Origin of the sequence: Peribacillus sp. YIM B13481, assembly GCF_042787985.1 — a bacterium.
Lineage (GTDB): Bacteria > Bacillota > Bacilli > Bacillales > DSM-1321 > Peribacillus > Peribacillus simplex_A.
On sequence record NZ_JBHZPE010000036.1, the window covers coordinates 1 to 52,074 of the forward strand.

Genomic DNA, 52,074 nt, shown 5'->3' on the forward strand with positions numbered 1-52,074 from the left:
CCCCTCCCAGATAGACTGTTAAGAACATTTTATCATGCTCTCTTTTTTACTCTGTCTACCTGTAGGGGATAATACCACATTTCAATTGAATTGAGTCTCTTTCTTTATGATCTAGCGTAACTTTGTCCACTTTGCTGCATATGCTTTTCTTTTACTCTTTTTGCTCTCCAAAAGCTAAATAACACGATCATAAACCCAATCGGAGCAAATATAGGTGTCAACATATAAATCCACAAGTTGATACATAAACCACATTTTCTCAGTAAACATAGCCGTTGTAGAAGTCTTTGATTGTATGTACAAATATTCGTGAAAACGGAAAGAATAATAGATTTATTGTTACTTAAGTGATTATTTCCGTTTCATTTGAGGGAATAACCCGAAATTTTGGACTTTCTTGTAACTTATAAGCTCAATTTATCGTTTTGGGTACCTATTTTCTTGGCTTGATGGGCATGGGGTTCCACCAGCAAAACGCAGATTTACAATGCATATGTCATTTCTTTAAAGTACTTTTTGCAATGACTTTTCTATCCTTAACCGGGGTACGGCAAGAATTGGTACTTTTGGAGCCACAGAGGTAAAAATGTCATAGATGTCTTATAAGTCATTTATGAGATCGGCATAAAAGATCCTGTAAATCCATCAGTTAACGATAAAGAAAAAGTGACGTAGAACTTCATTAATAGCTCAAATCACTATTGTCTTTAGTGAATGGCTTAAAAAAGAAATAATTCTCGCCTCACCCCTTATAGATAAATACGATGGTTTATATTGGAAAAAGATAAGAATGGTATTGTATCATGAAAAGAGATTTAGTGATTTATATATTATTGAAAAGGGGAATGAAAGTTGATGAATGTATTAATGATAAACATTCCAGCTGAGGGCCATGTTAATCCGACTCTTGGTTTAGTAAAAGCTTTAATTGATCGTGGAGATTCTGTTCATTACGTAACCACTGAAGAATTTAAAGAGAGAATTGAAGGTTTGGGTGCTAATGTATACCTTCATCCTAATCATTTAAAGGGATTAACACCTCAAAAAGTCACTAGTATCCATGAATTTATGCAAATCCAATTAAAACTTTCCTATGATATTTTGGCTGTAGTTCAAGAATTAGCTGATTCCATCCCATTTGATTATGTGTATCATGATACATTTGGTGCGGGACTGCTGGTCAAAGACTATTTAAACATTCCTTCTATCTCTTCATCATCTTCCTTTGCTATTCCTCAGGAGCAATTCCTGAAAATGCTAGAAAGTAGCAAAGGTCTTCCTCTAAATCCATCGCCGGAAATGGAGAAAGAAAATTCGACTATAACGGAACGGATCCAGGAACGTTTCGGTGTGAAGGTAAAGCACCACTTCCAATTTATGATGAATACTTCTGATTTGAATATTGTCTATACAAGCAGAGAGTTTCAACCAGGTGGAGAATATATGGATGATTCATATGTATTTATCGGTCCTTCCATCACGAAACGGGTGCAAACACATGATTTTCCGTTAGAGGAACTGAAAGACCAGAAAGTACTGTATATTTCAATGGGTACCATATTGCAAGGATTTGAATCTTTCTTTCAAACCTGTGTAGAGGCTTTTAGAAACTTTGAGGGGAAAGTCATATTTTCAGTGGGCATGGCTACTGATTTAGCCAAGCTGCAGCCTTTGCCGGAAAACTTCATTGTACGTAGATATTTACCGCAGCTTGAAGTTTTAAAGCATACGGACGTCTTCATTACCCATGGAGGAATGAATAGTACGAGCGAGGCTCTCTATTATGAAGTGCCCCTTGTCGTCATCCCCCAGACCTCAGATCAGCCTATGATCGCTAATCGATTAGAGGAACTTCAAACCGGGTTTAGAATTGATCCACATGAAGTAAGCATAGAAAAGCTACAAGAATCCGTTCAACAGGTATTGTCCAATCCTGCTTATCGGGAAAATGCTAAGAAGTTGAGCAATAGCTTTAAAAAAGCAGGTGGAGCAAAAGAAGCTCTAACGGCTATAGATGAGTACTTAAAAAAGGTAAGTTCGAGTATCTTCTAAGGCATATAAGGGGTACAGTCAGAAAAATGATCGATTGACATCTGTATCACTCCTAGAAGAGATTATCGAAGTAACAGGTCAATTGAATCATCAAAAGGATCTTCGTTGAAGATCCTTTTTCACTGTGATTTATAAAATGAAATTCTAAATATCTAATTATAATAGGTGAAAAAGACGATCAATAGTTTGGGTACGAAATGATTCGAATTTACACTCCTCCTCAATACATATTATGAATAAAAAGGTAAAATATGGGTTGAGGGTATGTCTAATGTTGTGTTAATCTTAACAATAACTAAGGATGCATAATATGCTTTCATACCTTTAAATAATTTTGTTATAGAAGGGATGGAGATTTAAATGGCTCAAATTGTTGATATTGATAGATACCTTTGTACTGGGGCTTTAATCTATCTATATGAGTGAGGGCCTTTTCCCTAAGCCTTGTCAGGAGGTAAGGAACAGTAAGCAATCACCTATACAATACAATACAATATTAATAGAGGAGAGGAATGCCTTATGAAAATACGTAAGCAAATTACATTTGCAAGTCTGGCCCTTTTACTAGCTGGAAGTTCCCTGCTATACACATCGCCAACCTCAATTGCAAAAGTAGAGCCCACTCAAAATGTATCTAGTCCGTTACAAACAAGCACTCAACGAGATCATAATTCCGTCAAGCAAGCAATGCGGGATACATTGCAACATGGATTCCCGGGGATACTTGCTAAAACTTCCGAGGATGGAAAAACGTGGGGTTATGCCGCTGGGGTAGCGAATCTGAGCACCAAGAAACCAATGAAAACAGATTTTCGCTTTCGCATTGGCAGTGTGACGAAGACGTTCACCGCAACGGTTGTACTTCAATTAGCTGGAGAGAACCGCTTGAATCTAGACGACTCCATCGAAAAATGGTTGCCTGGTGTCATTCAAGGAAACGGATATGATGGTAAACAGATTACTATCCGGCAGATATTGAACCATACAAGTGGTATCGCTGAATACTCAAGGTCAAAAGACGCTGATTTTATGGATACAAAAAAATCGTATACGGCTGAAGAGTTAGTGAAGATGGGGATATCTCTGCCTCCAGACTTTTCCCCAGGAAAGGGATGGTCTTATTCAAACACAGGATACGTATTACTGGGTATTCTTATTGAAAAAGTAACCGGAAACAGCTACGCGGAAGAGATTGAAAATCGGATTATTGAACCGCTTGAATTGTCGGATACATTCCTACCTGGCAATTCAAGCGTTATTCCAGGCACCAAGCATGCCCGTGGATATTCCCAACCAGACGAAGCAAGTGAGATAAAAGACGTTACTTATTATAACCCAAGTGCAGGTAGCTCGGCAGGAGATATGATTTCTACTGCTGACGACTTAAATAAATTCTTCTCTTCCTTGCTCGGTGGCAAATTACTGAAGGAACAGCAACTAAAACAAATGCTTACTACAGTTTCTACAGGAAGAGCAGGAATTGATGGATATGGTCTTGGAATCTTTGAAACTAAGCTTCAAAACGGTGTCTCGATATGGGGACACACAGGTGGCATTCTAGGGTTTTCTACTATTGCTGGAGGTACAATTGGAGGCAAGCATACGTTGGTCGTCAGTTTGAACAGTTTGGGTAGAGATAACAGTCCAAATCCTTTTAAAAATATTTTACTTGCTGAATTTAGCAAGTAGGAAAAAAGGAAAAACAGAAAATTTTTTTCATAGTTTTTATAGTTAAAAATATACCTTCCTGGTTCAAAAGACCCAACTTACATTTAAAAATAAATTTAGGGCTTTTTGGAATCCAGGTGGCAACCCCATGCTATTAAGCTAATAAAACAAAATCCTCCTTAAAAGAAAAAATACGCTATTCTTTCTGTAAAACCATAGGAAAGGATGGCGTTTTTACTCATTATGTTGGCAAATTGAACCTATCTTTAAAACATGGAAATCCATTTTTTCACAATGTAATTCTGTAAAACTAGAAAGATTAGAGTGTCATCTATATGGGCAATTAATTAGCATCCTTCTTTCCTCCACTATGTTTCAAATGCGCCAATTACTCCTCATCAAGAAAAAACGAGAATTGAGTGAATATAAACCTGTTTATATCATTAAAGATTATTTTCCACTTTTTTATCAAGCTTACGTTTTAACTAAATAACGAATATTAATAGACTGACAACCTCTAAAAATCATAAACATAGATTTCACTTCCTTTTATTTATTATCTTCATATCAAGCATCACTATACTAATACCTTTACTTTTTTTCTTCGTGTTGTTTTTTCGCCCGCGGCAAGGTACTTACACTGATCTCTGTCATTTATTCAACTTGTCTATAAGATTTCGTTTTTAATAAATCAAGAGAATGTACAATCTGCTTTTTATATTTCTTTGGTCGCCCTTCTTTAAAATCCGGATTTAATTTCGGAATCGCTTTTCCTTCTTGGGTGTTCTACAACCATATCTCTTTCAAATTCGGCAAATGAACTCATGATATAAAACATCAATTTTTTCCTATTGGTGTATTTTCCACTACTATCATATTGAGTATATGAACCTTAACCCCTTTTTAGAGACCACATCTAATTGTTTGAATAGCATTTTTACCGAACGTGCAAAGCGATCAAATTTTGTACCCGTAAACTTTTCGGAGTAAATTACCTCGCAACCTTTTTTTAACATTTGAATCCCAGATTCCAAATCTTGGTTTAAGGTACTCACTCTGGCATATCCATATTACGCACAGTATTCTTGCTGGCATTAATCAACCGCTGTTTGGCCTGATCGATCACATTATGAATTTTTATGTCATTCGCAAAATAGATCACCTGATCGTAGGATTAAAGCTGACGGTCCCGTCGTCCACCGGAAAGCATATCATCAACATCTTAAACTTTATTCATAGCGCTTACGATCTTTCTTATTCAATTCCAGTACAACCCAAGTGGTAGTAACGTTCCCATCAGTTCCTTTAAAAAGAAAACAGCATCTGGTATTCGGTCTCGATTATCATTGTAGGCCTTCAATTTACTTTGATTATCTCCTTCTTCTAACATAGAAAAGCGAATTTCCCTCTCTGTTCTATATGTAAAGTCAATGGCCTGCTTTTCCGATTGTAGTTCCATGTATCCAGTCGGTAATAAGAAGATCATGCTGCATGGTGTAGATCGTTGCCTTATTTGGAACGGTCACATTGACATTCGTTCATTTCCTTGCCTCAAGCGTTCCAAGATAAACCCCTACTTTATGTGCAATGCGTTCATGCTAGACAAATTTTTGGCCGTCACCATACCATTCCTCAAAATGAACGATAAATACTCCAAATCTTCTCTTTCAACGAAGTGTACTTTAGCATTACCAAAAATATCATCCTCTTCTAGAAAATATAGTCAAGCTGTACTAAAATTGAACAAAAAACTAATAATTAGAGTTGGATCATGAATTATTCATGCACCTCTCACAGATTTGTACTTGCGTGTCTTCGCATACGAAGCATTTTAAAAAATATGTTGACATGAACCTTGTCTCTGCCTTAAATTATAGCTAATACAAAAAAAGTTTCCTTAACGAAACTTTTTGAGAGGTGGTCAAGTGATGTCTGAAGAAAACAAGGTTTCCCGCAGAGATATATTAAAGATGGGGACTGCAGGAGCGTTTGGAGTAGCTGGAACGTATTACTTTAATAAAATGGCACAATTTCCAACTGTAGCTAAGGCAGCAAATGATTCGTCTCACAAATCTAGCCACCATTCCAATCATGCAAACATGATTGATAAAACAAAAACGACAGGTTATAAAATGGCAGAACGGCTCCTTTCTGAGTTTGATTATGGAAAAGTTACCCAGCTGCCAAATGGGCAAACACTCCGGGAATACGAAGTCGTGGCTATTGATAAAGAAATTGAAATTGCCAAAGGAATTAAATTTCCAGGCTGGACTTATAACGGGACTATTCCAGGACCAACTTTTCGTTGTACGGAAGGCGACCTTTTGCGGTTTCACTTTATTAATAAGGGCAGCCATCCCCACTCTATTCATTTTCACGGAATCCATCCTCCAGAGATGGACGGTTTAACTTCCGTTTATCCTGGACAAAAATTCACATACGAATTTGAAGCGAAACCATACGGATTACAAATTTACCATTGCCATGTACTCCCCCTAGCCCGCCATATCCATAAAGGTCTATACGGTAATTTTATTATTGATCCAAAGAAGCCAAGAGAGCCGGCATTCGAGTTAAACATGGTTATGAATGGATTTGATTTGGATTTAGATGGCGAAAACGAATTTTACACAGTGAATGGCTATGCCTTCGCATTTATGAATCACCCTATTAAAATTAAAAAAGACCAACTCGTTCGGATCTATCTAAGTAATTTAACAGAATTCGACTTATTAAATTCGTTTCACTTGCATGCGAATTATTTTACGTACTATCCAACCGGGAGAAACGATAACCCCTCCCAGTTTACAGATACCATCATGCAATGTCAGGGAGAGCGTGGAATAATTGAGGTTCGTTTTCCTTACGCGGGAACATATATGTTTCATGCCCATGTTAGTGAATTTGCTGAGTTAGGCTGGATGGGATTTTTTGAGGTCGAGTAAAGAAGGGGAGATATTAATATGAAGGGGAAAGGAATAATTACTGGTTTAATACCGTTAATAATACTAATAGGTGTGCTAGGATTTGTGCTAAAGAATGGAGCAGGTGTAGAAAAAGATCCTGCAGCACCAATAGAAGTGTTGAACATTGAACGCATCAAGGTAACTAATACAGGTTTCGAATTATCTGTTAGTAATACGGGACCCACACCATTAACGATTTCCCAAGTTATGGTCAATGATTCGGTGTGGAATTACAGTGTCTCCCCTCAAGCTACACTTGAACGATTTGAGGAAGGAAAGGTAAACATCGCTTACCCATGGGTGGAAGGTGATCCACATACCATTAAATTAATCACAGAAAATGGAATTATCACGGAAGGTGCACTTGCAGCCACCACGCTTACTCCAGAAACCAACCGAAGCAACTTTTTGAACTACGGCTTAATAGGCTTTTATGTTGGAATAGTGCCGATTACATTGGGTTTGTTGTGGTATCCATTTATGAAACGTTTCTCACGAAAGTTGATTAATTCGATTCTTGCCCTTACCGTTGGGCTGCTTTTATTTTTATTTGTTGGGACGCTAGCTGATGGATTTGAGATTGGTGCAGAAGCTCCTTCTGTCTTTCAGGGCAATATGATTGTCATTATTGGAGCTTCCTTAACCTTCTTATTATTAATCGGCTTTGATCAGTATCAACAAAGAAAGCAAGAAAAGAAAGGGTATTCACCTTTTGGTATGGCTTTGTTGATGGCTACCGGAATAGGACTTCATAACTTTGGGGAAGGCTTGGCAATTGGTTCTTCTTTTTCTCTTGGTGAAGCCGCTTTAGGAACCTTTTTAATTATCGGATTTACCCTTCACAACATTACGGAAGGCATTGGAATCGCTGCTCCTTTATTAAAGACCACACCTAGATTGAAAGACTTTCTATTACTGGGAGGTATCGCAGGTGCACCCGCCATTTTAGGTACTTGGGTTGGGGCGTTCATCTTCTCGCCAATTTGGGGAGCTTTGTTCCTGGGTATTGGTGCAGGGGCAATTCTTCAGGTAATTTATGTAATAACGAAAATGCTCATTGACGATCATAGAACACATAGAGAACCATCTGTCTCATGGTTAAACCTTTCTGGATTCACGATTGGACTGTTAATCATGTACTTTACTGCATTTTTCGTTAAATTTTAAGGGAGAACTAAATAAATGAACCTTGGAGTATTGGACCTGAAAAGCTTCCTACTGTCGGGAATAGGTTGTTCTTTAAGTGAACAATCAATTAAAGGATTAGTAGATGTCAAGGAAGAAGACATTGCAGGAGACTTCTATTCTCTTGTTCATGTTTTTTAGGTGATTTCTTGAAATAAGGTCACATGTACGACCATCATTTTGTTCTCTAAAGGTTCAAAAACATGGGGGCGTCATAATTTGCCTACACCACCATTTCCCCCCTAATGAAGAGGCGTAATTCATTGCAGTCCAGCACCCGAGTGGCGGATGGCACGTCACCCTGGCGAAACGATGCCTTTGTGTTACTCTGTAAAGAATTCCAATTTCAGGAGGCTGATTATTAATGTTTTCAAATATCGGGATTCCAGGTTTAATATTAGTACTTGTCATTGCCTTGATTGTTTTTGGACCAAAAAAGCTGCCGGAAATCGGCCGGGCTTTTGGACGTACTTTAACTGAATTCAAAAGTGCGACCAATGGATTAGTATCTGATGAAAAAGATAAAGAGGAAGAGAATAATCCTGAGTTAACGACTGGTGAAAAGAAACTGGATAAATCGTCAGTTTCATAAGGTACTAGGGTAGACGGGGCAACTCGTCTATTTATTTTATTTTAAAAAAACGAGACATCCGCCAAGGAATACAGCGATATACATCTTATCGGTTTCTGATGCAAATATGATTTGTTAGAAACATATAACCTCAACATCTATTTCCACTATGAATTATGATGTTTTTACTCTCTCACTATAGGCAGACTTCACAATTTGTTGAAGTTGCCCTTTTTTCAGCATATGCATCACCTACTCCACAGATAAATTGTTTGGCTGTTCGAAATATTTTTAGCCTAACTTAGAACGAACTCGCTAATTAATAAACCGATGATCTTGTTCGACGATATTATTCATCTGGATTTATAAAGTATATTAGAGCTATAATAAAGCCTGTTTTTTTCGGATATCCCCTACTCCCTCCGCCTACTATTGTTTTTTACCAGCTTGATTCCTTGAAAAGAATAAGCATTTTGATATTCTTGGATTGAAACATGTTTACCCATCAAAACGTTCTAGTAATTCAATAATCACTTTAAAGGTCGATATTGTATCCATATAGGCATATCGCCCTTTTCCGTTAAAAAAGTTACCTGTCTGTATGACCGGATAGCCCATTTCCTCCAACATCTTCATTTTACCTTCCATATCTTTAACGACAAAAGAGATATGGTGAACTCCCTCACCATTTGTTTCAAGATGATCTTTCCATATGCTAGGTGATTCGCCCGGCTCGATTAATTCAACCTGAATTAACGGGGTATCGATGAACATGTATCTAGATTCTCCTTCAGTGGGCTTCCCTTTGTAAATCACATTTGTAATTTCGGTTGATCCAGAATGAATGATGGAAGGTTTTTCAATACCCAACAACTTACAATATGCATCTGCAGCCGCATCCAGGTCTTTTACAACTAACGCAAGCTGTTCCACTTTGTTAGTCCCTAATAACGGCTGAACTCTTTCATCTTCTGGTCTTTCCCATGCCGTTTTTCTTGGCTCTTCACTTTCAAGCAGCTCAACTAACGTTTTGTGATCATCTAGTGTATCCACATATACATACCGGCCGTTACTTGAAGTGAATTCACCCGTTTGCAAAGCTGGGTATGCACTTTTCTCCATGATTGGCAGTCTCTTTTGGATAGAATCTACATCAAAAGCAATATGGTGGATCCCTTCACCTACTTCATCCAGGAACTCACGCATCGTTCCTGGATTTTTATCTGGTTCTATTAGTTCAATTTGGACGGTTGGTGTATTCAGAAAAGCCAGTTTAGATTTTGATTCCGTTGGTACACCTCTAAAAGTCACTTTCGAAACAGAACTGTCACCAGTTAGAAATGGTTCTGCCTTCTTAATGCCTAGCAGTCTTGTGAAAGCTAGATTAGCAGCTTCAATATCTTTAACAACAAATGCAAGTTGATTAATGTTCCTATTGCCCAATAGTGATTCTGCCAACCTTATAAACCTTCTTCCACAATTTATTTTGTTATAAACTCAACCCAGTCCACGAACTGACAAACCACCGTCGCTGGAAATGACTTCACCGGTAATTGCACGCGCTTCGTCCGATGCTAACAGGACATAAGCAGCTACATGATCTTCGGGCATCTGGGCAAGCTGAAGTGGATTTCTTTTCTTTATGCTGCTGGCCTTCGTATCATTATCCACGATTTTAACGAATGGACTTAGAGGAGGAATGACCGTTAATGCCGTCAGTGTGCCACCAGGCGCCACAGCGTTTACCCGAATATTCGGAGCGAGTTCAAAAGCAAGTTGGCGCATTAACCCTATTTGAGCATGCTTGCTTGCTGTGTACCAAACCCCGCCGCCATCAGGATAGAAACTAGCACCGGATACAGTAAAAATAATATTGCCATTCGATTTTTGCAGTTCATCAAGAGCGGCTTTTGCACCGAAGAAAGATCCTTTAACGTTAATATCGAACAGAAAGTCATATGCTTCGGAAAGTGCATCGGGAGTTACGTCGGCAAATTTGGCAAACCCATCAAAGACTCCAGCATTAGCAACGAAAACATCCAGCTTTCCGAATTGCCTGACAGTGGCCTGTACAGCCCTCTCATTGTCTTCATATTTGCTTACATCGCCTTGATGAACCAGAATCCCTTCACCAAATTCCTCCTTCATTTTCTTCAGCGTTTCTATTGAGCGGCCGATAATGCTGACTTTTGCTCCTTCTTGTATGAAACGTCTAGTGACAGCTTCCCCTATACCAGAGTTCCCTCCGGTAATCAACACTACTTTATCCTTTAACGCCATTGCCATTACAACCAGCCTCCTTGTTATCCTTTTTATGCTAGTAATATTTATACGAAGATAGCAAGATTCCTGGTATTTATCGTTGTTTGGTCAACGATGAATATCCGTTTGGAAAGTTTCCATTTACCCTCTTCGAATATGAATTCATCATTTCGTTCGCCCGAAATCAAATCGTGTTGAATATCCGTGCTACGGCTTCGGTAGATAAGAAGATAGCTCTTGACGACTGCCTTTTCACCTTCAACAAAGTCCTTAACGCGCACGTTAGAGACAAAACGGCGTGTTCTTGATGGCGGTATTTCCGCCCATGCATAATCTGTTTTCAAACGATCCACGCGCAGTCTCAGCAGCTCAATATCATCATTGAATGTAAACATTTCCGTTGAATAATCCGGGCGTTCCACCCCTTCTTTATTAATGCGAACAGGCATTTGGTAGCGCAAGCTTGAGTGCATTAGATCGAACCAATCATCAAATTCAATATCATCCAGTAATTGTGCTTCATCATACAGCCACTGTTCAAATTCACATTTAAGCAACATTTTCTCCACATTCATTTCCATTCCCCCTCCCGATTATCATTTCGTCATCAACTCCAGCCAGTACTTGTAAAAATTCCGTTGGCTCGCTTCTGTGAATTTATCATCGTAAGCAATGCCCGGTCCTATGAAATCAACAGGGTCACGATGAAGACCCATGGTATAATTATAGGTTAAATTCTTTAGGAAAGGCATTGGGCCCTGGGCTGCTTCAGTAATATCCGTAAACACTTCCGTATCATCCTGTTCGAAAATACCGGATGGGCTAAAGGTCAAGATAAACGAATCTCTTGATCTATCTTTCCAATCTTGGGAGGCGTTCTTTTCGACGAGCATCCAAGCGATCACTTCCATTTTATTGTGACCAATTGGCCGCCACATTCTAATTGAAGTGTTGGAGATGAACTGGTCTTTGATTTTTGTATGGGATATTAAAAATGATAAGTTGGGGAAAACGTTACCAATCATATTCTTTAAGTTTGATAAAACTTCATATTGTTCTTCAGACAAATTACTTTTAAATTCATCTTTCAATTCTTTCGGGAAAGCGAAGTCAGGGTTAGGTGTCCCTAAGTTCAGCCCATGGCCGTTATCCATATGGATTTGAAAACCACGCTTTGAATAGGTGGCATTGGGTACCATGCCAAGTTTTGCAATGGATCCGTGTGTGACCATCGTGTGATAGGAATCACCAACAAAGTTATCGGAACCCACTTTCCAGTTGGAATTAACAACGAATCTTTGCGGGACCCCGATAACTTCCATTTCTGCGCGTCCTACGAGTATATCCAAATACCATTTAATATCTCCAAGAAACTCTTCAAGCGGCTCAGCGTCTTCATTCCAAGTTCCAAATAAAAGTCCTTTATAAGAATCAAGCTTCACTTTGTGAAGGCCCATTTCTGAGCGGTCAAGTGTGCTCCCATATATGTCCTTTTGAAGTGGTACCCCCACTAGCTCACCAGTGTTTTTAAAGTTAAATCCATGATAGGGACACGTAAATAAAGACTTGTTTCCTTTATCAGCACGGCATAGTTTCATTCCGCGATGTGTGCACATATTATAAAACGCCCTGATTTCCCCTTCACCGTCACGGGTTATGATGAGCGAATAGCCAGCCAGTTCACGGGTCAAGAAATCTCCTTTGTTGGGTACTTCAGATTCATGGCCGACAAAAACCCATGTTTTCAAAAACACTTTTTCATGTTCTATATCATAAACCTTTTGATCTCCAAGGAGGTATGCAGGTATAACGCCTTCCTCTGGTTTAACCGTTTCTTTCAAATAGTTAACAACTTGCTGTTTCGACATTTCTTCCAGGGACTTATCAGTTTTAAGCATACTTTTCTCTCCCTTCCATAAATTTGACCTCATAATTCATTATCCGATTTGAACGCTCTTTTCCTTGTTTTGCAGAGTAGCCAAAATACTTAATGCGGCTAAGTAACTCGTTTTCGGATTATTTGGCATCGGATCATTTTCCACTTCGAGTTTGAGTTTCCCGAACGAACCTGACGCTTCTATTAGATGGATGTTTTTCAGTACACTTGGATCGGCAATGATTTTCACTTTTGTCTTTTCAGATCCCAGACCAGCCAAAGCCAGCACAATCGCAACATTAATGTTTCTCGGAAACTGCTTGATCGCTTCTGCAGCCGACCCATCAAATAAAACCGTTTCTTCTTCCATTGAAGAACCTGCAGGTAATGCGTTTGGCGGTTTTCTCGTGGTGATGCAAACAGATTCAAGACCATTCACCGCTTTTGCCGATTTAAGTACATCAAGACCTCCAATCGCACCAGACGGAAGGAAAATATTCACGTTATTATTTTTGCAAATCAGGTTTGATTGTTCTTCAAAGGCAGCATTGGCCATCACGCCTATGCTGCTTAGTAAGAGATTTTTCCCGCTTTTAAGCACTTTAAATGCGTACTCTTCAGCAGCTTCAATCGTTGCAGCCTCTATGACTAAATCTACATCGGATTTAAGTAGTTCATCAACATCATTAAATGGCTGTGTCCTGAATTCTTCAGCTAGTTGAGCTGCGATTTCTTCACGGCGGGCATAAATCGAAACGATTTTCCCACCTGGAAGAAGCCCATCGTTATTTATTGCCTGAAGCAGAAATTTACCGATATTGCCGCATCCGATTAAGCCTAACCTCATGTAGATTCATCCTTCCTCAATTAGCAAACCCGTATGAGTCCGCAAAGAATTCCAGCCCACAATGTCTTGTTTCCCGGGAAACACCACTTTCTTTTAATCCAGGGAAGTCGAGAGCCAAGTCACTGAAAACGGTATGATTATTATGGAAAACCGCACCAGCTTCGAGTCGATCTGCCATATCAATAGCTATCTCTTCATTCTCGGTCCAAACAGATGCACGCAAGCCAAACTCACTATCATTCGCTAATTTCACAGCCTCCTCAATATCATTGAAAGGTAGGATGGGAATGACAGGTCCGAATTGTTCCACCCGAACCACTTCGCTCTGCTGATTGACATCAGTAATAATAGAAGGAAGCATATAATAACCTTTATCCCAAGCTTCAGGATTATGTTGAATGCCAGTGGTGATTATGTTTGCTCCCGACTTAGCTGTACGTTCGATCAAGCCATTCACAAAGTCATACTGTGCTTTATTATTCAATGGACCCATCGTTACGTCAGGCTGAATGCCATCACCAACTACCATCCGGCTAAATTCTTTGGTCAGCTTTTCAACAACCTCATCAAAACGTGATTCTTGGACGTACACTCGTTTAACAGCAGAACACACCTGGCCTGCAGCTCGTAAAATCCCCATCCTCAAACGTTTGATTGCCGCTTCATCCATAGTGGCGTCTTCCAAAATAATGGCAGGGTCGTTGCCGCCGAGTTCCATATATACTTTTTGTAGATTTCCAGCTGATTTCTGCATGATATTTTTTCCGGTTTCAGTACTACCGACAAACGCCACTGTCCGGACGCGGGAATCGGAACAAAGTGTATCGCCGATTGCTTTTCCTGATCCTGAGACTATATTGATGACTCCTGGCGGAAAATGTTCAGCAACTACTTTTAAATAGGTCATTATCGTTAACGGGCAATTCGTTGCAGGTTTCACTACAACGGCATTGCCTGCCAAGACAGCAGGTATGACCCTTTTGAACGTTAATATCATTGGAGAATTCCACGGAGTTATAATTGCCGTGACGCCTCTTGCCCTTCTTCGGATTTGGACTTTTTGATTTCCTTGAAGCACTTCAGGTTTCCACCAATCAAGTAACTCTGTAGCGCAGCCCTTCATGACTTCAACACATCGTAGTAAATCCTTTTTAGCTTCAACTAGTGTTTTGCCATTTTCACGTACGAACACTGTAACATTTTCCTCGATTACTTTTGAAAGTTCTTTTGCCGCCGAGTTCATCCGGTTAGCCCGATCCCTGACATCAGAACGAGACCAACTTTCAAAAGCATATTCTGCCGCTTCAATCGCTTCATTCACGATATCCCCAGAGCATATTGCCACCTGGCCAACTACTTCCGATCTGTTTGCCGGATTTATCACATCCACTTTTTCCGGCATTTCTATCCATTCTCCATTAACAAGGTATTTTCCTGAAACAAATGGATATGTCGAAATCATCCTCAATCCCCCCTACAGTTTTTTGGGCTTAAATGCTTCCGCAGCTCCTGGTGGTCCCCCAAATGGCTTTGCCATTGGTCCCACAGCTTCCATATCAACAACGATCATGGAAGGCTTACGTCTTTCTTTTGCCTTTTTCAATTCGGATATGAATTCATCTCCAGAACCAATCCGTACAGCATCGAAATGCATGGACTCAGCCAGTTTCACAAAATCGGGACTCAATAAATCCACGGCAACCTGCCGGCCATATGCGGCTGTTTGAATATTGCGCAGAACCCCATAACCTGAGTCATCAAACAATACGATGATAACTGGTAAGTTTTCTTCGGCGGCCGTAACCATTTCCCCGACATTCACCATAAAGCCTCCGTCTCCAGCCATAAGAACGACAGTTTTATCTTGACACCCTATTTGGGCACCGATTGCTGTTGGAAGACCTTGACCAATTCCACCCCCAGATGCATGAATGGAGGTTCTCGGTTCATAGATTTCAAATAAACGGCTGCCCCATACGTTTGCCTGCACAGTTACATCTCGAACTAAAATGGTATCGTCATGTAATATCTCCCTCATGCCATCTAAAAATCCCGCATAAGGTCCAAGCGTTTCCCGGAGTTGAGCGCGCACTTCATTTCTAAGCGAAAGGACTTCTTGTAAGTAAGAAGGTTCCGCATTCACTGAGTTTTCTTCGAGCTTTTGAATGATGCCAGCTAGCATATCTTTTGCATCGCCAACCAAACCTAGTGTGGCTTTGTAGTTGCGGTTAATTGCCTGCCAATCTGCATCTATCGCTATATGTTCTTCTGGAACCGGTACTTTCCAGTTGGATGTTTCGTTTCCCCTAAATCTTACACCTACGCTAATCAATAAATCCGCATTTCTCAAAAACTCTTTTGTAGTTTCAAAGGCCGCAAAATGTCCTATGCATTGTTCATGATTTTCTGGGATCGAACCTTTTCCTGACTGACTGGTTATCACTGCTGCACCAAGGATTTCCGCCAATTTTTGCAGTTCGTGCGAAGCATTGGCACTTATGACCCCACCCCCGGCCCATATCACAGGACGGCGTGCTCCAACCATTTTTTTCACGGCTTGTTCGGGAATAAATGGCTTTGAATTTGTTTCAAACGCCGAAACTCGTAGCTCCTCGAGTGAAAGATCTTCTATGATTGCCGATTGAAAGTCAATGGGAATTTCCAATGTGACCGGTCCAGTTGGTGCAGTTAAGGCTTCTTGGATCACCTTCCTTACAACCGCTGCTGATTGGGCAGGGTTTCTAAGCCTCACTGCATTTTTACAAGCACCTCTCATCATTGAAAGCTGGTCTTTACACTCATGTATGTATCCTTTGCCTGTAGCAAGATAAGAAGAAGCGACCTCACCGGTAAGATGAAGAAGGGGGACACCAGCTGCCCAAGCTTCCACTAGTGAACCAGCAGCGTTTCCTGCCCCTGTTCCGGTACTGGTAATCACCACACCCAATTTCCCAGTGGCGCGGGCATAGCCATCAGCCATATTGACGGCACCGCTTTCTCCCCGTGAACAAATGAGTTTAATGCTACCTTCTCTAAGAATTGCATCATAGATGGGCATATTGTGAATACTGACAATCCCGAAAGCAACTCCCACTCCTGCTTGAACCAGCTCCTTTACGATGGAATCGGCGGTCGTAAACTCTATTTCTTCTTGTATTTTCATCGCGTTTGCCTACCTTTTTTAATGATATATTTAAAGTGCCTTTCCGATCGCTCCTGCCGTCTCAATCGTCGAACCCGCTACATAACTTGCTTTGTCTGAAGCAAGGAAAACAATGACACTGGCCACTTCTTCCGCTTCCCCTACACGGCCGAGAGGGATATTCCGTTTTTTCGCAAGTTCCCCGTAATATTCTTCCGGATCCATATCCGGCGCATTTTTCAATCTTCTTCGCTCCCATTGATCGGTCCGGATCAATCCAAGACACACTGAATTAACCAATATATTGTCAAAGGCCAATTCCTGGGACAAGGTTTTGCTTAAATTAAGGAGACCAGCCCTTGCTGCTGCAGTCGCTACCATATGACGTTCAGGTTCTTTAGCAAGCGTTGCGTTAATATTAATAATCCGCCCCCCTCCCCTTTTCACTAAATGAGGGTGCGAAGCACGAACGGCATATATGATGGCAAAGAACTTTAATTGAATCTGTTCATCCCATTGCTCATCCGTAATGTCAAAAAAGTGACCCATGACGCTTTGACCGGCTGCATTCACCAATATATCGATCCCGCCAAACCTCTCAGCCGTACCATTAATGAAAGAATCCACATCCGATTTTGAGGTGACATCACAGGTTGATGCAAAGATATCCGCCTTCTCACCAAATGAGAGTAGTTGACTTTGTGCACTTTCCATTCGCTCTGTGCTTCTGCCGCATATAGCCACTTTCGCTCCCTCAGCTAAAAACATTTCTGCTGTTTTTAATCCTACGCCCGACGTGCCTCCCATAATGACAGCCACTTTACCTTGCAATCCTAAATCCATCTCTTCACTCCTTTAAAACCATTTTCCTTAAGCGCAGTCCTTTAAAAAACAAGAAGTTAACTTTCACTGTAACCATAACATCCAGTGCAAGAAGAAATGGAGGAAATGGACGTCCATCTCATTTCTCGGCCGTTACTGAATCATCTATAACGGAATTCACCCAGCCAGGATCGGGATCTCCTCCCATTGCTTTGCGGGCTTCCGGTTTCGGCGGCCCTGCAATCCCCCATTGATCCATTAGATGTGGTACACGTTTCCATACACGTGCTCTCCACTCCGATTCATCTTCAATCGTTTCCAGATAACATGTATACTCCATAACAAAACCGCCTGGGTCTTGGAAATAACAAAAAATATTGTCTCCAGGTCCATGACGTCCAGGTCCCCAAAGTTCTGACAGTCCCGCTTTTCGCACATTGCTTATGCCGCGCATCAGTTCATCCACTGAATCGACTTCGTATGCGATATGATTGATTGACGCATGTTCATCTTGATTAAAGGCAATGGAGTGATGCTTCCTGTTGCATCGCAGAAATGACATTTGATGCTCACTCCAATCGGTAACTTTAAAACCAAGTACATCTGTATAAAACTCAACGATCATATCTAAGTTCTTCGTATTCATTACAACATGATTAAGTTTCACTGGATCAACATTTTTCTTGTTCCAAATTGACGTTTGAACTTCAACCCAAGCCGAAAGCTCAATCACGCGGTTTTCCGGATCAATAAACCGTAATCCATAACCAGCACCTGCTTCATCCAAATAGCCAGGTGGTTCAATGATTCTAACGCCCTTCGATTGTAATATCCCCGCTGCACGATCCACTGCATTTTTATCGACCATGCCGAAAGATATATGATGCAAACCACGTTTTTCTCCCCTATGAAGGCTTAAAATATGATGTTCCGGTCCTGCACCCCGAAAATAAACCGTATTCTCCTCTTCCGGAGCATCCACCCTATCCAGTCCCCAAACCTTTTCATAAAACTCTGCTTGATCGTCGAAATTCGGAGTAATCATGCTAATATGCCGTAAATGAGTAATCCCAAGCATCCTTTTTATACCTCCCATGAATTAGATTGCTTTTTAGAAGATTTGCATTGACCACATCTAACAATCTAATCGAAAAGGGCGCCTCATTAATTTCCATAATGCAGGTGCCCTTTTCGGCTAAATGATCAGTCTTTAATAATGGCTTCTCTTTCTTTTGAGCGTTGTTTCCGCAGTTCTTCCAGTTCACTGCCTTCAGGATATGTTGGCAAGTTAGGCTTCACTGCCCCTAGCATTACGAGCATGCGCGCCTCAACATCCCCGTCATTCCTAATTCCCCGATAAACCCCTGGCGGACTGCTGATGCAGTCTCTCGCACTTAGTTTAATTTCATGCACTTCGCTGTAGCTATCCTCTTGAATTAACGCCGTGACTTCACCCTCAAGAATGAAAAACACTTCTTCAACATCATCGTGAAGATGCAAAGGCCCGATACATCCCGGCGGTAGAACCATTGTACTTAGAGTGAAATGTTCACCTGCAATTACATTTGTATCGTTATTTGCAGTGGCACCTCGTCCTATATATCTCATCTGTGCACGTCTATAAGCTGGATCGATTTCTTCTTGGAACTTCAAGACATCCCAATCAAGCGTACGGTCTTTCAATCGGGCAACATATTTTTTTTCAAAATCTTTCACTGAAAAAATTTCTTTTGTCATTTTAAAAATCCTCCCTTATTTGTTGTTTCTAAATTACATTATGTTTCACTGGTAAAACAGTGTTTCATCTATGAATTAATTCTAAATTGAAACCTTTTCATTGTCAATTAATTTTTAGAATATTTGAAACTATTTTTATAATCCGAACAATTTATTCCTTTACGATAACTTGGAACGATTTAACCAAATATTTCTTTTTCTTAACGCAAAAAAGTGCGGACACCCTAGATTTGGGATATCCACACTTTCGAAAGAGATTACCTTTTTTATTAGATTGGCACTAAAAGCATGTTCACACATCATCATGTTGAAACGACATAACCCCACTATACCCCATATAAAGGGATAACTGCCGAGAAACCTCCAGCAGTTTCGGCAAGGCGATTTTATCGATGAAATCTTCCTGATAAGCCGACTCTGTTGCAACGACATTCAAGGCTGCCAATACTTTTCCAGTCCGGTCAAAAATCGGAGCGGCAACAGAACGGATGCCAGGGTGGAATTCCCCGCTTGTCATCGAATAACCATTTTGCCGAATCGATTCCAACTGTTTTTGAAACTCACCCGGCGCAGTAAGTGTTTTGTCTGTATAAGGAGTGAGGTTTGAGATTTTGAACATTTGCATGAGCATTTCTTTTGGTTGATATGCCAAAAGTAATTTTCCATTGGCCAAAGCATGTGCTGGCAGCCGCAACCCTATGTTCACATTGACAGCAGATACCCCTCTGATCGGGGCACTGCCAACATAAACAACTTCCAATCCATCCAAAATGGACAGGTGGCAGGAAGCTCCGATTTCATCACGCAGGGTCTCCATATAAGGTTGGACTATTTCCTGGAATTTCAAACTATTCAAATAGCTGAAGCCCAATTCAAGAACCTTTGGTGTTAAACTATAACGTTTGGTATGCTCATCCTGAGACAGATAACCTATATTTTGTAAGGTGAATAATAAACGATATGGCACCGTTCGGCTTACTCCCAGTTGTTTTGCAATTTCTGAAAGAGACAAACTCGGCTGTAATTCATTAAAGAGCTTAATGATTTCCAACCCTCTTACCAATGAATTAGCACTATATTTCTCTTTATCTTTTTCTTCGCTTTCCATTCGAGTATTCCCCCCGTTGTATATCTCAATTCTCTAAGAGTTATAAACCATTTTATTAAGCTTTCTCACCTCAACTCTTACCTAGAAGGAACTTGCAGCATATTTACAACTTTTACTGCAAATTAAGTTGATGTATATTTTTTTCATACATACTTCAACTTTGCCCTACCTGTTGTCTCTGTAAAAAATCCGTAACATATTCATTGAACACTTCTGGATCTTCCTGATAACATAAATGGCCGGTATTCGGTACGATGGCAAATTCGGAATTAGGAATCCATTCATGAAAAATTCTCGATTCACTAACCGGTGTGACCTGATCCAGTTCACCGCATATGACCAAGGTCGGAACGGATATAGAAGAAAGGATTTCCATTTGGTTTAAATTTGATAAAGAGAAGGAAACAGACCGGTATCCAGCCGGGCGCACTTGCGACATGATGCGTTCTGCTTCCTTAACTAACTCAACAGAAGCATTTGGCGACATTAGCGCTTTGACCCTTTTCTTTGCCAGTTCACCCGGATTTAACGTATTGATGGAGTGCAATCTATTCTGAAGTTTCCGTTTATTTTCTTCCTGGCTAACACCAGCTGCCCCGCGAGTCGCATCAGATATAATCAGCGCCTCGACCATCTCGGGGAAACGGCTAGTAAAATCGAGTGCGATAGCCGAGCCCATCGAATGACCGAGCAGGTATACCGATTGCAAACTTAGACTCTCAAGGAATTCTTTCAATACACCTGCAAATTGAGAAAAGTCTTGAAATTCCTCTTTTGGATCGGAACTTTCACCGTACCCTGGCGCATCCCAGGCAATTACCCTAAATTCTTCATTCATCTGACAGAGCTGTTTTCTCCATGACTGAGAATTATTTCCCAAACCATGCAGGATAACAAGCGCTTTTCCTTCTCCCGATTCCAGATAATGAATCGAGAATTCTTTTAAATGGCTAATTGGCATCCTTTTCAACCTCACAATCCTTTGAATAAATAATTTAAGTGTTTATTTGTCAATTAAAGCATAATTACACATTTAAAACTATTTGGGAGACCTAACTTAATTGGCATATTATCGAAGATATATCGATCAACAAAATATATCCAAATATGCAGGTAGAACAATTAAAGAATTTTAATCCATAGATATTTTCCATAATAAGTATTTCATATACAAAACAATATAAATGAATTATAGATTTACCTGATTTTAAATACAATATCAACAAGTCGGAATTTTTAATAATTTGATATTAATTACTTCTTTTGACACAAAAGATCAAATCCACTCCCCCTTTTAAGTCCTTAATAAAGGCCATTTAGCTCATTCCCTTGTATGATTCCCCTCACAACGCAAAAAGGAATCCCATTGTAGTTCGATTTTAAACATAAAAAAACACAATGGAAGAAGTTAAAAATGACAATATATTTATTTATTCTAAAAATATTAAATTATCAAAATATTAAATTGACAATCAATTCTATTTATTTTATCGTTAATAAAGTAAAACTTTGTTTTACTTACAAAACATCACCATGACTTATCTATCTCTCAGTATTTTAAAGAAAGGCGGGATGCAGCTCGTAAATGGGGAAATCGAAACTAGTGCCTATCTAAAGAAAAACCTTAGTCCACCTATTCTCAATGGTAAGTGTTTTTTGCAATGCTAAAAGCGACAAGGAGATGGTATTATGTTAAATGGGCAAAAAAGATGGTTGTATATTGCCGTTCCAATTTTTTTCTTTTGGTTTTTCGGACAAATTGATAAGGTTGGCATTTCCATCATTCAAACAGATCCAGAATTCTTGAATGCACTCGGAATGACAGGCGATGACAAAAATGCAAAGATCGGTCTTCTTTCCTTTGTATTCACCATAGCTTATGGAGTTTCAAATCTTTTTTGGGGCTTCATCATTGATAAATTAGGGGCCCGAAAAACAGCCATCGCCGGATTATTCGTATGGACACTTACCATGATTGTGTCAGGCTTAGCAAATTCATATGAAATGTTTTTAATAAGCAGGGTCATTCTTGGTTTTGGCGAAGGGATGATGATTCCAGTTTCCGGAAAAATGATTTCTAACTGGTTTAATAAACGCGAATTGGGGAGGGCCCAGGCATCATGGCTTACCGGAAACTATTTAGGTCCGGCAACTGGAGCCATTGTTTTGGTGCTCGTGATATCTTTACTCCACTGGCAAGCAGCTTTCTTTATGCTTGCGGCCTTCAACTTATTTATTAATATCCCGATGTTCATCTTTATGACAAGGAATACACCAGAAGAGCACCCCCGTATAAGTAAGGATGAATTGGCCTTCATTCGCCAATCGGAAGATGAAGGGAAAGAAATTGCCCCTTCAGAGAAAAAGAGTTTCGCTCAGGATTATCGTTTCTGGATTGTATGGTTCGGTATGCTCGTATGCTCCTTCCTTTTTTTCGGAATCAGCATTTGGCTCCCTACCTATCTAATTGAAGCAAAAGGATTCGAAAAGGAAGGGATGTCGAGCATCACTTCGCTTTCCTGGTTATTTGCTTTAGGATTTGTCTTGGCCTGCGGCTTTCTGGCGGACAAAACCAGGCGTCCAAGTTTGATGGCCTCGATTCTATTTTCATTGACTGCTGTCTTTTTAACTGTTGCGGTCTTCATCCCCAACCCTATTATGGCCGGGCTATGTATGGGACTGGCAATGGGATGTCAAGGCGGTGTTTTCCATTTAAGTAATATGCTAATGATAAAATACTCAACACCCGAAACGGCAGGACGGGCTGCTGGTCTAATTGGATTCACGAATATTATGGGCGGCTTTTCAAGCTATATCATGGGGTGGCTTCGTGACTTGTCTGGCGGGGACTTCAGTACATCGATCGCCATGCTGATTTTTACAGCCATCTTAGGTTTGGGAGCGTATATATTCTCCATTAAAAGAGAAGCGGCAGAACTGAATTTATCACCTTTGCCTGCACAAAAGGTCCAAGTATGAAGCGTAAGTTCCTTGAAATCATGACCAACATTTTGATGGACTTTATCCAACCCTTGAATTATCAAGGGTTTTTTCTTGAGCGGACTATGAGTCATGTACTATTATCCCTTCAATTACTCCTTGTAGCTACTAGATAGTTCTTTTACTCTTGTCCCTCGGCATCTTTCCTTGTTCCTTGATCCAATCCTATTCTTCTGCGAATTCATGGTTCTAATTTTTTCAAATATCCCAGAATCTTAATATGGCTGCCATCCACCATCCATCTTAAAAATAGCTTCACTTATTCCAACTTCCATTAGTAGTGCTTCATTCCTGGATCAATTGCTTGGATAGCCGATCTTCGGGTTCTTCCTGGTCTTCCACATCTGAAGCATAAAACCATTTTATTTCCAAGAAAGTCCTGCTCAATACCACCGGCTTTATCATTTAGTCATCACTTACTAGAACAGATCGCGACCAAAAGGAGCATGCAGCAAAGTCATGCCCCGTTCTTAATTAGCATGGATCACTAGTTCAAACTTCTTAAAATGGCGGATAACTATTAAAGTGGGCCCACCCTTTACTGGTTATTATTATGAAGTACACTTGAAAACAATTCTGAGTGAACGAGCATATCCTATAATAAGCATTAAAGATTATATAACTTCATTTAGGTAATCCTAATTATCTCTGTTATACAGCAAGAGTTGGAAAACAGCATTTTTTAAAAAAGCTAAAACTAGATGAGGAGAGCATAATCTAAATTCACTCTGAATGTCTTGTCCTTTTTTTTGTTTAAAAATGTCGATAGTTAAAATATTCAAAAAATGACAATCACTCGGTAACCCATGTTATATTGTTAATGATAAAAATACTTGTCAAGTAAGGTGAGTGCGTGAATATTGAAGTTTTAATACTCCATTATATTCAGGAAAAACGTCAAAAGCCCAATCATGCCAATGAATTATTGGATTATATTCAGAAGGAATATGTAAACGGGAAGCTGTCAATCTTTCAATATAGGAGTCTCTGTCAGGAATTATATCTTCGAGGAGCAAAGCAAACATCTTCTGGATGAAAGAAACACTTCTGACACATTTTCAAATCAAGATTTGAAATTTGTTTCTGCCCTGTTGCATCGACCTATCTTTAGGGGCTAAGTCAGCTTTATTCAACCCTTTTCTTTACTAAGAAAGACTATATCCCAACCCGAATGTTTTCCATAAATAAAAGCCTCCGTAATATGTCACCCCAGGACATATTACGGAGGTAAAGACTACTTATTCTGCAATCGCAGAATTTCCTTTGTTGACTATATGAATATATCCAAAATTAAAACCAAACCGAATGCCACGAAAGAAAGTAAGGTTTCCATGACTGTCCATGTTTTGAACGTTTCTTTTACGGTCAATCCCATATATTCTTTTACTAACCAGAAACCGGCGTCATTAACATGGGAAAACATAAGTGAGCCTGCCCCAGTTGCAATTACAAGTAATTCTAGATTTACGCCCGTCATATTTGCAACCACCGGTGAAACAATTCCTGCTGCCGTAGTCAAAGCGACTGTTGCAGAACCTGTGGCAATCCGAATCAATCCGGCCACCAGGAATGCAAGGACGATTGGTGATAATGATATTTCTTCAGACATGGAAGCAATTGCGGTCCCTACGCCACTATCAATTAAAATTTGCTTAAACCCGCCACCCGCACCGATAATTAGTATTATGGAGGCTAATGGCAATAAACATTCTTCCGTTAACTTTTTAATTAGCAATTTATCCATTCCCTGTCTGTAGCCCAGGAAATAGTAAGCTGCAAAACAGGAGATTAATAGGGCGATCACCGGACTGCCGATAAACACCAAGAATTTCCCAACGGAACCCGGCAGCGGCAAATAAGGCGCCAATACAGTTAAAACCATCAACAATACAGGCAAAAGGATGATGAAGAACGAAACTCCAGTCCCTGGTAATCCACTTGACTTTGTTACCACCCGGATCAATTCCGGTTCACCAACGGGTATAACCCGCTTATGAATCCATTTTGCGAAAAGAGGTCCGGCAATTACAGCAGTCGGGAATGCGATGATCAATGAGTACAGAAGTACGTGTCCCATGTTTGCATTATAGATCCCTATAGCTGTCATGGCTCCCGGATGCGGAGGTACCAGCCCATGTACAATCGATAAACCAGCAAGTACTGGAATACCTATTAACAAGATGTTCACTTTGGTTGATTTCCGAATGGAAATGACCAAAGGCAGCAATATTACTAAACCAACCTCGAAAAATACCGGAATGCCTATGATGAAACCAGATAAAAGCATGGCCCATGGCAGGTTCTTCACGCCGAATTTATTAATGAAAAAGTCAGCAACCTGCATACCGGCTCCAGAGTCGGACATCATCTTTCCTAAGATGGTCCCTAAAGCCAATATTCCAATAAGGTGACCAAGGACCGCTCCGACACCCGTTTCATATGCTCCTACAATCTTGTCCATCGGCAGTCCAGAAAAAACCGCTAAAAATAAACTGGCCACAGTCAAACTTATGAATGCATGCCATTTCCACCATGATACCCCCAAAATAACAATTACGATTGCTATCAGCGTGATTCCTAATAAATATAGATCCATATGTTCTCCCCACCCCTAATGAAATCGCTTACAATCAAACCCATACAATAAATAGGCTTATTGTACCGGCTCGTTATATGTCACAATGTAGTTCTGTTTAGCCGTGTTGTAATACCCTTCACTGTATTCCATAACATTTCCGTCCCCATCACTGGAAATCCGAATCCTTTTTAATACTGGGCTATTGTTTTCGATTTTCAGTGTTTCGCAAATGTGATCAGGTGCGATGGCAACGGCAAACTCATCTCTGAATGTTTCAAGTTTGACGTTTTGATTTTCCAAAAATCTGTACAAAGAATTGATTTGGACCTCTTTTATCTCTTCTTGGTTTAAATTAAGTGAAACATAATGTGTAAAGTAAATATAAGGTTCATTGTCCAATAAATAAATTCGTTCGATTCTTGTGCAATGGTCACCAAATAAAGAATGCAACTTAGAGCCTGAAGAAAGATCAACATGACTTATGTTTAACACCTTTTTTAAAATGAAGTGCCCTTCCTCCACCAAAAGCTCTGTGAAACGCTTTCCTTTGGAAAGTTTGACAATCGAACCATTCGCTATGACCCTAGTGCCTTTGCCGCTTTTCTTTTCAACATACCCCTCTTGCACAAGTTCTTTGATTGCATTACGGACAGTGACCTTACTTACGTTAAATTCTTCTTCCAAAAGAGGCTCAGAGGGAATGTTTGTGTCGATGGCATAAACCCCATGTAAAATACGATCCTTCATTATTTCTTTTATCTGTAAATACATCGGTCCATTTTTTCTGTTCACATTCATTCCTAATCTCCTGCCTTTTATCTCTTAATATCTTCCATTTCACCTTCCATTGCCGAGAGTATCTCCTTTTCGGTTGCCAAAGGAGTATCCCCAACGACAGTACATGCCAGCATTCCCGAAACAGCCGCAAACCGAACTGTCTTTTCTGGGGGAAATCCCAGCAATTCGCCATGTAAGATTCCACTGGTGTAAGCATCGCCTGAGCCTATTCTATCATATACGGAAAATGATAGGATATCGGAAAAGTAAAATGTTTCTTCTTTGTATATATACCCCCTCAACGTATGGCTATTATCACTGTTGATTGAACGATGTGTCCCTGCTATCGACGGAATATTGAATCTCTTTGCCGCCTCGGGGATCAACTCGATTAGCTGTTCTTCCCTTGTGGAGCCTTCAGACTTCATTCCTAAAATATATAGGGCGTCTTTCTCATTCATCATGACGATATCAGCCAAAAAAAGCATTTCTTCATAATGAGGCTTTGCGTCAGCAAAACCTCCCTCCCATAAAGAGGGGCGGTAGTTGCAATCGAAACAGACTGTTCCGCCTTTTTCTTTGACTTTTCTAGCCAGCACCTTCATACTTTCCCGTACAGTTTCCGCCATTGCAAGCGTAATTCCGCAAAAATGGATGATATCCGTATTTTCCGAAATCATATCCATATCATAATCGGATAAGGAGGCTGTATTAAAACTGCTTTCCAGTCGATTGGAATATGTGACACGGCTAGCCCGCTGTCCAAAACCATTTTCCAAAAAATACATCCCCAAGTATTTTCCACCTCTAGAGATGAAGTCCCTTCCAATTCCTAAGCGTTGCAAAGATGAAATCGCGGAATCCCCAAGGGGGTTATCCGGTAACTTTGTCACAAGATACCCATCATGTCCTAGCTTTGTCATCGCAGAAGCAACGTTTACTCCCGTGCCTGAAAAGGAGTATTTCAGAGTGTTGGCCTGTGATAGCAATTCATGCCCTGGTACCTGCAAACGCATCATTACTTCCCCGAATGCCACAATCCTTTTAGGCATATTTTTCAACCATTTTTTTTGTTATGGCCAATAATTTACGCACATCCTCCCCATTCGTTTTTCCAGTCTCTTCATCGATTATGGAAGAATATACATGTGGAATGACTTTAGGCACTTTTGCTTCTAATGCGATTTCTAGTATGGTCTCGAAATTATTTAAATCGATTCCACCTGTTGGTTCCAAAGCAAATCCCTCTTCACCACAAGCTTTTGCCACAGCACGATATTCATCTTCATGCTTCAGGCCTTTCATCGGGAAGTATTTCAAAGCATTTCCTCCCATATCGCGTACAAGCGCAATGGCAGCTTTGATAGGCACAATGGCAGTTTCACTTGCACCTGCACTTACTGGACCAGTGGAAATATTCACATAACCTACTTTCCCAGTTGGAGATACAAGTGAATTTATCCAGATATCCTTCTCACCTAAATTGGCCCTTGTAGCACCAACAGCAGGAAAAACCTGGTTAATATGACTGCCTGGATAGTATTTTGCTATTTCTGCGACAACCGCTGCCTGTCTATTATCGCCCGCGCCCAATCCTATTGAAACGGCCTCATCAATGGCTTCCCCGTATTCTTTCATTGCTGTAACACCAGCTTCCACAGTTGGATAATCCTTTGAGAGTACACCAACCAATACATGGCCTTCCGCTGCTTCAAAGACTTCCACTGCATTTTCTACACTATTTGCAAGTACATTTAAGGCTACACGATCATTCAATAACCGTTTGTTTATGTTTGTCATCTTTGTTTTCCTCCTAATATGGTTCTTAATTGTGCTTCAATGACATGTATATCATCACCTTGCAATGGACGTGGGTCTATATCGAAAAAGCCTTGCCGTATCCCATAATCACGTGTGTAAATGGCGATTTCCCCATTTCTGAGCTGCTCGTTCACTTCCTTCGCCGTTGTTTCCGTTATTAAAGAATCAATGGAAATACGTGCTCTATATATGGCACGTCCGGCTTCATCCTGAACGATCGTTACTTTTACACCATCAATTGAGTCAAGTGTTTTGAGAACTTGTAAACTAGCTTTCTCTTTTTCACTATTATCCTGTTTGACAAAATACTCATCCAATGCCTGAAGCAGCCCAAAGCTGGTTTCCTTACCGACCTTCATGCTCCTGCCGATGCAGTGCAATTGAACCTTTACCCATTCGATATATTTTTTTCTGCCCGCAACGATACCGGATGTGGGTCCTTCAATGGCTTTTGATCCACTATATATCGCCAAGTCGGAGAACTGTACATATTTTTCCAAATCCTCCTCCGCTGCTGCATCGACAATCAGTGGGATATTATTCATTTTGGCCACTTCCCATGCTTCTTCGACTGATATCATATTTTTCTGAACAGCATGATGCGATTTCACGTATAAAATGGCGGAAGTATTTTCATTTATGGCATCCGCAATATGTTCTGCCTTCCCTTCGTTTGCATACCCAACTTCAACCAATTTTCCGCCACCCAGGTAAATCATGGTTTCAACCGGTGCACCATACTGTACGTTATGACCTTTCAGCATGATGATTTCATTCTTTTGAATGAGATCTTGATGAAGCCTTTCGCTTTTCCTTCTATTTCCTTCCGTAACGATCGCCGCTACTGAAAGCGCAATTCCACTTGATGCTGAGTTTACGACGACAGCTGCTTCAGAATGAAGCAAATTCGCTATATGCTGGCCTGACTTATCGACTAAATCAGAAACCTCAACATAATTTTGCCCACCTTTTTTCATCGCATCCATCACTGTGTCAGTTGGGGCAGACACCCCCAATATGCTCATTCTTCCGCTTGCATTGATGACTCTTTTCAAATCGTATTTAGCATTCAATGAATTCTCCATTTATAACAACTCCTTTAACGACAACTCTTTTTTCTGCCATCCGTTTTTCTCCTTCGGAATCAATTAAAAGGGTCGGCTCATTCTTGATCGAGAATAAGGTTAAGTTCGCAATATCCCCAGCTGAAATCCTGCCAAGCTCGGGTTTATGCAACCAAGCTGCTGCATTGACCGTAACGGCTTCTATTACTTCCTTTAATGGATAACCCAGATACAAAAATTTTGTAAGCACATATGCCATATTAAAAACTGGCCCATTCTCTCTGTTTTTCCGATATATATCCGTACTGATCGTATTGAAGCGTATTCCCCGCTTTTTCGCCATTTCTGCAGTTTTAAAAGAAAAGCTTGCCGTTCCATGACCTACATCCAAATGGACACCACGTTCAATCGCCTTACTGAACTCAGTCAGCGGTTCTTCTCTTTCATCAAATAAATTATTCGCTTTACCATTTAAGAAATGAGTAATAATGTCCTTTTCCTCAAGTAATTCAAGGACTTCTTTAATATCAGGCGGCCCTGAACCGATATGGACCATTAATGGTAAACCAGTTTCAGCCGAGAACTTCCTAGCGACTTTTAATGGCTCGATACCATTTGGACCAACCACACTTTTACTTATTCTCGCTTTAAGTCCAACGACAAAATCCCCGTACTTGGAGATTGCATTCCTTAATTCCCCTTCGTCCAGCCATGAAATATCCGATAACTCATCAATCCTTTTCAAGCCAATCCGCGAAATATTCAGAAAGGCGAAAACATTTGTTTTGGAATTTTTACAGCTGTTAACGAGATCAGATATCCTATCTGCCCCCGTGCTTCCCGCATCAATGACCGTTGTTACACCAGTTTTATATCCAATATCATCAACCTCATCACCATAAGGATCGAATTCCGGGAATGCATGTACATGCATATCAATCCATCCGCTGGAAACAAAAACTTTGTGATCATAATCTATTATTTCATCTCCAGATGCAGTTCCGGGCAAAGCGATTTCTTTAATCATCCCATTTTCCAGTATGATATCTGCTGCATTTCCGTCTAACATCTTTACATTTTTCAGAATTAAACTACCTGTCATTTCCCTCATCCTTTTCGGTACATCCTATCGATTGCAAGTAACTTTGTATAAGGTTGCTCAATTGTGAGAATTCATTTAATTTTCTTACAGAAATAGATTATCACATTTCCATAAACTAATCAATATAACGTTATAATGTTTAATTTCACCTTTTTAAAAAATCATTCATTATTTATCCATTGCCAATCTACTTAATAGAGTGATCAATTAAGGGGATGCCCAATAAGTCCTTAAAATTAAAACGAATTGTTACAAAGTAAATGATGCCCGCTATTTTTTCCTGAAGAAAATCTTATTTTCAATGCTGTCATTTTATAAACCCAAAAGAAACTCTCTAAAATTAATTGATTATTCTGATAATTAACTGCCTAAAAGCAGTGAAGTTATACTGAAATTCACTGCTTTAATACGTATTTTTCTAAAAGACCAAAATGAAAATTAATATAGTGCCTTTCTTTCTATATATAATGGAACCTGTACATGCCAGGAAACTATATTTTATTCTCTATGCGAGATGTCACGTGTTCGGTCAGTTTTCCCACTATTTGTTTAAGCCGTTCCGTTTCCTCTTCATTTAAGACGCTATAAAAGTCACGAAAGATTTTGGCGAAACACTTATTGATGGAATGATAGGTTTCCCTTCCACTTTCGGTTGATTGGATAAAAACGACCCGCCGATCATCCTCACTGTGTACCCTCTCAATCAATTTCTTCCGTTCGAGCCGGTCAATTAGCGCAGTTCCTGCTGCAGGTTTGATCTTCAAATGATTCGAAACATATTTAACGGCCATGGATTCATTGAAGACTATTAATTGCAATGCCCGATACTGTACTGAGGTTAAATCATATTTAACCAATAACGGTTCCACCAATTCCTGTGAGAGACTGCTTAGTTCTTTGATTTCTATATGTAAATTGTACAATTCACCTGAATGCATGTTTGACAATCCTTTCTTATTGACAACTATCCATCTAAAACTATAACATAATTAACGTATCAAAAAATTAACCATACGAATTAAAATGGTTATTGATCTATAAAGAGAGAGAGAGGCTGTACATGTCAGCAGAGCAACGTAAAAAGATCATTATCCTAATGATCAATATGTTTATAGCAATAGGAAGTTTCGGTATCATCATTCCCATTTTACCAGCATACCTGGCCTCCATTAATCAAGGCGGTACCGCCGCTGGCCTAATGATTGCCATTTTCGCAGGTGCACAACTTATCTTTTCACCAATTGCCGGAAAATGGACAGACCAATTCGGGCGCAGAAAAATGATTATTTATGGGTTGGTCGGTTTGACATTATCCATGTTTATTTTTTATGCAGTCAATTCCATTTGGTTATTATATGCTTCGCGTATCATCGGCGGGATCGGTGCCGCATTGCTTATACCGGCAATATTTGCTTATGTAGCTGATATCACCACATTTGATCAGCGCGCTAAGGGCAATAGTTTAGTATCTGCCGCCATGTCCCTAGGTATTGTAGTCGGTCCGGGAATTGGAGGATTTCTAGCTGACTTTGGCTTGAAGTTTCCCTTTTTGATTTCCGCGCTTGTATCCCTGTCTGCAGTGGTATTTTCCATTTTTGTTTTAAAAGAAAGCGAAACGGCACAAGTTACTCAACCCATGGATGCAAAATCTGAAACGATGGTTCGGAAGATTGCCCTATCCGTGAAAATGCCCTATTTCACCCCACTCATCATTACACTTGTAATGAGCTTTGGTTTAATGGCATATGAGTCTGTAATTGGGCTTTATCTTGATAATCAATTCAATTCAAGTCCTAAGGACATCGCCGTAATGGTTACAGCCACAGGTATCGTCAGTGTAATTGTACAATTGTTTGTCGTCGACCGGATTGTACGCCGTTTTGGGGAAGTGAATGTGCTGAATATCTTTATCAGTGTTGCAGCCATCGGTTTCCTCCTATCACTTTTTGCTTCAAGTTACCTGATTTTCTTTTTAATCTCACTTATCATCTTCCTTTCCACCTCCATCTTACGTCCAGTTCTTAACACACTGATTTCCAAGATGGCAGGAAATGAGCAGGGCTTTGCAATGGGTATGAATAATGCGTATATGAGCATCGGAAATGTGCTCGGACCCACACTTGCCGGAATGATGTATGATGTGCACATTACCTATCCGTTCATGTTGGGCCTTTTCCTCTTATTCATCACTTTGATGATCACTATGGCTTGGCAAAAGCGATCTCTTCATGCAAAGGCATTATCCTAGACCTGAAGAAGGTACTATCAATTTTATTCATTTAACAAAAACCCCGAGTAGCTGCCGCTATTCGGGGTTTTCGTTATGATTTTTATATCCTTTCTGCTTGTAATCGAAATCCTCCAAAATAGTATATTCACGAGTATTTGCTTCGAATTCACGAGTAAATGCACGAATCTCACGAGTATTTGCTCCAATTTCACGAGTAAATGCACGAATCTCACGAGTATTTGCTCCAATTTCATGAGTAAATGCACGAATCTCAGGAGTAACGCTTCAATTTCTTGAGTATTTGCTCCAATTTCGTGCGTAAACAGCTCAAAATCTTCTGGAAAGCTCGAATTCACGAGTATATGCGATATATATAGGTTTGATTTCCCTAATAAACCAGGAAATCAGGCATTTGACCATAATAAAAAGCGGCCTTTTTCCGCTTGGAAGGGAATTAGGCCGCTTATCATTCCGTTCTTCTCATTTCATATTGTTATAAGGGGCAAATGGATTTCATTTAATAAAAACCGCTTTCTTCCCCTTACTGCTTTCGAAAGCCGCATCAATGATTTTAATCACCGATAGCCCCTCCTGAGCAGTGACTGGAGCTTTTTTCCCGTTCAATATACTATCGGCAATTGCCTGGTAATACGTTAAATAAGAACCATGCAGAGTTTCAATGGTTTCATGTGTCTCATTTTCACCTTCAACGGTAACCAGCTTGCCATAAAACTCAGGTTCATCTGAACCCCAAGAGCCATCCACCGGTTTTTTCCCCTCACTCAACGCCGCCTCTTGGCAATCAAGACCGTACTTGATAAATGATCCTTTACTTCCATGCACTTGAAACCGCGGTCCATTACCCGGTACGATCGAGCCTGAATGCAATATCACTCTCAGCTTTTCATATCCTAATATCACATGGAAATAATCATCCGTTTGGGCATTCTCTTTTTGCGAAAATACATCTGCCCAAACGAATTGCGGCAACCCAAACAAATACAAGGCTTGATCGATCAGATGTGATCCTAAATCAAATAGCATACCTGTTCCTGGGCCTGGTTTTTCCCTCCATCTATCCCTGACCACCGGCCTGAATCGATCATAATGGACCTGGTATGTATTGATTTCCCCAAGCACTCCATCATCAATAAGTTTTTTAACCGTCAAAAAGTCATTATCCCATCTCCGGTTATGATAGACGCTTAATAGCAGATTCTTTTCCTCGGCAATCTTAATGAGCTCCTCTGCCTCCCAAGCTTCCACTACCATCGGCTTTTCCAGGATGACATGCTTCCCGGCTAACAAGCTTTGCTTGGCCATTTCATAATGTAAACCACTCGGTGTTGTAATAACAGCCAAATCGATGGACGCATCTTCAAGAATATCCTCTAAGCTGCTTACCACCTCCACATCCTTCAAATCTTTTTGGACTTTTTCCTTTTTGGAGCTGACTACTTTCGTTATTTGAAATTCCCCTAAAACACTTAGTAATGGCGCATGAAACGTAGCCCCTGACAATCCATACCCAACTATACCGACTTTAATTTTTCTCATTCGTTCCCTCTCGCTTTCTTGTTCCTCTGATACAATCATAAAACTGATTTTATGCTTTATTTTTCATCATTTGTCCGGATATGTTTGTCTCAAAAACTTTACAGACTGATTAATCAATTCTTTCAAAACATTAATTTCGATATCTGCCACTTTATTGATGTATACACATCCTTTTCCGGTGGTGTGTTTTCCAAATGCCTGTAACAATTCTACCCTTCTTTTGTCGCCCGGAGTAAAATATAGACTGATTTTTGCTTTACGAGGTGAAAAGCCAACTAGAGGGGCATCACCTTCGTGACCAGATTCATATTTATAATGATAGGTACCGAAACCAATGATGCTCGGTCCCCACATCTTTGCCTCAAAACCTGTCGTTTCGGTAAAAATATCTAATAATTTATATGCGTCTTCACGTTTTTTTAGATTATCGACTTTCTCAATGAACTCAGTGACACTGCTGTCAGTTTCTTTGGTTTTTGGTTTATACATGACCGGAACCTCTCCTATACTAGTAAAAATTCAAAAGATTTCCTTTGCCAAAAACTTAATACCCTAGACGATCGTGTTTTTAGCGGTGACGTGTATGTATGCAGCTAAAACATTAATTTTCGATGAAATCCTAACCATTCAATTGCATGACGGACGAGCTTCATTACTAATTCTCCAAGCCTCATGGCAAATCCTTTAATACAATACCCTTAATATATTATAGAACATCGATTCGTTTTATTCTAATTTAAGGGCAAAGTGTATAAAGGTATATTTACTATATTAGGATTCGATTAAATGAAAATCGATTTATTGGTACGTTTAAAACGGTACTTTTTCATAAAAATCTCTACGATCAGAAAAGATGAGAAGGAACAATACTGACCGTAGATTAGAGTAAATCAATAGTTGCATGAAAGAAGGGAATTGGAGAGCAAAATAACAGTTTAACCGGTTCCCTATTGCCGTCGGATCTTTTCAATTTCATCGGCTATGAATTGCACCTGTGTCCCTACGATGACTTGAATGCTTTGGGGACCAACGATATTAATTCCTGCAACCCCTGTTGATTTGATTTTATTCTGATCGACAGCTCCCATACTCTCCACTTCAACTCTTAAACGGGTAACGCAGTTATCTACAGTTGTTACGTTAGCGTCTCCGCCCAGCCCCTCATAAATTGCAGAGGCCATCCCAAAGAATTTACTCTGATTAGACCCGTCTAGACTGCTGCCTGCTTGTGCACTCGCTCCTCCACCATCAAGCTCATCTTCTGTATCATCTTCTCTTCCGGGTGTCATTAAATTAAATCTTGTTATCAAGAAGCGGAATAAGAAATAATAGATAACGGCGAAAGCCAGTCCTTGAAGAAGCAGCATATATGGTTCATTTGCCATTGGTAATCTTGAACTTAAAACAAAGTCAATGAATCCTGCACTAAAACCAAACCCTGCTGTCCATTGGAAGGTCGCAGCAATAGCTAACGAAATTCCGGTTAATAAGGCATGCACCACAAAAAGGGCTGGTGCAACAAACATGAAAGCAAATTCCAATGGTTCAGTAACGCCTGTAAAAAACGAAGCGAAACCTGCAGCGAGCATTAATGATGCCACTTGTTTTTTCTTATGGGATATTGCCGTATGGTACATCGCAAGAGCTGCTGCTGGCAAACCGAACATCATGACGGGAAAGAATCCGGCTTGGTACATGCCTGTGGTTCCTTTTATTCCCTTTCCAGCCCAGAAATTGCCGATATCATTAAGTCCTATTACATCGAACCAGAAAACGGAATTTAACGCATGATGTAAACCTGTTGGTATCAACAGCCTATTGAAGAATCCATAGAGTCCTGCTCCAGTAGCACCCATTTCACTTATTCCTTCTCCAAATATAACTAACCAGGAGTAGATGAGTGGCCATACGAAGAATAATATAAGGGAAACAAGTAACATGGCAACAGCAGTAAGGATGGGGACAAGTCGTTTACCGCTGAAGAAAGCGAATGCATCCGGCAGCTCGACCTTACTGAACCGATTATACATAGCTGCAGCTACAAGCCCTGAGATAATTCCGACAAATGCATTTTTTATTTTCTCAAATGCTGGATTTACATCTTTTGCATCAATTCCCTGCAGCATCGCTACCGAGTCCGTAGAAAGCAATGTCGTTATGACCAGATAGGCTACCAGCCCGCTCAAAGCAGCGGCCCCATCTTTTCCTTTCGACATCCCCAACGCTACCCCTACAGCAAACAAGATAGCCATATTGTCAATGATCGAAGAACCTGCTTTTATTAAGAAAGCTGCTAACGGACTTCCGGCTCCCCATCCTGCTGGATCTATCCAATAACCGATCCCCATTAAAATGGCGGCTGCCGGCAATACGGCTACTGGCAGCATCAAGGAACGTCCAATTTTTTGAAGAAAATTTTTCATCTCGCTTTCCTCCTGACAATTACTGATTTAGGGCAAACCCCTATATTCTATTAGACAACGGTTCCTTCCATTTTAGAACTTCATTTCATTTTTAAATTTGGCTATATGCAGGAATAAAGTCTTAGCGATTTACTCCTCCATCGAAAGTTAATAAAAAAAGAAAAGTCCAACCGGACTTTTCTTTCACTTTTATTTATAGAGCAAGTAATTTTTGCGAACCTTTGTAAAAGCATCCTGCTTTACTTGATATTCTTTCATGATTTCATCTACTGATGAACCTTCTTCAATCCTTGACTTTACCCAGCCATTGCCAATCAATAGGTTGAAATTGTTGGCTGCAAGGAATTCGAAATCATCTGGGTATAGATCATGGATGGTCTTGATGATATGAAGTCCAGTAGGAACAGCCTTGAATTCCGCTCTATCCGTTACATAAATTTCGACTCCATGGCTGAGTTTACCCGCATGCTTTGAAAACGTAGGGGTAAAAGAGGCGGCCCTGAATTTTACGCCAGGTAACCGTAATGCATTTAATTTCCCAGCAAGTTCATCGCTGTTTATATAGGGAGCACCAATCAGTTCGAATGGTTTAGTCGTCCCTCTGCCTTCCGAGACATTCGTTCCTTCGATCAATCCTGTAGCGGGGTATACGATTGATGTGGATACGGTCGGCATGTTCGGTGACGGCAAGACAAAAGGAAGCCCAGTATCGTCATAATCCATATCTCGTTTCCAGCCTTTCATCTTGATGACCTTTAGATCGGCTCCAATTTTAAACTCCTTATTGAACAAAGTCGCGAGTTCACCAACTGTCATCCCATGTTTAAGAGGAATTGGGTACATACCAACAAACGATGAGAATTCTGGTTCAAGTACAGGTCCATCTACCGATTCCCCTCCTTGTGGGTTCGGCCGGTCCAGCACGATAATGGGAATATCATTTTCTCTTGCTGCTTCCATTGCATAAGCCATCGTGTAGATATAAGTGTAATAGCGTGTTCCGACATCCTGGATATCAAAGACAAGGACCTCAACATCTTTTAACATTTCAGGTGTCGGTTTTTTCGTTTTACCATATAAGCTATAGACGGGCAAACCTGTTTTTTCATCAATATAATATTCAACACTAGCACCAGCTTGCGCATCTCCGCGCACTCCATGTTCGGGACCAAATAACGCAGTCAAATTAATATCCGGATCGTCATGTAGTAGATCGACAATGCTGGTTAATTTAGAATCGATGCCAGTTGGATTCGTAATTAGCCCCACTTTCTTTCCTCTTAACACGTTCTTTTCTTCTTTTAAAAGGACTTCAATTCCCGGACTGACCTTTTGATTTTTCTTCTCCTTAACAGCCGTCACACTTTTTGAGGAAACGATGCCGAAAGCAAACAGGCAAATGGTAAATAATATAATTATTCGTTTCAAATTATTTCCCCCTCCATTGTTTAATGGGTTTTCCTGATTTGATATCTAATCCATATCCAAGTTTATAAAGGCTTTCAGAGGGTTTAGTCACTGATGGTATATCGACCGGCAAAGTTCCTTTAGGTTTTGATCCTCCAAAAATGGTCGAGATGCCTGCCGGAATATTTGGCTGTCTATAACGCCCATTCGAATACCCTTTAAATCCGTAAACAGCAAGCACCGCTTTTGCTTCTTCAAAATTTGCAACATCATAAGGGTTTCTTAAACTCATTAAAACAAATTCTTTATCTTGCTTCTTAGCATGATTCATGACCGCTCTTGGGAAGGCAGTTGCCCACTTCGAAGAATCTTGAACGCTATCATCGATCACTCCATCATTGACAGCCGGATCGTTTTTGACAATATAGGAACCAGTAATGACAAAGTCTGATTCATCAATAAGTCTAGCCACTTCATCTGTAAATGACTTTTCCGAAAAACTCACACCCGTTATTTGGACTTTCTTTATTTTCTTTTTATCAGCTAATTCGCGGATGCTCCTTGACATTGATTCAACTTGATCATCAAAAGGAGCAAGCACTAAAACTTTTTCATTTTTCTTAGGTTTGAAAGGCAAAGTTCTGCCTTCATTTTTTAATAGTGTGATGGCATCTTCCGCAATTTCCGTTTCTTTTTTCAGATGATCTTCATTCCCGACCACTTGAAGCGCGGTTTTGATCTTTTTATCGATTGGAGTTTTATCAGGGTTTAAAATCCCTCTTTTCACTTTTAGTTCAAGTATCCTCGTTACAGATTGATTGACTTGAGTTATAGGAATTTCGCCGCTTTCCACTGCTGCCTTCACTGCATTGAATACAGTGGTTATATTCTTTTCCATTTGGAGCGAATTTACTTGTGCAGGCATCAATGCAATATCAACACCCGATTTCAGGGCAAGGACCACAGCTTCTTCCTGTCCGAAGTTGTCCGCGATGGCTTTCATATTCAAAGCATCTGTAACCACAACACCGTCAAAACCCATTTCTCCACGTAAAAGATCTGTAATGACCTTATGTGACAACGTTGCAGGAACCATAATTTCTTGACCGTCTTTTTTACTGATATACGTAGTGTTGTCGAATGCAGGGAATTGAACATGTGCAGTCATCATCATATCCACTCCAGCATCGATGGCCTTTTGGAAAGGAACCAACTCGATGGAACGCAAGCGCTCTTTATCATGAGAGACAAGAGGGAGACCATAATGACTATCGACTGCTGTATCTCCGTGGCCAGGGAAATGCTTGGCCGTTGCTATCATGTTCTGATTTTGCAATCCATTTATCGTTTGAATGCCCAACTTTGATACAAGTTCCGGATCAGAACTGAAGGAGCGAACGCCAATAACTGGATTTCCGGGATTATTATTGACATCGACAGACGGCCCAAAATTGACATTTATGCCAAGTGACGACAGTTCCCTCCCGATGATTTCTCCAGTTTGGTAAGCGTAATTCTCATTTCTGGTTGCACCAAGCGCCATATTACCTGGAAGGTTCGTTCCGGTTTGAAGGCGGGTTACGATTCCACCTTCCTGATCAATCGTTATGAACAGCGGAAGGTCTTGGCTTGCCCTCTGCAAACCATCCGTGAGCCGAACCGTTTGTTCGGTGTCGACTACATTCTCAGCGAACAAAATCACACCGCCTAGATGATATTTTTTAATGATGCTTGCAATTTCTGAGTTCATTTCAATAAACCCTGTGGCCTCCACCTCTTCTTGTTTTTTCCAATTACGAAAATCCGGCATGAGCATTTGGCCGACTTTTTCATCAACTGTCATGTTTTCAACGATTTTCTGAACGTCCGATGCTGAATTTTCGTTCTCTAATCCCATTGCAGCCGCATTCCCTCCCAGAATGGATATAACCAAGAATAATGCGATTCCAGCTGGGACACATATCCTTATTATCATTTAGGCTTCCTCCCTTGTTTACCTTTAAGTTCTTGTAGTAACACTTCCATATCCAGTACCATGAAAGGGGTAAATGAATGGAAATGATCTAAATAGATCCTATAAAGAAATCAAGGCAGCATCCGGAATCCCATCAGCCGCCTCTTTAACAAGCCTTCATGTAATAAATCCGTTTATCCCAGTATCATTGATCGTTCGATCTCACTTTCCCTTCACTCAACAGTTCTATGGATTGACCAGGTTTTAGAAGGGAAAGCAAGGGAATATCTTCAACTATTACTCGCCCTATCACATTGACTCTATGATCAGCCTTCAGGTCTCTCCTGCAAATTTGAATCTCTCCCCGATACCTTCCGTAAGCATCATTGTCCATCGTTATGGATCCAAGGCTGCGTGTAACTGTATTACTCGGCACGATATTTGCTGAGACGCGGGTATTTTGCAGCCGGAAAACATCTTGAGAAACATCTGGCCTTAATTTATATTGACCGCCTTGCAAAAGTTGGGATTCCATTCTAATAGAAAGAATATTGAGATTTTTATAGACAGTTAGATTCTCAAGCAAATTATTCTCGGTTCCTTGATCTCCTACGTAAACTCCGTCCACATGCTGAAATAGCTCAACACCGGCAGCGTAAGGATTCATTAACCTGTGTTTTTCAAGCGTCGGAAGGCCATCGTGAAGAGGACTGCGTTTACTTCCAGCACCCGGGATGAAAGCAAAGATCGGTATACCGTATTTCTTGAATATTCGATTTTGTTCATGAAAGAATTCTTCCTCAAGGCCCGTTTCACGCCTTGGATAAAAGTTATGCCAAGCTATCAAACTTTCCGGTTCTACGCCGCTCCCGAGTATGGCTAGAAGTTCATCTTCATTTAACGTACTTGCATTCAGTGAGAGGGAAAACACCTTGGATAAAGATGTAACAGTTTCTCGATCAAACCCATCATCAAGTCGAATACCTTTAATACCCAATTGCCTTAAATCCGTAAATCTGCCAATCCCTAAATGATCAAGAGTGTTTAATGACACATCCGCATGGATTTCCATTCCATAGGAATCTGAAAGCTTTAAAAGCCTGATCATCCTCTTTACGAGGTCACCCTTTTCTTCAGGAATATGAAGCGAGGTAAAGGCCCTTTTCACTCCTAGGTTAGCAGCATGGTTGATTTGTGCTTCTGCAAGTGGGTCCTGTAGATAAAAAGAGATTCCGATCACTTGAATTCAACAGCCATTTCATCATTAAATCCAAACAAATACGTAAAAATAAATCCTGCTATATAGGAAATGAACAACCCAGCCAAGAATAGACCGATTTGATTTGGATGCACTAAAAAGGTAAGCGGCAGTCCAGAAACACCAATGGACGACGTCGCAATTCCGAATTGTGCTTGGAATGCCCCGCCTACTCCAGCACCTAGACAGGCAGTTAAGAAAGGCCGGCCCAGTGGCAGAGTCACTCCAAATATAAGGGGTTCGCCGATACCAAGCATTCCTGAAGGAAGGCCTCCGCCGATTGCCCTCTTTAAACTCGCTTTCTTCGTTTTCATATAGATGGCAAATGCCGCCCCAACTTGGCCTGCACCACCCATTGCCAAAATGGGAAGCAGCGGATCATCCCCGATAGAATTGATCAATTCTAGATGGACAGGCGTTAAACCTTGATGTAAACCAGTAATGACTAGGGGAAGGAAGGCCGCACCAAGCACGAATCCAGCCACAACACCGCCGAAGTCCAACACATTCAATAACCCTGTCGTAATGGCATCCGATAAAAACCCTCCTACCGGCATAAAAACAATGTAAGTGACAATCCCAGTAATGAGTAAAGCGATGGTTGGCGTCAAAATGATATCAAGTGATTGAGGAATGAATTTCCTGACCTGTTTTTCCACCAAGGCTATGAAAATAGCGGCAAAGAGGACTCCTATCAACCCACCGCGGCCAGGGAGCAAATTTTCACCGAACAGGGAAATGTCGCCGACAGCCGGATTGATGACCAAGATACCCGCCAACGCACCAAGTGCAGGGGATCCGCCGTATTCCTTAGCGGCATTGGTCCCAACCAAAATCCCCAGGTAGGCAAACAAACCAGATCCAATAACGGTTAATATGATGGCTAATTGCGATTCTGCTGCAAGCCACCCCGCTTGAACGGTCGCTTTTGTTATACCGGTAATCAAACCGGATGCCACTAAGGCGGGAATTAAAGGGATGAAAATACTTGCAATCCTGCGTAAAAAAAGTTTAAAAGGTTTTGCATTTTTTCTATCATTCTCTGATTTGTTCTTCGATGCCACCTCTTTTAAGTTCAAACCGCCGTAAGATTCCAAAAGCTTTTCAAATTCTGTATGAACCTTGTTCACCACGCCTGGCCCAAGGACGATTTGTATCGTTTCCTCTTCAATGACGCCCAGAACACCTTCCGTGTTTTTTATATCTTCCATGTTTACTTTTAAACGATCGATTGGCAATACCCTTAGTCTGGTCATACACTGTGCAGCATCGGCAACATTTGATGCCCCGCCTAATTTCCCCAATAACTCTTCTGCTAAACTGGCGTACTTATCCCCCTTACCCATTTAAAAGCCCCCTTTGTCAAATCTCGTAATATTCATTTATAACGATCCGTCATCGACTTGATTGCAGACTTGGTATTATCAATATATTGGACAGTCTCTTCATATTGCTCTGAAGCCATCCCCAAAAACAAAATATCAATCATATATAACTGCGCCAATCTTGATGATGTCGCTGCACTCCTAAATGGTGCTTCATTCGAAAAGGATGTATACAGTGTGGCGTCACACAAGGAAGATACCGTTGTTTGGCCAAAATGAGTCAGCCCGATCGTCTTGACACCACGTTCTTTAGCAAGCTTCAGTATATTGACAACTTCAGGTGTTTCCCCGGAGAATGAAATGGCAAAAACGATGTCATTTTCATCAGCATTTGCAATCAGGGTTGCAACTAAATGCATATCCGTAAAAGCCGTTGCCCCTTTATTGATACGAAGTAATTTTTGCTGAGCGTCTGCAGCAACTATATTCGAGGCACCCACTCCGCAAAAGTGGACGGTCTTAGCGTTCAGCATCAACGTTATCGCCTGTTTGAGAGTGTCGTGATCGATTATTTCAGATGTGTCTCGAATGGACTGAATCGAATTACTCGTTGTTTTTTCAACAATCCGATACAGTGATTCTGAGGGCTCGATATCCCTGTAGCCCTGTTCAACAGTCTTCATCAAATCTCCGGCAATCCTTATCTTCAAATCTTGAAACCCTTTTATTCCGAGAGATTTACACAACCTAATAACAGCAGCCCCGCTTGTTTGAGCAGAAGTACTTAATTCCTGTACAGTGCTGTTCACAACTTCATGAGGATTCTGAAGAATATATTCTGCTAGTTTTTGTTCTGATTGCGGGAGCTTGCTCAACATCGTCTGTATGATGGATAATCCTCCTGTAGCCATTGCTTCCCTCCTTAATCTTCATAGATCGAAATGGCTTTTCTGACATCTCCACCCGCTTTTTCTAGTAACTCCATTGCTTTATCATAATCTGTTGACGTTTTTATCATAACTATCGCTGGTTTAACTTGATTATTTGCTTTTTCAAGCATATTCAAAGCATGATCATAGTCAGCATTTGTTAAAGTTTCTATGATGCTAATTGCACGATCCTTCAGTTTTTGATTACTGACATTTACATCAATCATCAGATTTTCATAGACTTTTCCCAACCGGATCATGGTAGCCGTCGAGATCATATTGAGGACCATTTTCTGTGCGGTTGCCGCTTTCATTCTTGTGGACCCTGTTAAGACTTCCGGTCCGACCACCACTTCAATCCCTATATCAGCTGCTTCTGTGATGCTCGCGTTTTTATTGCATGATAATGCCACCGCTTTAGCCCCAACCATTCTTGCATACCGTAAAGCGCCTTTCACATATGGGGTACGGCCGCTTGCCGCAATGCCAATAACCGTATCATTTGCTGTTAGATCCACGTCGATTAAATCACATTCCCCAAACTCTTCTTTATCCTCCGCTCCTTCGATGGCTCGAACGAACGCCTTTTCCCCTCCTGCGATTATGCCAAGCACCCTATCAGGTGGTGTGCTGAATGTCGGTGGACATTCCACGGCATCCAGCACACCGAGTCTTCCACTCGTTCCTGCACCGATGTATATGAGTCTCCCACCTTTTTTTAATGATTCCAAAGCCCATTCAACTACCGTTTTTATTTCTGGCAAAACCTCCTGGACCGCTGCTGCCACTTTTAAATCTTCCTTATTGATTGCTGAAATGATTTCCATCGTATTTACACTATCGATATTCATCGTATCTTCGTTCCGTAATTCAGTCGTTAATGAACGCAGATGTTCTTCCATAGACAATTGAATCCTCCTATTATCAATTACTTAAATAAAATTTCATTATTCAATAGATAATATTGAAATTATATTTCATATTATATTCAATGATAGCGTTTTCATTACTTAGATACAAGATATTTTTGTGATGTTTTTTTAGTAAGCATTCATTTATTTCCTAAAAAACCATTGCCATTGCACATTATCCGGAATCCATGAAAATTTCATTACTCTGGATATAATGGTGGATATATAACCTATTAATGTGCCGTAATTCACTCATAGGATCCTTCTTTTTTTGTCCTGACTTTTTCTACAATAAAAAACGTGTACTGTTCCCCAAATTTGGGAACGGTACACTCAAAGTAGTATAACAAAATGCTAAACTAGGATACTTCGCCGGATCCGGGACACCTCCATCCCTTGACCCAGTTAACGGATGGGGACAACTTTCCCGAATTCTACTGCGCCTACGACAATTGTTAGTGCAAATCCTCCATTTTCATCAATCGACGAATTATAATCGACACAGCCTCGCTTTTCCCAATATGGAAGAACGGCTTTCGTCCAGCCTTTACCCTATTGAGAATAAGTTGGTAACGCGGCAATTTTCTTGCCGAAAATATTCCATTGCCTATGTTGTAAAAGGTTCGATATACCCTTTATAATTCGGGTAATCCGAACGGTTAATGTATTTTCCGCTCTCGGTCACTGCCGGTTCACTATAATACTCTTTTGGAATGCCCGTGAGCCATTTAATTGCTGAATTGGAAGTCATACAAACAAGACGCAAGGAATATGCCAAAATAAATCGTTATACTACCTAGATTCAATCTTAAAATTCAAAATTGAATTATTTATGGCTCGAGTAAGATTTTTAAGTTCGTAATACAAGGATTTAAAAATGACTCAATAAGTCATTTTTGACTTAAGAAGGTAACCACAGAATGAAGTCAATATACATGGTGATGACCGGGGTATTTTCTTGACCGATATAACTGTTGCATATCAACTACTTACTGTCCATTTGTTGTTACAATATAAAACGGGATGCTGATTATAATCAGCATCCCGTTTTAAAAAATGATTCACTACTCAATGGCAGAGTCATCTTCCAATGATATTTTCCACATTTCTTTCGCTTTTCCACTAACCGTTTCATCAAAAACAAAAGATCCATTCGTGTAACGATCATGATTTTTTAATGAAGCGGCATGGATGGTTTCAATGATTCCCTTTTCAGAAAGAATGAATAGACTGTCGGTTTTGTTAATGGTATCAAATCCAATGACCCTATGAGGATTTGATTTCAATTCCCTCAAGACCACGACACCCCGTTTTGCCCGGCTCGTTTTTTCAAACTCGGTTAATTTCATTTTCTTGATGGCTCCGCGCTGGGTAACTATAAAGATCGATTCTTTACTATCCTTGGCTAAAACCTTTCCGCCAATGACATAGTCATCTTCCTTCAAATTAATCCCTTTGACTCCTGCTGCCCGGACACCGACAATACTTACTTCTTCTTCATCAAACCATAAACCATAGCCGTTATGAGTGACTAGGAAAAGGTCTGCCTGTCCATCGGTATGATGGACATCGACCAGTTCATCTTCACCTTTTAAATTGACACCAACCAACGGTTTTGAATGTCTCTGTGCTTTATAAGAAGCTATTTCAGTCTTTTTAACCATACCATTTTTCGTGATGAACACTAAGAATTGCGGCAGGGTAAAATCTTTGATTGGAATCGCTTTTATGATTTGTTCTTCTCTGTCAATCGGAATGATGTTCGCGATATGCTGACCTGTTTCCTTCCATCGAATGTCAGGAAGCTGATGAACTGGACAATAGAGGTAGTTCCCTTTGGATGTGAAAAGCAACAGGACATCTGTTGTATTCATCTCCAGCCTCTGGAGCAGGCGATCGGAATCCTTCATGCCAAAATCAAGACCACCTGAAGCTGCAAATGACCGTAATGACGTCCGTTTAACATACCCTTCTTTCGTCACTGTCACCATCACGTCTTCACTCGCAATCAAGACTTCAAGATTAATTTTGATTTCTTCAATTTCTTTTTCTATTTTGGAACGCCGTCCGTCATCAAAGCCCTTTTTAATGAATCGAAGTTCTTTTTTTATTACTTGAAGAAGGACTTTTTCACTGCCGAGAATCTTGGTCAATTCCTCAATTTTGTTCTTCAATTCCGCTGCCTCTGCTTCAAGTGCTGTAATATCAGTATTTGTCAGCCTATATAACTGTAAGGAAACAATGGCTTCAGCTTGCGCTTCTGTAAAAGCGAATTTAGCAATGAGGTTATCTTTGGCATTCCGTTTATCTTTTGACGCACGGATGACAGAGATGACTTCATCTAATATGGACAAAGCCTTCACTAAACCATCTACGATATGTGCCCTGTCATGTGCTTTTTGCAACTCATAACGGGAACGATTCACAATTACCTCTTTACGGTGATCGATATACGCATCAAGCATTTTTGGCAGGCTCATCAATGTCGGCCGTTTTTTATAAATCGCGACCATATTAAAATTGTAAGCAATTTGAAGATCGGAATTTTTATATAAATAATGCAGGACTCCATTTGCATCCGCTTCTTTTTTCAATTCAATGACGATACGCAGTCCTGTACGGTCCGTTTCATCCCTTACTTCAGCGATGCCTTCAACTTTCCGGTCAAGACGGAACTCATCCATTTTCTTAACAAGGTTCGCTTTATTGACTTCATATGGGATTTCAGTGATGACGATTTGCTGTTTGCCGCCGCGAATCGTTTCCACTTCCGCCAAGCCGCGAATGATGATTTTACCTTTACCTGTTTCATAGGCTTTACGAATGCCTTCAATTCCTTGAATGATACCGCCTGTAGGGAAATCCGGCCCCTTAATGACCGTCATTAAATCAGCGACTGTCGCTTCAGGCTTATCGATTCGCATAATGGCTGCATCAATGACTTCACCTATTTGATGTGGTGGGATTTCCGTTGCGTAGCCGGCAGATATTCCTGTGGATCCGTTTACAAGCAAGTTAGGGAACATTGCTGGCAATACAATGGGTTCTTCCGAAGTATCATCGAAGTTCGGTACAAAATCTACAGTCCTTTTTTCAATATCACGTAACATCTCTGAGGCGATCGATGAAAGCCTGGCTTCAGTATACCGCATCGCAGCAGGCGGATCGCCATCAATACTACCATTGTTTCCGTGCATTTGAACCATGACTTTCCGAAGCTTCCAGTCTTGGCTCATCCGGACCATTGCCTCATAAACAGATGAATCTCCATGGGGGTGATAGTTACCAATTACATTACCGACTGTTTTTGCTGATTTCCTAAATCCTTTTTCCTGTGTATTTCCTTCTACATGCATCGCATACAATATCCTGCGCTGTACCGGTTTTAATCCGTCCCTTGCATCTGGCAGTGCCCGATCTTGGATAATATATTTACTGTATCGCCCGAAGCGGTCTCCGATTACCTCTTCAAGCGGCAAATCTCTAAACGTTTCTTCAAATGCCATCGTTAATGACCTCCTCTTCAATCGACATATTTTCATTATCTAAAATATTCGATTCTTCTTCGAGACCAAAAGCGACATTGGCTTCAATCCATTTACGGCGCGGTTCAACCTTGTCCCCCATTAACGTTGTCACACGTCTTTCTGCACGGGCACCATCGTCGATCTTCACGCGTATCAATGTCCTGGTTTCCGGGTTCATGGTAGTATCCCATAATTGATCGGCATTCATTTCACCCAGCCCTTTATAGCGCTGAATCATATAGCCTTTCCCTACCTTGTCTATCGCTCCCTGAAGTTCCTCATCACTCCAAGCATATTCAATGGTTTCTTTCTTTCCGGTCCCTTTACTCACTTTATATAAAGGAGGCAAGGCAATGTAAACCTTTCCTGACTCTATCAATGGCTTCATATAGCGGTAAAAGAATGTTAACAGAAGCACTTGGATATGGGCCCCATCCGTATCGGCATCAGTCATGATGATCACTTTATCATAGTTGGTGTCCGGCGTATTGAACTCTGCCCCGACCCCTGCACCGATAGCGTGGATGATCGTATTTATTTCCTCGTTTTTAAAAATGTCCGCTAGTTTGGCCTTTTCCGTATTGATAACTTTACCACGTAATGGCAGTACCGCTTGGAAACGGCGATCACGACCTTGCTTTGCGGAACCTCCTGCAGAGTCCCCTTCTACAAGATACAATTCATTCCGTTCAGGATTTTTAGATTGAGCTGGCGTTAATTTTCCAGATAGGATGGCATCGGATTTCTTCCGTTTCTTCCCGCTTCTTGCATCTTCACGCGCTTTGCGTGCTGCTTCCCGGGCCTGGAAAGCTTTAATCGATTTTTTGACCAGCAGGGTACTCGTGGTCGGATCTTCTTCAAAAAAGTAGGCTAAGTGCTCTGACACGATGGAATCGACTGCAGAACGGGCTTCACTGGTTCCAAGCTTGCTCTTGGTCTGTCCTTCGAATTGAAGAAGTTCTTCTGGGATACGTACAGAAATTATTGAAGACAATCCTTCGCGTATATCGGTACCTTCGAGGTTTTTATCTTTTTCCTTCAATAGCCCCATTTTTCTGGCATAATCATTAAATGCCCTCGTCATGGCCGTCTTTGCGCCAATCTCATGGGTGCCGCCGTCTTTTGTTCGAACATTATTTACAAAGCTTAAAATATTTTCTGAATAACCATCGTTGAATTGAAAGGCCAGATCGACTTCTATCCCATTCTGTTCCCCTTCTAGACTGACAACACTATGAAGGGTTTCTTTTTCTTCATTCAAGTAATCCACAAAAGCTTCTATTCCATTTTCATAGTGAAAAGTTTCTTGCTGGTCGTTACGTTCATCCGTCAATTCAATTTTCATGCCTTTTAGAAGAAATGCCGATTCACGGAGACGTTCACAAAGGATATCATAATTAAAAGTTGTCACCGAAAATATTTTCGGATCGGGCTTGAAGTGGATTTTGGTACCAGCTTGATTGGTTTTACCGATTTTCTCAAGAGTCGTTTCTGGCTTTCCGCCATTGAAAAACCGTTGTTCGTAAATGAACCCGTCCCTTTTGATTGTCACGACAAGCCATTCAGACAACGCATTGACGACCGAGGCACCTACTCCATGAAGGCCTCCGCTCGTTTTATATCCGCCCTGTCCAAATTTACCGCCAGCATGAAGAATCGTCAAAATGACTTCAGGCGTCGGTTTACCCAATTTATGCATACCGGTAGGCATTCCACGACCCTTATCTGACACACTTACACTGTTATCTTTATGTATTTTCACACTAATTTGGTCTCCATATCCAGCCAAAGCCTCATCTACGGAGTTATCTACAATCTCGTACACTAAATGATGAAGTCCGCGTGCATCAGTACTGCCGATATACATACCGGGACGTTTTCTGACCGCTTCGAGTCCTTCCAGTACCTGAATTGCATCATCATTGTACTCGATTGTTTTTACTTTCTTTGCCACAGAAATTCCCCTTTCCTTACTAAACACAATTTCCGGGCCAAATCATACTGCAATGAAATGACTCACTAGCTTTAACAAATTAATTCATACGTTAATATCATATTAAAAGTATAATACTTTTACGAACAAAGAACAAGTGTTCTATTTTTTCGTCCCTTTTATTAGCGTTAGCACCCTTAGTTGGATCTTTTCACTTTGTTGAAACGTGTCATAGCTACCGTTCTAATTGTAGCGGTAATTTTTCATTTGGCAAATATACTTTTACTTTTTTAATCAAATTATTCTTAAATTGCCTGGATATGCCGCCTGTTCTCAACCTCCGCCATGGCTCGCATTATTGATTTTCACACTGCTAAACATTGCGATTCCTTTAAAAAAGAGCGGATGTTCCGCTCTTTTCACTCTACTTAGTAAGGGCGTGTTCCACTTTTATGCATCGATCCATGATGACAGTATAACCTTTTTCTTTCAAAAAATTATAGGCTTCCCCGTTTTCTACCCCTAGCTGCGCCCAAAAGATATCAGCATCGATTTCTGCAAATTCTTTGGCAATCTCGGGAAGGAATTCTGAACGGCGAAAAATATTGACGATATCGACGTGCCCTTCAATATCTTTAAGTGCCTTTACTGCCTTGACACCCAGCACTTCAGATACAGCAGGGTTTACAGGGATGATTTCATACCCGCTATCCTGCATGGCCTTCGATACCATATAAGAAGTACGCTCGGGGTTATTTGATAAACCAACAACAGCGATGCGCTTCGACTTTTTTAACATCTGACCCATTTCTTCTCTGCTTGGATTTTGTATCATTCTTATTAATCCCCTTTATCATAAAATGTAATATTTGCTTAAAAAGTATTCCTTAACAAAGATATTTTACAGAGTAAAGCTGAGTATTACCATTATTAAGAAAAACCATTATACAAGAAAGAATAGGTTTCGAAAAGGTGTGCACCACTTAATTATCCTTATGTTCATACAGGCTACCGCGTATTGTATCATTATACACAATTAGGTACTCTTCATTATTTTTACGAAAATAAGAAAACATAAACCTTTTACACTTCATGAACTTAAACGTATATCAAAAGACGAATGTTCATCAAGGAAAATTCATTTTTCAATGGATTTTTTTTGGACATCCGTACCATTTTGTCACGAAAATGTTACAATAAGAGAAGCTTATCAGGTATTTTTAGGCTGTTTTTTAGCTATTCCTTCAGTTTATTTCCGAAAAAAGGGGAAAAACAGCCTCTTAATCGTGATAAAAATAAGAAGATTTTTCTATAAAGAAAGGGTCATACAATGCTTACATTCATCACTATACTGTCTGCCTACTTGATTGGTTCGATTCCTTCCGGTTTAATTATCGGTAAAACCTTTTACAAAATCGATATTAGGGAGCATGGCAGTAAAAATCTGGGTGGGACAAATACCTTCCGGACACTAGGTGTCAAGGCAGGGCTTACCGTTACTACCATGGATATACTAAAGGGAACTCTAGCAACTTTTCTCCCGTTATTGCTAGGCGTGGAAATGAATTTATTACTAGCTGGCTTATTTGCCGTCATTGGGCATATGTTTCCCATTTTCGCAAACTTTCGGGGCGGGAAAGCGGTGGCAACTTCTGCCGGTGTCATTCTTGCTTATGAACCATTACTTTTTGTCATTGCCGTCATCATATTCTTCATTACCTTATACATATCCAAATATGTCTCGCTTTCTTCGATGATTGCTTGTCTTCTTGCTCTTATATACTGTTTAGTGTTTCATACAAATGATTTGGCCCTTATTATTGTAATCGGTATATTAACGATTTTCATTTTTTACCGGCATCGGGCGAACATTAAACGAATTATCGATAAAACTGAACCCAAAGTCAAATGGCTGTAAGAGAAATTCTTGTGGATATTCAAATGGAAAAAAGCCCGTCCGACGCAGAGGCTGCTGAAAAACTCACGTTTTTCTAACTAGTACGGTAAATCAAATTAAAAAAAGACGATTCTCATTCGATACT

42 protein-coding genes and 2 pseudogenes are annotated in these 52,074 nt (G+C 40.5%); 11 read left to right on the forward strand and 33 right to left on the reverse strand.

What is annotated here, in order from left to right:
- The first annotated feature begins 855 nt into the window (after nt 1-855).
- From ACFX4X_RS18090 to ACFX4X_RS18100, 3 genes and pseudogenes are all read left to right on the forward strand, one after another.
- Complete coding sequence (locus ACFX4X_RS18090) at nt 856-2,052, forward strand: macrolide family glycosyltransferase (RefSeq protein ID WP_377385188.1); 1,197 nt, start codon at nt 856-858, stop codon at nt 2,050-2,052.
- Nucleotides 2,053-2,571: 519 nt separating this feature from the next.
- On the forward strand, nt 2,572-3,741 hold the full coding sequence (locus ACFX4X_RS18095) for a serine hydrolase domain-containing protein (RefSeq protein WP_377385132.1): 1,170 nt from the start codon (nt 2,572-2,574) through the stop codon (nt 3,739-3,741).
- Between the two features lie 211 nt (nt 3,742-3,952).
- Nucleotides 3,953-4,195: pseudogene (locus tag ACFX4X_RS18100) on the forward strand (IS4 family transposase); the annotation flags it as partial.
- A gap of 179 nt (nt 4,196-4,374) precedes the next feature.
- Here the strand turns inward: ACFX4X_RS18100 and ACFX4X_RS18105 are convergent.
- Both ACFX4X_RS18105 and ACFX4X_RS18110 read right to left on the reverse strand, forming a co-directional pair.
- A pseudogene (locus ACFX4X_RS18105) lies at nt 4,375-4,736 on the reverse strand (recombinase family protein).
- A 242-nt stretch (nt 4,737-4,978) separates the two neighbouring features.
- Nucleotides 4,979-5,179 (reverse strand): hypothetical protein, encoded by a 201-nt coding sequence (locus tag ACFX4X_RS18110; protein WP_377385134.1) that lies wholly within the window; start codon nt 5,177-5,179, stop codon nt 4,979-4,981.
- Nucleotides 5,180-5,648: 469 nt separating this feature from the next.
- Between ACFX4X_RS18110 and ACFX4X_RS18115 the strand changes: the two genes are divergently transcribed.
- The 4 genes from ACFX4X_RS18115 to ACFX4X_RS18130 all read left to right on the forward strand — a co-directional run bounded on the left by ACFX4X_RS18115 (nt 5,649) and on the right by ACFX4X_RS18130 (nt 8,463).
- Nucleotides 5,649-6,665, forward strand: coding sequence for a multicopper oxidase domain-containing protein (locus ACFX4X_RS18115; RefSeq protein WP_377385136.1), 1,017 nt, complete (start codon nt 5,649-5,651; stop codon nt 6,663-6,665).
- Between the two features lie 18 nt (nt 6,666-6,683).
- Nucleotides 6,684-7,853, forward strand: coding sequence for a ZIP family metal transporter (locus ACFX4X_RS18120; RefSeq protein WP_377385138.1), 1,170 nt, complete (start codon nt 6,684-6,686; stop codon nt 7,851-7,853).
- A gap of 15 nt (nt 7,854-7,868) precedes the next feature.
- Entirely contained in the window at nt 7,869-8,012 is a 144-nt protein-coding gene (locus ACFX4X_RS18125; protein WP_284470885.1) for a hypothetical protein, read from the forward strand.
- Between the two features lie 223 nt (nt 8,013-8,235).
- Complete coding sequence (locus ACFX4X_RS18130; protein WP_089364502.1) at nt 8,236-8,463, forward strand: twin-arginine translocase TatA/TatE family subunit; 228 nt, start codon at nt 8,236-8,238, stop codon at nt 8,461-8,463.
- 477 nt (nt 8,464-8,940) lie between these two features.
- Here the strand turns inward: ACFX4X_RS18130 and ACFX4X_RS18135 are convergent, their stop codons facing one another.
- From ACFX4X_RS18135 to ACFX4X_RS18190, 12 genes are all read right to left on the reverse strand, one after another.
- A complete protein-coding gene (locus ACFX4X_RS18135; RefSeq protein WP_377385140.1) occupies nt 8,941-9,900 on the reverse strand; it encodes a VOC family protein in 960 nt (319 codons plus the stop codon).
- A 39-nt stretch (nt 9,901-9,939) separates the two neighbouring features.
- Nucleotides 9,940-10,728: an SDR family NAD(P)-dependent oxidoreductase gene (locus ACFX4X_RS18140; RefSeq protein ID WP_377385142.1), complete on the reverse strand. Its 789-nt coding sequence runs from the start codon at nt 10,726-10,728 to the stop codon at nt 9,940-9,942.
- Between the two features lie 41 nt (nt 10,729-10,769).
- Nucleotides 10,770-11,279, reverse strand: coding sequence for an aromatic-ring-hydroxylating dioxygenase subunit beta (locus ACFX4X_RS18145; protein WP_089364500.1), 510 nt, complete (start codon nt 11,277-11,279; stop codon nt 10,770-10,772).
- Nucleotides 11,280-11,300: 21 nt separating this feature from the next.
- Nucleotides 11,301-12,602 (reverse strand): aromatic ring-hydroxylating oxygenase subunit alpha, encoded by a 1,302-nt coding sequence (locus ACFX4X_RS18150; RefSeq protein WP_377385144.1) that lies wholly within the window; start codon nt 12,600-12,602, stop codon nt 11,301-11,303.
- 39 nt (nt 12,603-12,641) lie between these two features.
- On the reverse strand, nt 12,642-13,427 hold the full coding sequence (gene nadX, locus ACFX4X_RS18155; RefSeq protein WP_377385146.1) for an aspartate dehydrogenase: 786 nt from the start codon (nt 13,425-13,427) through the stop codon (nt 12,642-12,644).
- Between the two features lie 16 nt (nt 13,428-13,443).
- Nucleotides 13,444-14,889, reverse strand: coding sequence for an aldehyde dehydrogenase family protein (locus ACFX4X_RS18160; RefSeq protein WP_377385148.1), 1,446 nt, complete (start codon nt 14,887-14,889; stop codon nt 13,444-13,446).
- A 12-nt stretch (nt 14,890-14,901) separates the two neighbouring features.
- A complete protein-coding gene (locus tag ACFX4X_RS18165) occupies nt 14,902-16,590 on the reverse strand; it encodes a thiamine pyrophosphate-binding protein (protein ID WP_377385150.1) in 1,689 nt (562 codons plus the stop codon).
- 30 nt (nt 16,591-16,620) lie between these two features.
- The gene (locus ACFX4X_RS18170) at nt 16,621-17,412 is read right to left on the reverse strand and encodes an SDR family oxidoreductase (protein ID WP_284470892.1); all 792 of its coding nucleotides are present in this window, start codon (nt 17,410-17,412) and stop codon (nt 16,621-16,623) included.
- A 118-nt stretch (nt 17,413-17,530) separates the two neighbouring features.
- Nucleotides 17,531-18,469: a VOC family protein gene (locus ACFX4X_RS18175; RefSeq protein ID WP_061463030.1), complete on the reverse strand. Its 939-nt coding sequence runs from the start codon at nt 18,467-18,469 to the stop codon at nt 17,531-17,533.
- Between the two features lie 125 nt (nt 18,470-18,594).
- Nucleotides 18,595-19,128 carry a cupin domain-containing protein gene (locus ACFX4X_RS18180; protein WP_284470894.1) on the reverse strand — a complete coding sequence of 178 codons (534 nt, stop codon included), beginning with the start codon at nt 19,126-19,128 and terminating at the stop codon, nt 18,595-18,597.
- A gap of 292 nt (nt 19,129-19,420) precedes the next feature.
- On the reverse strand, nt 19,421-20,236 hold the full coding sequence (locus ACFX4X_RS18185) for an IclR family transcriptional regulator (protein ID WP_089364494.1): 816 nt from the start codon (nt 20,234-20,236) through the stop codon (nt 19,421-19,423).
- A gap of 154 nt (nt 20,237-20,390) precedes the next feature.
- The gene (locus tag ACFX4X_RS18190; RefSeq protein WP_377385153.1) at nt 20,391-21,197 is read right to left on the reverse strand and encodes an alpha/beta fold hydrolase; all 807 of its coding nucleotides are present in this window, start codon (nt 21,195-21,197) and stop codon (nt 20,391-20,393) included.
- Between the two features lie 728 nt (nt 21,198-21,925).
- On the opposite strand from ACFX4X_RS18190, the gene ACFX4X_RS18195 reads away from it, so the two are divergent.
- Together ACFX4X_RS18195 and yppF are read left to right on the forward strand one after the other, a co-directional pair.
- The gene (locus ACFX4X_RS18195) at nt 21,926-23,215 is read left to right on the forward strand and encodes an MFS transporter (RefSeq protein ID WP_377385155.1); all 1,290 of its coding nucleotides are present in this window, start codon (nt 21,926-21,928) and stop codon (nt 23,213-23,215) included.
- Nucleotides 23,216-24,089: 874 nt separating this feature from the next.
- Entirely contained in the window at nt 24,090-24,272 is a 183-nt protein-coding gene (gene yppF / locus ACFX4X_RS18200) for a YppF family protein (protein ID WP_061463025.1), read from the forward strand.
- A 234-nt stretch (nt 24,273-24,506) separates the two neighbouring features.
- Here the strand turns inward: yppF and ACFX4X_RS18205 are convergent, their stop codons facing one another.
- The 7 genes from ACFX4X_RS18205 to ACFX4X_RS18235 form a co-directional block, all read right to left on the reverse strand.
- Nucleotides 24,507-25,832, reverse strand: a complete 1,326-nt coding sequence (locus ACFX4X_RS18205; protein ID WP_377385157.1) for a GntT/GntP/DsdX family permease — start codon at nt 25,830-25,832, stop codon at nt 24,507-24,509.
- 57 nt (nt 25,833-25,889) lie between these two features.
- A complete protein-coding gene (locus tag ACFX4X_RS18210) occupies nt 25,890-26,612 on the reverse strand; it encodes a GntR family transcriptional regulator (protein WP_089364489.1) in 723 nt (240 codons plus the stop codon).
- Between the two features lie 17 nt (nt 26,613-26,629).
- The gene (locus ACFX4X_RS18215; protein ID WP_377385159.1) at nt 26,630-27,643 is read right to left on the reverse strand and encodes a sugar kinase; all 1,014 of its coding nucleotides are present in this window, start codon (nt 27,641-27,643) and stop codon (nt 26,630-26,632) included.
- Nucleotides 27,636-28,391 (reverse strand): 2-dehydro-3-deoxy-phosphogluconate aldolase, encoded by a 756-nt coding sequence (dagF, locus tag ACFX4X_RS18220; RefSeq protein WP_377385161.1) that lies wholly within the window; start codon nt 28,389-28,391, stop codon nt 27,636-27,638. The genes ACFX4X_RS18215 and dagF overlap by 8 nt, the downstream gene beginning before the upstream one ends.
- A complete protein-coding gene (locus tag ACFX4X_RS18225) occupies nt 28,388-29,497 on the reverse strand; it encodes a DgaE family pyridoxal phosphate-dependent ammonia lyase (RefSeq protein WP_377385163.1) in 1,110 nt (369 codons plus the stop codon). The genes dagF and ACFX4X_RS18225 overlap by 4 nt, the downstream gene beginning before the upstream one ends.
- A complete protein-coding gene (locus tag ACFX4X_RS18230; RefSeq protein WP_377385165.1) occupies nt 29,475-30,578 on the reverse strand; it encodes an amidohydrolase/deacetylase family metallohydrolase in 1,104 nt (367 codons plus the stop codon). Before ACFX4X_RS18230 ends, ACFX4X_RS18225 begins: the two co-directional genes overlap by 23 nt.
- A gap of 491 nt (nt 30,579-31,069) precedes the next feature.
- Nucleotides 31,070-31,516, reverse strand: a complete 447-nt coding sequence (locus tag ACFX4X_RS18235; RefSeq protein WP_061463020.1) for a MarR family winged helix-turn-helix transcriptional regulator — start codon at nt 31,514-31,516, stop codon at nt 31,070-31,072.
- Between the two features lie 122 nt (nt 31,517-31,638).
- On the opposite strand from ACFX4X_RS18235, the gene ACFX4X_RS18240 reads away from it, so the two are divergent.
- Entirely contained in the window at nt 31,639-32,826 is a 1,188-nt protein-coding gene (locus ACFX4X_RS18240) for an MFS transporter (RefSeq protein WP_377385167.1), read from the forward strand.
- A 495-nt stretch (nt 32,827-33,321) separates the two neighbouring features.
- On the opposite strand, the gene ACFX4X_RS18245 is transcribed toward ACFX4X_RS18240, so the two are convergent.
- From ACFX4X_RS18245 to ACFX4X_RS18300, 12 genes are all read right to left on the reverse strand, one after another.
- On the reverse strand, nt 33,322-34,365 hold the full coding sequence (locus ACFX4X_RS18245; protein ID WP_377385169.1) for an oxidoreductase: 1,044 nt from the start codon (nt 34,363-34,365) through the stop codon (nt 33,322-33,324).
- Between the two features lie 66 nt (nt 34,366-34,431).
- Complete coding sequence (locus ACFX4X_RS18250) at nt 34,432-34,854, reverse strand: DUF1801 domain-containing protein (RefSeq protein ID WP_377385171.1); 423 nt, start codon at nt 34,852-34,854, stop codon at nt 34,432-34,434.
- Between the two features lie 458 nt (nt 34,855-35,312).
- Nucleotides 35,313-36,788 carry an N-acetylglucosamine-specific PTS transporter subunit IIBC gene (gene nagE, locus ACFX4X_RS18255; RefSeq protein ID WP_377385173.1) on the reverse strand — a complete coding sequence of 492 codons (1,476 nt, stop codon included), beginning with the start codon at nt 36,786-36,788 and terminating at the stop codon, nt 35,313-35,315.
- Between the two features lie 189 nt (nt 36,789-36,977).
- On the reverse strand, nt 36,978-38,216 hold the full coding sequence (locus ACFX4X_RS18260; protein ID WP_377385175.1) for an exo-beta-N-acetylmuramidase NamZ family protein: 1,239 nt from the start codon (nt 38,214-38,216) through the stop codon (nt 36,978-36,980).
- Nucleotide 38,217: 1 nt separating this feature from the next.
- Nucleotides 38,218-40,170, reverse strand: coding sequence for a glycoside hydrolase family 3 protein (locus tag ACFX4X_RS18265; RefSeq protein WP_377385177.1), 1,953 nt, complete (start codon nt 40,168-40,170; stop codon nt 38,218-38,220).
- 184 nt (nt 40,171-40,354) lie between these two features.
- Nucleotides 40,355-41,389, reverse strand: a complete 1,035-nt coding sequence (locus ACFX4X_RS18270) for a MupG family TIM beta-alpha barrel fold protein (RefSeq protein ID WP_377385179.1) — start codon at nt 41,387-41,389, stop codon at nt 40,355-40,357.
- Complete coding sequence (locus ACFX4X_RS18275) at nt 41,386-42,753, reverse strand: PTS transporter subunit EIIC (RefSeq protein WP_377385181.1); 1,368 nt, start codon at nt 42,751-42,753, stop codon at nt 41,386-41,388. The genes ACFX4X_RS18270 and ACFX4X_RS18275 overlap by 4 nt, the downstream gene beginning before the upstream one ends.
- A gap of 32 nt (nt 42,754-42,785) precedes the next feature.
- The gene (locus ACFX4X_RS18280) at nt 42,786-43,643 is read right to left on the reverse strand and encodes a MurR/RpiR family transcriptional regulator (protein ID WP_061462994.1); all 858 of its coding nucleotides are present in this window, start codon (nt 43,641-43,643) and stop codon (nt 42,786-42,788) included.
- 11 nt (nt 43,644-43,654) lie between these two features.
- A complete protein-coding gene (gene murQ, locus ACFX4X_RS18285; protein ID WP_377385183.1) occupies nt 43,655-44,569 on the reverse strand; it encodes an N-acetylmuramic acid 6-phosphate etherase in 915 nt (304 codons plus the stop codon).
- Between the two features lie 1,067 nt (nt 44,570-45,636).
- Nucleotides 45,637-48,078 (reverse strand): DNA topoisomerase IV subunit A, encoded by a 2,442-nt coding sequence (parC, locus tag ACFX4X_RS18290; RefSeq protein ID WP_061462992.1) that lies wholly within the window; start codon nt 48,076-48,078, stop codon nt 45,637-45,639.
- A complete protein-coding gene (gene parE / locus ACFX4X_RS18295) occupies nt 48,068-50,053 on the reverse strand; it encodes a DNA topoisomerase IV subunit B (RefSeq protein WP_377385185.1) in 1,986 nt (661 codons plus the stop codon). The genes parC and parE overlap by 11 nt, the downstream gene beginning before the upstream one ends.
- 403 nt (nt 50,054-50,456) lie before the next feature.
- A complete protein-coding gene (locus ACFX4X_RS18300) occupies nt 50,457-50,867 on the reverse strand; it encodes a CoA-binding protein (protein WP_125161544.1) in 411 nt (136 codons plus the stop codon).
- Between the two features lie 495 nt (nt 50,868-51,362).
- Here ACFX4X_RS18300 and plsY point away from each other — a divergent pair, with 495 nt between their 5' ends.
- On the forward strand, nt 51,363-51,950 hold the full coding sequence (gene plsY / locus ACFX4X_RS18305; protein WP_125161545.1) for a glycerol-3-phosphate 1-O-acyltransferase PlsY: 588 nt from the start codon (nt 51,363-51,365) through the stop codon (nt 51,948-51,950).
- The last annotated feature ends 124 nt before the right edge of the window (nt 51,951-52,074 follow it).

Excerpts from the sequence above, each read along its gene's own strand:
- ACFX4X_RS18205 (WP_377385157.1), bottom strand. The coding sequence starts at position 25,832 with ATGGATCTATATTTATTAGGAATCACGCTGATAGCAATCGTAATTGTT.
- ACFX4X_RS18160 (WP_377385148.1), bottom strand. The coding sequence starts at position 14,889 with ATGATTTCGACATATCCATTTGTTTCAGGAAAATACCTTGTTAATGGA.
- ACFX4X_RS18140 (WP_377385142.1), bottom strand. The coding sequence starts at position 10,728 with ATGGCAATGGCGTTAAAGGATAAAGTAGTGTTGATTACCGGAGGGAAC.
- ACFX4X_RS18165 (WP_377385150.1), bottom strand. The coding sequence starts at position 16,590 with ATGAAAATACAAGAAGAAATAGAGTTTACGACCGCCGATTCCATCGTA.
- ACFX4X_RS18250 (WP_377385171.1), bottom strand. The coding sequence starts at position 34,854 with ATGTATAAACCAAAAACCAAAGAAACTGACAGCAGTGTCACTGAGTTC.
- ACFX4X_RS18175 (WP_061463030.1), bottom strand. The coding sequence starts at position 18,469 with ATGCTTGGGATTACTCATTTACGGCATATTAGCATGATTACTCCGAAT.
- ACFX4X_RS18210 (WP_089364489.1), bottom strand. The coding sequence starts at position 26,612 with ATGAATGTGAACAGAAAAAATGGACCGATGTATTTACAGATAAAAGAA.
- ACFX4X_RS18300 (WP_125161544.1), bottom strand. The coding sequence starts at position 50,867 with ATGATACAAAATCCAAGCAGAGAAGAAATGGGTCAGATGTTAAAAAAG.
- ACFX4X_RS18145 (WP_089364500.1), bottom strand. The coding sequence starts at position 11,279 with ATGAATGTGGAGAAAATGTTGCTTAAATGTGAATTTGAACAGTGGCTG.
- ACFX4X_RS18275 (WP_377385181.1), bottom strand. The coding sequence starts at position 42,753 with ATGGGTAAGGGGGATAAGTACGCCAGTTTAGCAGAAGAGTTATTGGGG.
- ACFX4X_RS18230 (WP_377385165.1), bottom strand. The coding sequence starts at position 30,578 with ATGACAGGTAGTTTAATTCTGAAAAATGTAAAGATGTTAGACGGAAAT.
- nagE (WP_377385173.1), bottom strand. The coding sequence starts at position 36,788 with ATGAAAAATTTTCTTCAAAAAATTGGACGTTCCTTGATGCTGCCAGTA.
- ACFX4X_RS18235 (WP_061463020.1), bottom strand. The coding sequence starts at position 31,516 with ATGCATTCAGGTGAATTGTACAATTTACATATAGAAATCAAAGAACTA.
- ACFX4X_RS18150 (WP_377385144.1), bottom strand. The coding sequence starts at position 12,602 with ATGCTTAAAACTGATAAGTCCCTGGAAGAAATGTCGAAACAGCAAGTT.
- nadX (WP_377385146.1), bottom strand. The coding sequence starts at position 13,427 with ATGAGGTTAGGCTTAATCGGATGCGGCAATATCGGTAAATTTCTGCTT.
- ACFX4X_RS18245 (WP_377385169.1), bottom strand. The coding sequence starts at position 34,365 with ATGAGAAAAATTAAAGTCGGTATAGTTGGGTATGGATTGTCAGGGGCT.
- ACFX4X_RS18185 (WP_089364494.1), bottom strand. The coding sequence starts at position 20,236 with ATGGAAAGCGAAGAAAAAGATAAAGAGAAATATAGTGCTAATTCATTG.
- ACFX4X_RS18110 (WP_377385134.1), bottom strand. The coding sequence starts at position 5,179 with ATGGAACTACAATCGGAAAAGCAGGCCATTGACTTTACATATAGAACA.
- ACFX4X_RS18215 (WP_377385159.1), bottom strand. The coding sequence starts at position 27,643 with ATGCCTAAAAGGATTGTGGCATTCGGGGAAGTAATGATGCGTTTGCAG.
- ACFX4X_RS18130 (WP_089364502.1), top strand. The coding sequence starts at position 8,236 with ATGTTTTCAAATATCGGGATTCCAGGTTTAATATTAGTACTTGTCATT.
- ACFX4X_RS18125 (WP_284470885.1), top strand. The coding sequence starts at position 7,869 with ATGAACCTTGGAGTATTGGACCTGAAAAGCTTCCTACTGTCGGGAATA.
- plsY (WP_125161545.1), top strand. The coding sequence starts at position 51,363 with ATGCTTACATTCATCACTATACTGTCTGCCTACTTGATTGGTTCGATT.
- ACFX4X_RS18170 (WP_284470892.1), bottom strand. The coding sequence starts at position 17,412 with ATGGATTTAGGATTGCAAGGTAAAGTGGCTGTCATTATGGGAGGCACG.
- ACFX4X_RS18265 (WP_377385177.1), bottom strand. The coding sequence starts at position 40,170 with ATGATAATAAGGATATGTGTCCCAGCTGGAATCGCATTATTCTTGGTT.
- ACFX4X_RS18190 (WP_377385153.1), bottom strand. The coding sequence starts at position 21,197 with ATGCCAATTAGCCATTTAAAAGAATTCTCGATTCATTATCTGGAATCG.
- ACFX4X_RS18180 (WP_284470894.1), bottom strand. The coding sequence starts at position 19,128 with ATGACAAAAGAAATTTTTTCAGTGAAAGATTTTGAAAAAAAATATGTT.
- ACFX4X_RS18095 (WP_377385132.1), top strand. The coding sequence starts at position 2,572 with ATGAAAATACGTAAGCAAATTACATTTGCAAGTCTGGCCCTTTTACTA.
- dagF (WP_377385161.1), bottom strand. The coding sequence starts at position 28,391 with ATGACAAACATAAACAAACGGTTATTGAATGATCGTGTAGCCTTAAAT.
- ACFX4X_RS18090 (WP_377385188.1), top strand. The coding sequence starts at position 856 with ATGAATGTATTAATGATAAACATTCCAGCTGAGGGCCATGTTAATCCG.
- ACFX4X_RS18280 (WP_061462994.1), bottom strand. The coding sequence starts at position 43,643 with ATGGCTACAGGAGGATTATCCATCATACAGACGATGTTGAGCAAGCTC.
- ACFX4X_RS18225 (WP_377385163.1), bottom strand. The coding sequence starts at position 29,497 with ATGGAGAATTCATTGAATGCTAAATACGATTTGAAAAGAGTCATCAAT.
- ACFX4X_RS18240 (WP_377385167.1), top strand. The coding sequence starts at position 31,639 with ATGTCAGCAGAGCAACGTAAAAAGATCATTATCCTAATGATCAATATG.
- ACFX4X_RS18115 (WP_377385136.1), top strand. The coding sequence starts at position 5,649 with ATGTCTGAAGAAAACAAGGTTTCCCGCAGAGATATATTAAAGATGGGG.
- ACFX4X_RS18120 (WP_377385138.1), top strand. The coding sequence starts at position 6,684 with ATGAAGGGGAAAGGAATAATTACTGGTTTAATACCGTTAATAATACTA.
- ACFX4X_RS18195 (WP_377385155.1), top strand. The coding sequence starts at position 21,926 with ATGTTAAATGGGCAAAAAAGATGGTTGTATATTGCCGTTCCAATTTTT.
- parC (WP_061462992.1), bottom strand. The coding sequence starts at position 48,078 with ATGGCATTTGAAGAAACGTTTAGAGATTTGCCGCTTGAAGAGGTAATC.